The sequence below is a fragment of the Mesorhizobium sp. M7A.F.Ca.US.006.01.1.1 genome, assembly GCF_003997935.1.
Classification (GTDB): domain Bacteria; phylum Pseudomonadota; class Alphaproteobacteria; order Rhizobiales; family Rhizobiaceae; genus Mesorhizobium.
In genome coordinates, this window is sequence record NZ_RZQL01000011.1 from 1 (window position 1) to 56905 (window position 56905).

The window sequence follows — 56905 nt, forward strand, 5'->3', positions numbered from 1 at the left end:
GCGGCACGATCAGCGCCACCCAGGTGTTGGCGAGCTTGAAGTCGCGCGCCACCATGATGAATTGCGGGATCAGCACGACCGCATAAGGCAGCGTGATGGTGCCCAGGATGATGGCGACGACCACGCCCTTGCCGAAGAACTGGTAGCGGGCCAGCGCCCAGCCGGCCATCGACGTCAGCAGCACCGACAGGATGGTGTACGTCACCGCCACCGAGACCGAAATACCGATGGCGCCGACGAAGTTCGTATCACGCTGCAGATTGTTGAAATTGTCGATGAAATTGCCGTGCGGCAAAAGCTCGATGCCGGGGCTGAAGATGCCGTTATCCGGCATGGTCGAGAACACCACCATCATCCACAGCGGAAACAGCCAGATCAGTGCCAGCGGCGTCAGTAACAGATGCAGAGCGATGCTGCGTCCCAGTCTGGCGGAGGAGCGCGAACTCATTTCGGTTCCCTCGTCAGCCACAGCTGCGCCAGCGTGATGGCAATCGCCAGCCCGGCCATGGTGTAGGCGACGGCCGACGCATAGCCGAAATTGAGCGACCGAAAACCCTGGCGGTACAACAGCAGGCCAAGCGTCTCCGTGCCGCCTCCTGGCCCGCCGCGCTCGGTGATCAGGAAGGGCTCGGTGAACAGCTGCATGGTGCCGATGATCGACAGCACGAGGCAAAATACGATGACCGGCTTCAAGAGCGGCAGGGTGATGTGGAAGAACTGCTTGAGTTTGCTGACGCGGTCGAGCGTCGCCGCCTCGTAGACGTCTTCGGGAATGGACTGCATGCCGGCGAGCAGGATGATGGCGTTGTAACCTGCCCAGCGCCAGGTCACCGCGATCATGATCAGCGCCATCGCCGGCGTGACGTTGGAAAACCAGTCGATCTTGGGCAGGCCGATGCTGTTCAGGAGCTTGTTGATGATGCCGAAATCGAGGTTGAACATCAGCCGGAACACCGCCGAATAGGCAACCTCGCCGACCACCACCGGGGCGAAGAAGGCAAAGCGGTAGAGGCCGCGCGCCTTCAAGAGCGGCGAGTTCAAAAGCACCGCCATGACGAGCGCCAGCGAGATCATCACCGGCACCTGGATGACAAGGATGAGCAGCGTGTTCTTCAGGGCATTGAAGAAGGCCGGATCGCCGATCAACCGGCCCCAGTTGAAGCCGGGCGCGAACCGCCACGGCACGGTGCGCGTCGCCTGGAAGGAGATCATGAAGGAGCTGATGATCGGCCACACCCAGAAGATCGCGAAGATCAGCAGATAGGGCGTGAGGAAGCGATAGGCCGTGGCGTTGCGATTGCGCATTTTTGCCTCCTTCCCGCGTCCAAGGGGTGGCGCGCCCTGAAACGCCCGGCGCGTTCGGGAATGGTCCCAAGCGGCATCATGCCCCCCAGGACCATCTCGTCCAGATCAAGATTTGACGGGCAGTCCGGTCGCCGCCGCGATCTGGCTTGCGGCATCGTCGAGTGCCGCCTTGGCGTCCGGATAGCCGCCGGCCAGATACTTGGTCTGCACGGCGCGGACGATGATTTCGGCGTCACTCTGGAACTGCGTGCCGCGGCTCGGAACAACTTTCGGCAAGGTGCCGAGAATGTCCTTCCACACCGCCTGGCCACCCCAGTAAGGCAGGCCTTGCGCGACATAGGGATCGTCGAGCGCCGAGATCAGGGACGGCACCAGGCCGAACTCCTTCAGCATCGTGATCTGGCCTTCATTGGTTCCGAGCGTGTATTTCAGATAGGCATAGGCAGCCTCCTTGTTCTTGGAAGCCGAGGTGATGGCCAGCGAGGACCCGCCGAGATTGGCGGCGCGCGGCCCATTGGCGGTGAGGCTCGGCATCAGATAGACGCCCCATTTGCCGTTTTCGCCGGCAGATTCGGTGCGAATGGTGCCCTCATACCAGCCGCCATAGATCTGGGTGGCGACGGTGCCGGCGGTGTTGTTGGTGATCTTGGTGCCCCAGTCGGCCGACGAGATGATGCCGGCGTCCTTCATCTCCTTGACCTTGGTCATGGCATCGACGCATTTGGGCTGGTTGACCGTGATCGTTTGTCCGTCCTCGGAGAAATAGGCGCAGCCCTGTTCGTTGGAGATCATGCGGAAGAATTCCGAGTCGCCGTTGAAATCGGCATTGGTCATCGAGACGCCTGGGTTGGCGGCCTGGATCTTCTTGCCGACGGCGATGAAATCATCCCAGGTCTTGATCGAAGCCGGATCGACGCCGGCCTTTTCGTAGAAGTCGCGGCGATAAAAAGCGGCCACCGGGCCGGAATCCCACGGCATCGCGTAGGCCTTGTCGCCCACTTCCAGCTCGGTGCGTTTGAAATCGGGGAATTTCGCCTGATCCTCGGCGGTGTAGCCCAGCGTATGCAGGTCGACGAAGCAGTCGGGGAACTGGCTCCAGTAATTCTCGGCCTCACCGTTCTCGACGGTGACGATGTCGGGCAGGCCTACGCCGCCGGCCGCGCAGCCGGCGATCGACTTGTCGTAAGTCGGCTGGTTGCCGAGATCCTGGACCGTGACCTTGACGTCGGGAAATTGCTTGTTGAAGCCGGCAATGGTCGCCTTCAGCGATGAAGCCGCGACATTCCAGCTCCAGATGGTGATTTCGCCGGATTGCGCGAAGGCCGGGGCTGAGCCCAGGGCAAGCGCGAGCGCGGCGCAGGTCATTGTGATGCGCATTGAAATCCTCCCATTTCATTTGCTCTCTCACTGTGAGCGTGGCTAGACTATTCAGTGGGCAAGGCCTGTCGCCGTCAAAGGGAATGTGAAATTGGCGGAAAGTAAGATGCCTGAACGGCCGTTCTACCAGCCTGGGGCCAGCAGTGTGGAAGGCCTGCCGCTGCTCCTGCAGATGTTTCACACCAATCCGTTGGTGATGCTCAAGCCGCATTGGCACGCCCAGGTCGAGGTTAATTTCATCGTGCGCGGCAGCGTGCATTACCGCATGAACGATCACGAAATTTCGCTTTCGGCCGGCGAGATGTGCCTGTTCTGGGGTGGCCTGCCGCACCAGATGGACGATTTGTCCGACGACGCCATCTATGCCGGAGCGCATCTGCCGCTGGTGCATTTCTTCCGGCTGCACCTGCCCACGGATATAAGGCACCGGCTGATGACAGGCGCAACACTGGTGACATCAGCCACCGACCAGTCCGACAACCATAATTTCGAGCGCTGGAACCGCTACGCCCGGTCCGGCGACCAGGCCAAGGCCGAACATGCCGTCAACGAATTGCTGCTGCGGCTGGAGCGGGTGCGGTTCGAGCCTTACCAACTGGTATCCGCAACTCCGACCGACCAGGAAACAGGCAGCCCCTTCGACCAGCAATCGTCGCGCAATGTCGGACGCATGTGCGATTTCATCGCCGAAAACTTCCTCTACGACATCGATTGCGTGAACATCGCGGCGGCCGCCGACATCCATCCCAAATATGCCATGAGCCTGTTCAAGAAATCCACCGGCATGACACTCAACGAGTATGTGAACCTGTTGCGGTTGAGCTATGCGCAGGCGCTTTTGATGCATCAGGACGCCAATGTGCTGCGCGTCGCCATGGATTCGGGCTTCGGCTCGCTCAGCGCCTTCAACAAGTCGTTCCGCAAGCTCGCCGGCATGTCGCCTTCCGATTTTCGCCGCGGCGTGACCGGCGTCAGATAGATGGCGGCGACCTGTGGCGCGTCTGGCGCCGCGAAGCATTGTGCGCCGCGATTGTCGGCTGAAAGACATGTCACGGCGTTTCAGCCTGCAATAAGGACGCGGACAAGGGTGACGAGGGCCGGATCGTGCCATGGCGTGCGCGATTCCAGCCTGCAAGCAGCATGGAAACCGGGGCACCGCACGGCATCGCTTTTCCTGCCTGAAATCGCCACCTAGGCGCTGGACAGGCCGAATTCCCGTGCTATAACCCACGCGCTTTCAAGGGGCGCCCCACAGCGCCTCGATGAATTCCGGTCAACGCGTTTTCGTTTGCCGGAACAGGCCCAGATAGCTCAGTTGGTAGAGCAGCGGACTGAAAATCCGCGTGTCGGTGGTTCGAATCCGCCTCTGGGCACCATTCTCCCAAGGTCCGTTCTGGACACACCACGTCGCGCTGCCGCCTGCATCGCCAAGTGGAATCACTTTGCGCACATTAGCCCGCCGGCGGATTTAATTTGCTTGGCCGCCCCTCAACCCTAGGGCAAACTGCCTGCCGGGGCTGCAGGAGGTGAAATGAGAGCACGCGCAGCAACGCTTGGGGATCTGGAGGATGTCTTTCGCGGTCTGTCCAAGCGGATGTCGGACGAATACGTCGCTGCCGGCAAGGACAGCAAGATCGCCTACGACAATCTGATGATGAATTTGAAGGAAGGCCGCGCGCACGCGCTTGTCGAGGGCGACAAGGCCGTGGCGATCATCGCCTGGCATGAGAACAGCGACGCCGCCGACACGCTGTTCGCCGCACGGGAGGACTTCTTCCGTGCCACGACCGTTCGCTTCTGCAAGCGGCATATCAGGCACATCCAGGCGCTCGCCGGCAACCTCGCCATCCACTCGCGCAGCTGGCTGCAGGGGCCGGACGTCGCAAGATGGTTTGGCGTCATCGGCTATGTCGAGCGCGGCCGGGAGAACGGCGCCACTTTGTTCGAGCTGCCGCCGGCTCGCATCGGCTAGGGAACCTTGGGCTGGTGAAGATCCCTTGCCGGAAACACCGCCACCCCCTCGCCATCGCCCGTACAGGTTCGTCGATGCGGGTCACCTTCTTCGGCTCCAGGCGCCCTTGCTCGGCGGCCTTTTGAACGGCCTTGGCAAGCGGCTTGCGCCGAGCGCCGATTGGCGGGATGTTATGGGAGGGCAACCGGGGGCAAACCGGCACGCTGAGACAGATATGGCTGCTGGAAATGTCACGAGCTTGCTTCGCCTTTCTTGCCTTTGTTGCCTTGATGAAGCCGGTAGAGGCAGGCGAGTGGACGTCTCATCTGCTTGACCGGCCAAGCCTGGCAACCGCCTATTTTCGCCAAGCGGATCTTGTGACTGCATACGCGACCGCAATGGCGCGCTTCCGTCTGCAGCTCGCGGGGCGAGCCGGCGAAAACAACCTTGCGGTTGCTCTCGAACCACTGCTTTTGCGGGCGGAATTCCGTGCGCGGACATGGCGCTCGGCGGACGGCAGCCTGTTGCAAGGCTTCGCCGGCAAGGGCGGCTTCCGGCTGACTATCGGGAACTGCCTGGCGCGCATCTGCGCTGCCAGCGAATGCAGCGATGCCGGTTGGCCGGTTTACGCCTGCAGCGACGGAGGCAAGCGCAAGATGTCCGTCACAGATTTTGTGACGGCAAACTTCGGCGGCGTCTCCTACCGCCGATTGAGCGCCTCCCCCTTACAGGAATGACAGCGCGAGGCGCCGACCGCCTTGCTGCGGCGTTCAGCAAAGGGCGGTATCCTTCCGCACCGCAAACGCAGCCTGCACCGCGCGATTGACCGTCACCGGCAGGATCGACATGTGGTTCTCGCCGGCGTGCAGCTCGAAGCGCGCACGCACGCCCGGGAGAGCATCAAGACGCTGCGCCATCGCCCGCGCGAATTCATGGGTGCGTGTCACCTTCTTCTGTTGCAGGCGCTTTTCCTCGTCCTCGGCGCCAATCTGGAACGGCGCCAGCTTCTCGGTTTCGTACTCGCCGGCCGACAGGATCATGGTCGCCACCAAACCATCGGGAATGGCGGCCTCGAAGGTTTCGAGGAAGCGGTCGATGGCCTGCTCTTCCCAATAGATGGCGGGGCTCGCCGCGATCCAGGTCTGGAAGGAAGAAGGCCGCGTGAACAGGGCGTAGAGCGCGAATAGGCCACCGAAAGAATGGCCGTAAAGCGCCTGGCGGCTTGTGTCGATCGTAACCCGACTGGCGACCCACGGCTTCAGCTCGTCCTCGATGAAGGCAAGGAACGCCCCTGCGCCACCGGTCCGGACCTCGGGCGTGCCCTCGTAGAAGGGCGGATAGGTCTTGCCCGGCGGGGGGCCGAGATCCCATGAGCGGCGCAGCGGATCGTAGCCGCCGTCGATGGGATAGCCGATGGCGACGATGACGCCCCAGCCGACATTGGTGCCCGTGGGATAGAAGGCCTGCGCGCGCATGGCGTCGACCGCCGTGCCGATGACGGCGTTGCCGTCGGTCATGTAGAGGACCGGCCAGCCGGCTTCGGGCACCGGCCCTGACGGCACGTGCAGGAATATCCGCCAGGGCGCGCCGCCATGCACCGGGACAAGATCGTGGACCGTGGTGTCGGCGATCAGGGCGGGCGTCGACTTCGACATCGATATCTCCACAGGCAAAAGGTCAGCGGCGGCGCAGCAGCCACATCAGCACCGGGCCGCCGATGAGCGTGGCGACGAGACCGGCCGGGATCTGGCGCGGGAAGATGGCGGTGCGGCCCACCCAGTCGGCGGCGACCATGATCAGCGCGCCGGCGAGCACCGCGCCAACGGCCTGCGGCAGCGCACGGGAGAGGCCAAGGCGACGGGCAAGGTGCGGCGCCATCAGGCCGATGAAGGTCAGCGGACCGACGATCAGCGTCGAGGCTGCGGTGAGTGCCGCGACCACCAGCAGCACGAAAAGCCGCGTCCTCTTCAGGTCAATGCCCAGGCCTTGAACGGCGGCCGAGCCGAGCGGCAGGATATCGAGCCAGCGCATGAAGAGAGGCGCGAGCGCGAAGAGGCAGACGGCGATGCCGCCGGTCAGCAGGGCAGCGCCGGCATCGACGCCGTAGGTCGAGCCGGTCAGCCAGTTGAGCAGCAGCATGGCACGCGGATCGCCGGTGGCAGTGAGCACCAGGATCAGCGCGTCGAACAAGGCCGTCAGGGCAACGCCGGCAAGCAGCAGCCGCTCCGGCGCATAGGCGGCACGGCGGCCGATCGCCAGCGTCACCAGCAAAGCGGCGAAGGCGCCGATGGTCGCCGCCGCCGTCTGAACCGGGCGTCCGGCATCGGAGAGCGCAAACAGCGCCACCATCATGCCAAGCGCGGCGCCGGCGCTGATGCCCAGAATTTCAGGGCTGGCCATCGGATTGCCGGTCAGCCGCTGCATCATCAGCCCGGCGAGCGCCAGCATCGCGCCGGCACTCAGCGCGGCAAGCACGCGAGGCCACCGCCACGACAGCAGTGGCTGAAGCTCGTCGCCGAGAGCGAAGGTCCAGCCATGCGGGCCCGGCCCATAGAGCAAGGCCAGCCCCAGCAGCAAAAGCAGAGCCACGCTGATCGCCGCCAGCATAAGGCCGGGCCGGCTTGCGCGCGGCAGGCGCGCGGCCATCAAGGTCGGGGCTTCCGAGCCAAGAGCAAGGCGCGGCAGCAGCCAGAGCAGCAGCGGCGCGCCGAGAAGTGCCGTGATCGCTCCGGTCGGCAGCAGGTCGCCTTGCGGCCCGGTGGCGATCTGCACGGCCTGGTCGGCAGCCCACAACAGCGCCCCGCCGATCAGCGGCGCCATCACCAGTTGCTGGCCGAGCCGCCGGGCACCGCCGATGCGCGCGAGCGTCGCCGCGGCCAGGCCGACGAAACCGATGACGCCGACAGCGGCAACGACAAAGGCAATCAGCGCGACTGCGGCCGCCAGTCCGGCGAAGCGATAGGCGCCGAGCGGCACGCCAAGGCTGCGCGCGCCTTCATCGTCGAGGCCAAGCAAGGTCAGGGGCCGCACCATGAGGAAGATCGCCAGCGCAGCAGTGCCGATGCGTGGCAAAAGCCACAGCGTCGTCGACCAGTCCTGCTGGCCGAGCGAACCGGCGCCCCAGACGAACAGGCTGGCCAGCCATTCATGCCGCAACACAATGAGCGCGGCCCCGATGGCGCCGGCATAAAGGCTGACCACAAGCCCCGCCAGCACGACCGAAAGCGGCGACAGGCCCTTGTGCCAGGAGAGAGCGAAGACGGCGGCAAGGGCCATGAATGCGCCAGCCAGCGCCACCCATTCGCGGCCGAAGGCAAGCAGGGAAGGCGACAGAAGCGTCGCCAGTGCCAGCGCCAGATAGGCACCGGCCGAGACGCCCACCGTTTCGGGCGAGGCAAGCGGGTTGCGTAGAACCTGTTGCAGGACGGTGCCGGCAAGCCCGAGCGCCGCACCGCACAGAAGACTGACGGCAAGCCTGGGCAGGAAGGCGTAGTGGATGAGAACCTGCCGCATGTCATCGATGTCGGGGGCGGCGAGCGATTGGAGCCAGAGCGTCGATGGCAGCTGCACGGTGAGGTTCGAGACGGTTGCCGCTGACGCTGCCGCGAGCAGCACCGCGCAAAGCAGGATCGCGCCTACCGGCTGATTGCTGAAAAAGCTCCACGCGGAGGCCCGGCCGGCAGATGCATGCTTTCCCCCTTGGGCAATGGCCGCAGCATCCTCAGCCACGGGCGGCCTCCACAGTCATCGCCGACGCCAGGACCCGAGCAAAACGGGTGGCGGACGGAAGCGCGCCAAACATCAGGACGGCAGGAAGACGCATGATCGAGCGGTTCCGCACGAAGGGCATGGCATTCCAGACCGGACTTTCGGTCAGCGTGCCGCCGGCCCCCTCAGGCAAGGGTTCGAGATAGGCGAGGCGCGCATTGCTGGCTGTTGCCAGCCCGTCGATGCCGACGGTCGAAAACCCCCAGTAATTGGTCTCGGCCGTCCAGGCGTTGCTGAGCCCGATGCGGTCGAACACCTCCTGAAACAGGCTTTTTGCGCCGTAGACGCGCGCATTGCGCGGGTCGAGGAAGCTGACGACATAGATCGGCCGTGCCGAAAGCGGCTCCAGTTGCTGGCGAACCTCCGAGAAATACCCATCTGTCGCCGCGATCAGCGCCTCGCCTTCGCTTTCCTTGCCGACAAGCCCGGCGAGCTGGCGCGTCGCCTCGAGCGCGCGCCGATAGGGCTGCCCGGCTTCGGTGTAGAGACCGATCGTCGTCACCGGAGCCACGCGTTCGAGCAGCGGCTTGATGCCGTCGAGATATGGCATGGACAGGATGATGTCGGGCCTGAGCTGCTGCAGGAATTCGAGATTGGGCTCGAGCAGCGTGCCGAGATCGGCGATGTCGGGCGGCAGCGGCGGCTCGACCACCCATTTCTCCCAGACCTCCCGATCGGCAATGGCCACCGGGCTGACGCCGAGCATGAGCAAGGTCTCGGTCAGGCCGTCATCCAGGCAGACGATGCGCAACGGACGGGCTTCAGCCGTGGAGGTGCCGGCGAACGGCAGCGTGAAAAGCCCGAGCGCCTGGCGCCGGGTCATCCGGCTGCGCAAGGGATCGGGCACGGCTCTCGACTGGGGCTGTTGGTCTCTCTGCAATGCGGCGTGCCCTGCTTTTGGGATATGGTCTCCAGTGACCACTGCCCGGTGACTATGAAACATGAGTTTACTAGTCAACATTTAGATGGCCTGGCAAGTCAACTTTCATGCACCGCTTGTCAGGCGCAGCCGCCCACAGGCCGCAAAGCGATTCGCCCGTACAACAGTCCTGTGCGACGTCACGCTCACCGAAAATCGCTGCCCCGCGAAGTACAATCCACGTCGCGCATCATTTTTCCTCCACGAATGCATTCCAGGATGGATGGTCCCACGCGTGCCATCGGGCAGGCGCGCTCTGGATTGGGTTGCCTGAAAAGGCAACGAATCAAAAAACCGGCGGCGGCCGTCGCCAGAAGGTGTAGAAGACCGTACCGAACGCATTGAAGGGAGTGCGATCGGGTTGCGCTCGGCAAGGCTTGATGGTTTGTTGCCGCTATACGGAGAATGAATGATGCGAGAGCCTGCCGGTCAAGACGAATACGGGTCGACGAACCCTTTCGATCCGGACGACCTGCCAACCTTGAACGCAATCGGCCCGAGCATGGGAAGCGGCAATGATTTCGAGAGATATGCCGTTGCCGTGATCATCGTGTTCGGTGCGCTGATCATCGGCGGGCTGATGGCCGCATCGATGGTCTTCGGGCACCGCAACGGCTTCCTCTTCGCGCTTGGCGGCGCCACGTCCGCCTGGATATCCGGAAACGCGCTGCTGCTCGACCGGCCGCGCATCTATGCGCTGTTCGTCGGCATTGCGGCCTTGATGCTGGTTGCGTCCACCCTCACGCTGGTCTTGTGACGGCCACATCGGTGTGAGCCGATCCACTTGAGCAGCGGGCGATTAACCCGAATCGCCACGCTGCACCAAGCTTTTCCTCCGAGCTATCAGTATCCGAGCGCCTCGCCGGAGGCCGCCCGGCTGTCGATGGCGCCGTTGTAGCGCGCGCCGCCGCCTTTCTCGATTTCCGCCAGGCTCTTGCCGCCGACCAGGATGCCGGCCGCCTGCCCCCAGGTCTGGTCAGCGAGATCGAGGTGATATCCCATGCCGGCCAGAAGCTTTTCTGTGTCCGGCGACAGGCCGAACGGCTCGACATAGACCTTGTCGGGCAGCCATTGATGGTGGATGCGGGGAGCGTCGATCGCCTCCTGGATGTTCATACCGTGGTCGATGACGTTGACGATCGCTTCCAGCGTGATGGTGATGATGCGCGAGCCGCCGGGACTGCCGATGACCATGAACGGCTTGCCGTCCTTGGCCACCACGGTCGGGCTCATCGACGACAGCGGCGTCTTCTTCGGCTGGATGGCGTTGGCCTCGCCCTGGACCAGGCCATAGAGGTTGGGCACGCCGGGCTTCTGGGTAAAGTCGTCCATCTCGTTGTTGAGCAGGATGCCGGTGCCGTCGGCGACGACGCCGGCTCCGAAGGAGCCATTCAGCGTATAGGTGACCGCGACCGCATTGCCTTCATCGTCGATGATCGAATAATGCGTCGTCTCCTTGCTCTCGCCAAAGCCTTTCGGCATCAGATCCTGCGACACGCCGGCCCGGAACGGGTCGATCTTGTCGCGGATATCCCTGGCATAGGCCTTATCAAGCAATTTCGAGACCGGATTGTCGACGAAATCGGGATCGCCGAGCGCGGAATTGCGGTCGACATAGGCGTAGCGCATCGCCTCGACCATGACGTGGACCGTGTCGGCCGAACCCGCACCGAGATAGGACAAGGGATAGCCCTCCAGAACGTTGAGGATTTCGCAGATAATGACGCCGCCGGAGCTGGGCGGCGGCGAGGAGGTGATCTCGTAGCCGCGATAGGTGCAGGTGACGGGCTTGAGTTCACGCACCGCATATTGCTCGAAGTCGGGCTTGGCGAGAATGCCGCCCTTGGCGCCGCCCGCCTTGACGATGGCATCGGCGATGGCGCCCTTGTAAAAGGCGTCCGTACCCTTTTCGGAAATGGCGGCGAGCGACGCCGCGAGATCGGGCTGGACCAGCCGCTCGCCGATGCCATAGGGCTTGCCGTCGGGTTTCAGGAATATGGCGGCGGCCGCGGGATCCTTCGCCAGCCTGTCGGCGCTGCCAGCAAAAGAGGCGGCGTCGCCCTGGTTGAGGATGAAGCCGTCCCTGGCATAGCCGATTGCCGGCGCCATCAGATCCTGTCGGGACAATTTGCCGTATTTTTCACGGGCCATCTCCAAACCGGCGACGGAACCCGGCACGCCGACTGCGAGATAGCCGTCAAGGCTGGCGCCCTTCACCGGGTTGCCGTCCTTGTCGAGATACATGGTCTTGGTGGCCGCCAGCGGCGCCCGTTCGCGGAAATCGAGAAAGGTCGATTTGCCGTCCTTGAAGCGGATGGTCATGAAGCCGCCGCCGCCGATATTGCCGGCATTGGGGTAGACGACTGCGAGCGCATAGCCGACGGCAACCGCCGCGTCGACAGCATTGCCGCCCTTCTTCAAAACGTCGATGCCGACTTCGGATGCCAAGTGCTGGGCCGTCACCACCATGCCGTGCTCGCCCTTGGCTGGCGCCGGCGATGCGGCGAAGACGCTCGTCAACGGGGCGAGCGCGAAGGTGATGGAAAGACTGGCGGCGATCAGTGTCCGACGGTTGAGAGGCATGGCGGTTCTCCGGGCGGGGATGCGCCTAGAAGACCGTGTTGGACTGGTCGAGTCCACTAACAATTAAAGGAGCGCGAGAAAGAGCCCCCCTCACCCGGCTGTCGGCGCTGACGCCAGTCTCTTCTCCCCAGCGGAGGTGAGGCGTGGTCCGCGCAGCGGGCGAAAAGCCAACTGCTTGGCTTTTCGAACAACGAACGCCCGGAGGGCGGTGGCCGCGAAGCGGCCGGATGAGGGGGCCGGCTCGGCCTCAGACAATCCCGCCGCTCCCGCCGGCGACCGCCGGCCGTTCTGCCGCGACTTTCGTCCGGTAACCCGCCGCTCGATAGGCGGCGACCGGATCGATGGCGCCGCCCGTCTTCAGCCGCGCCATAGCGAGGATCGGCTCGACATCGGTGCGGTAGGCGGCTTTCAGCGTCTGCGTCGCCATCAGCGCGTCGTTCAAGTCCTGAAAACCTTCCAGCGCCTTGCGGTCGACGAGCAGCGCCTGCGCATAGGCGCGCTGCACTTCGGCCGCCGACAGCATCAGGCTTTCGATCGGATCGGTGACGTTGTGGCTCTGGTCGAGCATGTGGGCCGGGTCGAAACCCTCGGCGCCGGAAAGCTCGGCGTCGACCAGTTCGTTGAAGACGAGGAACAGCCGGTAGGGGTCGATCGAACCGGCGTCGAGGTCATCGTCGCCATACTTCGAGTCGTTGAAGTGGAAGCCGCCGAGTTTCTTGAACTGGATCAGCCGCGAGACGATCATCTCGATGTTGACGTTGGGGGCATGGTGGCCGAGGTCGACGAGACAGAACGCCTTGTCGCCCAACTCCTGCGCGATCATGTAGTTGGTGCCCCAGTCCTGCACGACGGTGGAATAGAAGGCCGGCTCGTACATCTTGTGCTCGCTGAACAGCTTCCAGTCGGCGGGCAGTCCGGCGTAGATCTCCTTCATGGCGTCGAGATAGCGCTCGAACGCCTTGGCGAAATTCACCTGGCCCGGGAAGTTCGAGCCGTCGCCGATCCATACCGTCAGCGCCTTGGAGCCCAGCGCCCTGCCGATCTCGATGCATTCGAGATTGTGCTCGACCGCTTGCCGGCGCGTGCCGGCATCGGCATGCGACAGCGAGCCGAATTTGTACGAGAGCTTCTGGTCCCTGGCGTCGGAAAAGGTGTTGGAGTTCATGGCGTCGAAGCCGAGGCCAAAGCGCGAGGCGGCCTGCTTCAGCCGGTTCGGGTCGGCCTTGTCCCACGGAATGTGCAGGGAAACGGTCGGCGTCGCCTGCGTCAATTGCTGGATGACGGCGCAATCCTCGATCTTGTCGAAGATGTCGCGTGGCTCGCCGGCACCCGGAAAGCGGGCAAAGCGCGTGCCGCCGGTGCCGACGCCCCAGGACGGGATCGCCACCGCGAATTTCTCGACCTTGTCACGGATGGCATCGATGGCGATGCCGCGACGGTCGAGCCGCTCGCCGAGCGAGGCGTAGTCGCGCTCGAGGTTGGCCTTGCGCGCGGCGTTGTCCGTGTCGACGAGGTCGGCGGAGATGATGGATTCGGACAAGTGCTGGTTCCTCCCAAATATGTTCGGGCAGCGCTGCCCCTCATCCGCCTGCCGGCACCTTCTCCCCGTATAGTGACGGGGAGAAGGGCGAAGCGGCTAGCGTGTAAAGCTCTGGGCGTTGCCCGCGTCGACATTGATGATGTTGCCGGTCGACTTGGCCGACATGTCGGACGCCAGGAAATAGATCGCCTCTGCGATGTCTTCCGGGAAGACCGAGCGCTTCAGCATCGAACGCGAGCGGTAGTGTTCCTCCAGATCGTCGGTCGACATCTTGTAGGCGGCGGCGCGCTGTTCCTTCCACTCGCCGGTCCAGATCTTCGAGCCGCGAAGCACCGCGTCCGGGTTGACGACATTGACCCTGATCTGCGCCTCCGCGCCCTCCAGCGCCAGGCAGCGGGCGAGATGGATCTCGGCGGCCTTGGCGGTGCAATAGGCGGCGGCGTTGGGCGATGCGGCAAGGCCGTTCTTGGAGGCGACGAAGACGACGTTGCCGCCAATCTTCTGCGCGCGGAACAGCCGGAACGCTTCCCGCGAGACCAGGAAATAACCGGTCGACAGGATGTCCATGTTCTTGTTCCACAGCGCCAGCGTCGTCTCCTCGATCGGCGCCGAGGAGGCCAGCCCTGCATTCGATACCAGAATGTCGATGCCGCCGAACTCGACCGCTGTCTCGGCAAAGCCCGAAATGACCTGCTCCTCCGAGGTGACATTGATCAGCACCGGCCGCACGAAGTCCCTGCCGTAGACTTTCGCCAGTTCGTCATTGGCGCTGGCCAGTGCTGTCTCGTCGATGTCGGCCAGCACCACGCAGGCGCCCTCGCGCAGCAGCCGGTTGGCCGTGGCGCGGCCGATGCCGCCGGCGCCACCGGTGACCAGCGCGATCTGGCCGGCAAGCGACTTCGCCTTCGGCATACGCTGCAGCTTCAGGTCCTCGAGCAGCCAGTATTCGATGTCGAAGGCTTCCTGTGCAGGCAGCCCGACATAGGACGAGACGGTGGAGGCGCCGCGCATGACGTTGATGGCGTTGACATAGAATTCGCCCGAAATGCGCGCCGTCGCCTTGTCGCCGGCGAAGGTGAACATGCCGACGCCGGGCATCAGGTAGACCACGGCATTGGGATCGCGGATGGCGGGCGAATCCGGATGCTTGCAGCTGTCGTAATAGGCCTGGTAGCCAACGCGATAGGCTGCGATGTCGTCGGCAAGCCGCGCAATCACCGCATCGACATCGGGCTTGGCCGGATCGAATTCGATGACCAGCGGGCGGATCTTGGTGCGCAGGAAATGGTCGGGGCACGACGTGCCGAGTGCCGCCAGCGGGCGCAGATCCCTGGAATTGACGAATTCGAGCACAGCGGCGGAATCGTCGAAATGGCCTGTTTTGTGGCTCTTTTCCGAGATCAGGCCGCGAATCCTCGGCATCAGTTTGGCCGCGATGGCACGGCGCTCGGCGGCGTCGAGTGCCTTGACCACTTCACCGCCGAAGATAGCGACACCCTCGGAGCGGCGCTCGAACCATTCGATCGCCTGGTTGATCACCGAGATCGTCGTCTCGTAGCATTCCCTGGGGGTGTCGCCCCAGGTGAACAGGCCGTGGCTTTCCAGGATGACGCCCTTGGCGGCGGGATGTTCGAGGCAGAATTTCTCCAGCCACAGGCCGAGTTCGAAGCCCGGGCGCTTCCACGGCAGCCAGCCGATGGCGTCGACGAAGATTTCCTTGGTCAGCGCCTTCGAATCCTTCGCGGCGGCAATGGCGATGATGGCATCGGGATGCATGTGGTCGACAAAAGGCTTCGGCACGTAGGCATGCAACGGCGTGTCGATAGAGGCCGCGCGCGGATTGAGGTTGAAGGTGCAGTGCGGCAGGAAGCCGACCATTTCATCTTCGTGCTCGACGCCGCGATAGAGGCCTTTGAGCGCGCGCAGCTTGTCCATGTAGAGCGTGGCAAAGCCGTCCAGCTTGATCGAGGCGCTGTCGCCGCCCGATCCCTTGACCCAAAGCACTTCGACATCCTCGCCGGTGAGCGGGTCTCTCTGCCAGATCTTCGACGACGTGTTGCCGCCGCCATAGTTGGTGACGCGCTTGTCGGAACCAAGCGTGTTCGAACGGTAGACCAGAAGTTCCGGCCCGCTCATCGCGTGAGCCTTGGCCTCGTCCCACAGATTGGCGAGGCGCGCGCCGGTGCGCTTGTCGAGCATAAGAAATCCTCCCGAAGGCACGCAAAAGGCGCGGCCATTTGGCCCCGAATTTCCACGGAAGCGGTCGGCTTGTCAATCACAAACGATCAATATCGATCATATTGCACTGCACAATGAAATTATATGATCGGAAATGATTGACACTGCGCGTTTTGGGTGCCTAGATGCTCAGGCAGGGAGGAACCATGCACGAAAAAGAGCGCCACAGGATCATTCTGTCCGCCGTCCAGGAAAAGCCTGTGGTGACGGTGCAGGAGATGGTCGACCTGACGGAGTCTTCCGAGGCGACGATCCGGCGTGATATTGCGGCTCTCCACGTCCAGAAGCGCCTGCGCCGCGTGCGCGGCGGCGCCGAGGCAATCTCGCCGCCGCAGTTCATCGGGCTGGCCGGCCGGCCCTTTTCCGTCAACGAAACGATCAACGCCTCGCAGAAGCGGGCGATTGCGCGTGAAGCGGTCGAGTTGTGCAAGGACGGCGAACCAATCATCATCAATGGCGGCACCACCACGTTCCAGATGGTGCATTTCCTGACCGGCCGCCGCATGCCGATCTTCACCAATTCGTTCCCGATCGCCGAGCACCTGCTCAAGCACTCCAAGAATACGGTGATGCTGTCGGGCGGCACCATTTATCGCGAGCAGAACATCATTCTGTCGCCCTTCGACAATGACGTGACGCGCAATTTCTATGCGCGCCGCATGTTCATGGGCGCGCAGGGGCTGGGGCCGCTCGGCCTGATGGAAGGCGATCCGCTTTTGATCCAGGCGGAACAGAAACTGATCGACCAGGCCGACGAGTTGGTGGTGCTGGTCGATTCCTCGAAATTCCGCAAACGCTCCAGCCTGATCCTGTGCGGCCTGTCGCGCATCGCCACCGTCATCACCGATGACGGCATCGAGGATCGCGAAGCCAAGATGCTGGAGACCGCCGGCGTGACGCTGATCGTCGCCCGGACATCCGCAACCAACAAGGAAGAATCCTCACTGCAGGCCTGAGACACCCTCACGCCCGCAGCGACGATGGAATGCAACGCTCAAGGGAGGAAATTCGATGAGCTTCTTGAAGAAACTGATGGTAACGGCGGCATTCTCGGCCGCCATGTTCGTGAATGCCGCCTATGCCGAAAACGTCAAGATCGCACTGGTGGTGAAATCGCTCGGCAACGGCTTCTTCGATGCCGCCAACAAGGGCGCCGAAGAGGCGGCCAAGGAACTCGGCGATGTCGACATCATCTACACCGGCCCGACCAAGGCGACCGCCGAAGCGCAGATCGAAGTGGTCAATTCGCTGATCGCGCAGAAGGTCAACGCCATCGCCATTTCGGCCAATGACGCCGACGCTCTGGTGCCGGTGCTGAAGAAGGCCATGGAACGCGGCATCACCGTCATCTCGTGGGATTCGGGCGTCGCCAAGGAAGGCCGCCAGCTTCACCTCAACCCGTCCGATACCGGCCTGATCGGCGAGACCATCATCAAGCTTGCCGCCGACCACCTGCCGGAAGGCGGCGAGGTCGCCATCCTGTCGGCCTCCTCGACCGCGACCAACCAGAACGCCTGGATCGACGCGGCCAAGAAGATCCTGCCGGAGAAGTTCCCCAAGATCAAACTCGTCGCCACCGTCTATGGCGATGACGATTCGGCCAAGAGCACCGATGAAGCCAAGGGCCTGCTGAAGTCCTATCCGAACCTCAAGGCGATCATCGCGCCGACCACCGTCGGCGTCGTTGCCGCCGCCCAGGTCGTCACCGACGAGAACCTGATCGGCAAAGTCAATGTCACCGGTCTCGCGCTGCCGTCCGAGTTCAAGAAGTTCATCGACAACGGTTCCAGCCAGGCGGTTGCCCTGTGGAACCCGATCGACCTCGGCTACTCGGCCGTCTACCTCGCCCATGATCTGGCGGTGAAGAAGGAAGAGGCGAAGCCCGGCGCCACGCTCTCGATCGGCCGCGTCGGCAAGGTCACGCTCGACGACACCAACTCGGCTGCGATGGCTCCGCCCTTCCAGTTCGACAAGTCGAACATCGAAAAGTTCTCCAAGATCTATTGATCTGGAGTTCTCTAGAGCTGACGCGGCGGGGCTCACGTCCCGCCGCGACTTTAAACGAACCTTGTTTCAGGGCTTGATACGACTATGGACACGACAGCCCAACACGGCGCGGTGAAGGAGCGGCCTCCGGCCCCGGCTCCACGCCTGACGCTGTCCGGCATCTCCAAGAGCTTTCCCGGCGTGCGCGCGCTGCACAATGTCAGCCTGTCGCTCTATCCGGGGCAGGTGACGGCGCTGATCGGCGAAAATGGCGCCGGCAAGTCGACGCTGGTCAAGATCATGACCGGTATCTACCAGCCCGACGGGGGTACCATCAGCATCGAAGGCCAGGCCGTCACTTTGCCCAGCGCGCATGCCGCCTTCGGCCATGGCGTCACCGCCATCCACCAGGAAACCGTGCTGTTCGACGATCTGAGCGTGGCCGAAAACATCTTTCTCGGCCACGCGCCACGCACGCGTTTCGGCATCATCGACTGGCGCACGATGCGCAAGAATGCGCGCGAAGTACTCGACACCATGCATGCCGGCCATATCGACGCCGACGCGCGGTTGAAGGATCTCGGCATCGCCAACAAGCATCTGGTCGCCGTTGCTCGCGCGATGTCGATCGACGCGCAGATCGTCATCATGGACGAGCCGACCGCAGCACTCTCGATGAAGGAGATCGAGGAGCTCTTTTTGCTGATCGAGTTCCTCAAGAGCGATGGCAAGGCGATCCTGTTCATCAGCCACAAGTTCGACGAGATCTACCGTATCGCCGACCGCTACACGGTGTTTCGCGATGGCGAGATGGTCGGCGAAGGCCTGATCAGGGATGCCGGCCAAAGCCAGATCGTGCGCCTGATGGTTGGCCGCGCGGTCGATCACATCTTCCCGCAACGCAAGGCCGAGATCGGGGCGCCGGTGCTCTCCGTTTCCGGCCTGTCGCATCCGACCGAATTCAACGATATCGGCTTCGAACTGCACAAGGGCGAGATCCTCGGCTTCTACGGCCTGGTCGGCGCCGGCCGCAGCGAGGTGATGCAGGCGATATCGGGCATCACCCGCACATCAGCCGGCACGATCACGCTGGAAGGCAAGACGCTCGCGCCGAAATCGGCTGCGGATTCGATCGATGCCGGCATCGTCTACGTGCCCGAAGAACGCGGCAAGCAAGGCGTGGTGATCGGCCTGCCGATCTTCCAGAACGTCTCGCTGCCTTCGCTCAAGCGCACGTCGAAGTCCGGCCTGCTGCGGCTGTCGGAGGAGTTCGATCTGGCCCGCTCCTACACCGAGCGGCTCGACCTCAGGGCCTCCTCGCTCAGCCAGGACGTCGGCACGCTGTCGGGCGGCAACCAGCAGAAGATCGTCATCGCCAAATGGCTGGCGACCTCGCCCAAGGTGATCATCCTGGACGAGCCGACCAAGGGCATCGACATCGGCTCCAAGGCCGCCGTGCACGGCTTCATGGCCGAGTTGGTGGCGCAAGGCCTGTCGGTGATCATGGTATCGTCCGAGCTGCCTGAAATCCTCGGCATGTCCGACCGCGTCGTGGTCATGCGCGAGGGGCTTGTCGCGGCGGTCTACGACAACAAGGGGCTGGACGCCGAGACGCTGGTTCGGACGGCAGCAGGGATCGCGGCATGAAGGCTTTCCTCAAATACCGTGAAATCTGGCTGTTGGCGGCCATCGTCGTGCTGATCGGCCTGATATCCACGCGCTTCCCGGCCTTTGCCGACCCTGGCAATCTGCGTCAGGTGTTCAACGACACCTCGATCCTGATGATCCTGGCGCTGGGCCAGATGGTGGTCATCCTGACCCGGTCGATCGACCTGTCGATGGCGTCCAATCTCTGCTTCACCGGCATGGTGGTGGCGATGCTGAACGCCGCGCATCCGGCAATCCCGATCCCGCTGCTGATCGTCGTCGCGCTGGCTGTCGGGCTGATGCTCGGCGCCATCAACGGCCTGCTGGTCTGGCGGCTGAACATTCCCTCGATCGTGGTGACATTGGGCACGCTGACCATCTATCGCGGCGCCACCTTCGTCCTGTCCGGCGGCGCCTGGGTCAATGCCGACAAGATGAGCCCGGACTTCATCGGCTTTCAGCGCGCCGCCTTCCTCGGCATTCCGGTGCTGTCGTGGATCGCCATCCTGGTCATTGCGCTGTTCTTCGTCCTGATGACGCGCACCGCACTCGGCCGCTCGATCTACGCGATCGGCGTCAACCCGACGGCTTCCGTCTATGCCGGCATCGATGTCGGCCGCACGAAATTCATCGTCTTCTGCATCTCCGGCATGATCGGCGGCCTCTCAGGCTATCTCTGGATCTCGCGCTATGTGATCGCGTCGGTCGAGGTCGCCAATGGCTATGAGCTCAACATCATCGCCGCCTGTGTCATCGGCGGCATCTCGATCGCCGGCGGCATCGGCTCGGTCGGCGGCGCGGTGCTCGGCGCACTGTTCCTCGGCATTATCTCCAACGCGCTGCCGGTCATCAACATCTCGCCCTTCTGGCAGATGGCGATTTCGGGCAGCGCCATCATTCTGGCCGTCGTGCTCAATGCGCGCGGCGAACGCCAGCAAGGCCGCATCATCCTCAGAAAGGTGGAGGCGTGACCGACATCCCTGCCCCGCGCCACATTCCCGACCGGCTCGACAAGCCGCTGCGTTCGGCGATCTTTTCCTGGGAAGCGCTGCTCGTCGTCGTGGCTATCGCCATCTTCGCCATCAACAGCTTCGCCTCGCCGTATTTCCTCGACCCGTATTCGCTGTCGGATCTGACCTTCAATTTCACCGAGAAGGGCCTGATCGCCTTCGCCATGGCGTTGCTGATCATTTCGGGCGAGATCGACCTGTCGGTGGCCGCCATCATTGCGCTGGCGTCGACCATGATGGGCATGGCTGTGCAGGCCGGCGCCGGCACGCCGGTGCTGGTGGCGATCGGCATCGTCGTCGGGCTCGGCTGCGGCGCCTTCAACGGTCTGCTGGTGACAAGGCTCGGCCTGCCGTCGATCGTCGTCACCATCGGCACGATGAGCCTGTTTCGCGGCATCGCCTTCATCATCCTCGGCGACCAGGCCTACAAGGGCTATCCCGCAAGCTTCGCCTTCTTCGGTCAGGGCTATGTCTGGTGGGTGGTGTCGTTCGAGCTGGTGCTCTTCCTGATTGCGGCCGTCGTCTACTGGTTCTTGCTGCATCGTACGAGTTTCGGCCGACGCGTCTTTGCCATCGGCAACAATCCGGTGGCGGCGCAGTTCTCCGGCGTGCGTGTCGGCCGCACCAAGTTCATCCTGTTTTGCCTGACCGGGCTGATGTCGGGCATCGCCTCGGTGCTGATCACCTCGCGGCTCGGTTCGACGCGGCCCTCGATCGCGCAGGGCTACGAACTGGAAGTCATCACCATGGTGGTGCTCGGCGGCGTCAGTATCCTCGGTGGCGCCGGCAGCATTCTTGGGGTCGTGCTCGCCGCCTTCATCATGGGGCTGGTGACCTTCGGACTTGGCCTGCTCAACGTGCCCGGCATCGTCATGTCGATCTTCATCGGCCTGCTGCTGATCATCGTCATCGCCTTGCCGATCGTCTGGCGACGGCTGCGCGGAGGGCGTTGATGGCCGAGAAATACGCATTCAAGATGAAGCTCAAGCCCGGCATGAAGGCCGAGTACAAGAAGCGCCATGACGAGATCTGGCCGTCGCTGGTCGCGCTGCTGAAGCAGGCTGGCGTCTCCGACTATTCCATCCATCTCGACGAGGAGACCAATATCCTGTTCGGTGTGCTGTGGCGGCGAGACGACCATGGCATGGACGAATTGCCCGGGCATTCGGTGATGCAGCGCTGGTGGGCTGAAATGGCCGACATCATGGAAACCAGAGAGGACAACGAGCCGGTGGCCGTGAAGCTGGAAACAATGTTCCATATGGCATGAGCGCGATGCGCCACATCGCCGTCATCGACATCGGCAAGACCAACGCCAAGGTGGCGCTGGTCGACCTCGCGACGTTGAGCGAGGTGGCGCTGCGCCGCATGTCCAATGCGCCGGTGCGACAGGCGTCCTACCCGCACCACGATGTCGAGGCCTTGTGGGCATTCATCCTTGAAAGCCTTGCCGGCCTCAACCGCGAACAGCGCATCGACGCCATTTCGATCACCACCCATGGCGCGACGGGCGTGCTGGTCGACGCGGCGGGTGAACTGGTGCTGCCGGTGCTCGACTATGAGTTCGACGGCCCCGACGGGCTGGCCGAGGATTATGATGCGATCCGCCCGCCCTTTGCCGAGACCGGCACGCCGCGACTGCCGCTCGGCCTCAATCTCGGAGCACAATTCTTCTGGCAGCAGAAGAGCTTCCCGGCCGAATTCGCCAGGGCCGCCGCGATGCTGATGTACCCACAATACTGGGCGTTGCGCCTGACCGGTGTCGTCGCCAACGAGGTCACCTCGCTCGGCTGCCACACCGACCTGTGGAACCCGTGGACGGCGGATTTTTCATCATTGGTCGACAGGCTGGACTGGCGCGGCCTGATGGCGCCGGTGCGGCCGGCCAGGGACCGCCTCGGCCCGATCCTGCCCAGTGTTGCGATGCGAACCGGACTGGATCCGCAAACGCCGGTGTTCTGCGGCCTGCATGATTCCAACGCCTCGCTGCTGCCGCATCTGCTGTCCGACAAGCCGCCTTTCTCCGTCGTCTCGACCGGCACCTGGGTGGTGTCGATGGCGGTCGGCGGCAAACAGATTGCGCTGGATGCCGCGCGCGACACGTTGGTCAATGTCAACGCACTCGGCGATCCCGTTCCCTCGGCGCGCTTCATGGGCGGCCGCGAATTTTCCGTGCTGACAAAGGACCAGCCGGAGCAGTGGACCGAGGATGATGTCGGCGCCGTGCTGGCGCGAAAGATGCTGCTGCTGCCATCGACCCAGCAAGGCTCGGGGCCGTTCCCGCATCATGCCGTGGCATGGGTCAACGCCGACGGCCTGAACAGTGGCCCGCGCTTTGCCGCCATCTCGTTCTATCTGGCTCTGATGACGGCAACCTGCCTCGACTTGATCGGCGCGGACGGCCCGACCACTGTCGAGGGGCCATTTGCCCGCAATCGGCTCTTTGTCGGCATGCTGGCGGCAGCCACGGCGCGCGCCGTGGTTGCGTCCGAGGCCGCCACCGGCACCAGCATCGGCGCCGCGCTGCTGGCCTGCGATCGGCCGGCGACGCACGGCAAGGGGGAAAGAATAGAACCGCCTATAGACCCTGCCTGGGTCGACTATGTCAGCGCATGGCGGGCGGCAGTGGACGTGCAGGGCTGATCAGAGTATCCGTTTGCCGAAGGCAGACATGACGAAGTTGACCGCGTCGGTGCCGATCCGCGGCTCCAGATCCGCCGTCAGGCCCGAAACATCCATAGATAGCAAGCCGCCGGAGAGCGCGATCGCCTCCATCGCCTGATGCGTCTCGCGCACGGTCAGCCCACCGGAGCCCGCAGCCCAGCCGGCGAATTCGGTAACGGTCGGCGAATAGCTGACATGAAAGCCTTGCGTTCCCGACGTGGCGATGCGTATCGCCTCATGCATCAGGTCGCGCATGCCCATGGCGTCGATATCGGTCATGGTGAAGGCCGACACCCGCGAATCCTTCAGCACCCGTGCTTCAGCCGGATCGGCGTGGCGCAGGCCGACGATGACGACATTTTCCGGTGACAGCTGCGGCTGCAGCGCACCCGCCTTGTGGTCGAGGCCAAGCGCTCGCGCGAGGACCGAACATTCCGGCAGGTCGATCCCCTCCTCGTCCTCGGGCATCAGGGCGGCGATGGAATCGATCCAGATCAGGCCGAAAGAATGCGTCGCGCGCGCCGTTGCGGTCAGCGCCTTGTGGGCGATGCGACGGTCGGCGCCGGCAGTCAACCGGATCAGCCCCGATGGCGGCCGCTCAATATCGGCCAACTCGACGACGTCGAAATTCATCGCTTCCAGCCGCGCGCCGGTCCCTTCCCGGGCCAGGATGCCGGCAGCCCCCTGCCCGGCCGTGATCTGCACCATCTTGCGGCCGGAAAAATCCTCGACGTCATGCATCGGGGCCTTCTCGACATATTCCGAGGTCATCGCCAGCAGCATGGCGCCATAGCTCATGCGAAAGGCGACGCGGTCGCCGACAGCAGGCCTCGGATCGGCATCGGCGACATCCAAAAGCAGATGGTCGCTGGAGGCGCCCAGCACCCGTATCCCCTTGGCGATCGGCGTCAGCCCCTCGACCAGCACGTCCTCGCGGCCGATATTGGCGATGGCGCGCAGCCTGTAACCCTCGTCGGGGAAGACCGGCTGGTTGCCGAAGGCGTCGTAGCCCGATTGGCCGATCGGCCGTGACGGCTTGAGCTTGACCTCGATGATGTCGCTGGTCAGCCGGCAGGCATCGGGTTCGAGCTCCGCCCACGGCGTGTCGCGGAAGGTCTCGACGCCACCCTGCAGGATCGCCTCGCCGACGCGCAGATTGTTGATGCCGGCCGGCAGCCTGCCTTCGAGCAGCAGCGGCAGCGACGACGAGGCGCCGCCGGAAATCACGTCGAGGCTTTTGCCGGACAGACGCTCGGTCTTGTAGGCATGAGCGACGAGCTGGCCGAGATTTTCCGGCGTCGGCATGATGGCGCCGAAGCAGCCGAGATTGGTGCCGATACCGGCGATGCGCACGCCCTTGAATTGCAGGATCTGTTCGACCGTGGGAATAAGGTCGTTCGGCCAGATGCCTTCGCGCAGGTCGCCGAGATCGATCATCAGCATGATGTCGTGGACGCGGCCCATGCGCTCGGCGATGCGCGAAATCTCGCGGATGGTGGTGAGTTCCGACTGCAGGCTGATGTCGACGGTGCGCACCACCTCCTCGACCCGCGCCATTGGCGGGCTGCGCAACAGCATGATCGGCGCGTTGATGCCGCTGTCGCGCAGCCGGCGGATGTTCTCGAAGCGCGATTCGGCGATGCCGGCGACACCGCCGCGCAACATGGCGCGCGCCACTTGCGGCATGCCGCAAGTGCCCTTGGTGACGCCGAACACCTTTATGCCAGACAGGGCGCAGCGTTCGACGATGGTGCGGGCGTTGCGCTCGATGCGGCCAAGATCGATAGCGACTTGCGGTCCCGACATCCTAGCCCCCGTAAACCAGCCCTTGCGGGTCGATCTCCGGCTTGCGGCCGGCAACGAGGTCGGCGAGCAATTTGCCGGAGCCGCAGGCCATGGTCCAGCCGACATGGCCGTGGCCGGTGTCGAGATAGAGATTTTTGTAGCGCGCCTGGCCGATGACCGGCACCGAGTTGGGCATCATCGGCCGCAGGCCGGCCCACAGCTCGGCCTTCCTCTCGTCGAAGGCACCGGGGAACAGATCCTTGCCGGTCCTGAACATGGCGGCGAAATCGCTTGGCTTATGGCTGCGGTCGAAGCCGGTGAATTCGGCCGTCGAGGCGAGCCGCAGCCGGCTGCCAAGCCTGGAATAGGCGATCAACTGGTCCTCGTCGGCGCCGCCCATGGTCGGGCCTTTGCTCTCGTCCTCGAGTGGAATGGTCGCGGTATAACCCTTCACCGGATAGACAGGCAGGTCGATGCCGTAGCGGCGGCCGAGCAGGCCGCTCTCCGGTCCCATCGAGATGACCACGGCATCGCCGGCGACCGGTCCGGCCGAGGTCATCACCGCGCGCACCCGGCCGCCCTCGATGTCGAGGCCCTCGACCGCGGTGCCGTAGAGAAACCGCACGCCGAGTTTTTCTGCCGCGTGGGCGGCGAGCCTTTCCACGAACTGCCGGGAATCGCCGGTCTGGTCGATCGGCGAATAGACGCCGCCGGCGATCTTTTCCTTCACGCCTGCAAGACCAGGTTCGAGCTCGATCAGCCGCTCGCGGCCGACGATCTCGATCGGCAGGCCGTGCTCGGCCAGGTAGCGATAATTGTCGGTGCCGGTGTCGAGGCTGTGCTGCGTCCGGAAGAAATAGAGGATGCCCTTCTTGCGCTCGTCATAGTGAATGCCGGTCTCGGCCGAGATGGCGTTGATGCAGTCGCGCGAATAGAGCGCCAGGCGCAGCTTGACCCGGCTGTTGGCGCGCAGGCGCTCTTTCGTGCATTGGCGCAGGAAGCGCAGGCTCCAGGCAAGGAAGTAGGGATCGAAGCGCAGCCGGACCTTGATGCCGAGATCATGGTTGTAGAGCGCGCGCAGGAATGTCTTCAGCGCCGCCGGCGAGGCCCAGGCGGTGGCATCGCCTGGCGAGACCAGGCCGGCGTTCGACTGGCTGGTGCCGCGCGCCGGCGCCGCATGGCGCTCGATCACGGTGATCTCGTGGCCGTCGCTGGCCAGATAATAGGCGGCCGCCGTACCGACGACACCGGCCCCGAGCACCGTTATCTTCATGCCATCCCCCAAAGACTCCTCGCGGCGCAGCGCCTCCACGCCGTGCCGCGAACGCCTTCATTAGCGCTTCACTGCCCGCCTTGCGAGCCCTTCGGAGAACCCGGCTCAGCCGCGCGCGGAGTTCTTGCCGGTCAGGATGCGCTCCCAGGCGAGGGCGTCGGCAACGATCTGGTCAAGATCGTCGCGCTGCGGGGTCCAGCCGAGCTCGGCGCGGGCGAGATCCGAATTGGCGACAATCGCCGCGGCATCGCCGGGACGGCGATCGCCCATCTTCACCTCGAAATCATGGCCGAAGGCGCGGCGCACGCTGTCGATGACCTCTAGCACCGAATAGCCATGGCTGTAGCCGCAATTTGCGACAAGGCTGGTGCCCCCGGCACGCAGCCGCTGCAGGGCCAGGCGATGCGCCGCCGCCAGATCGCTGACATGGATGTAGTCGCGCATGCAGGTGCCGTCCGGCGTCGGATAATCGGTGCCGAACACCTGCATGAACGGCCGCTTGCCGAGTGCGGTCTCGCAGGCGACCTTGATCAGATGGGTGGCGCCGGGCGTCGACTGGCCGGTGCGGCCCTTCGGGTCGGCGCCGGCGACGTTGAAGTAGCGCAGCGCGGTATAGCGCAGGCCATGCGCGATCGACGCGTCGCGCAGCATCCACTCACTCATCAGCTTGGACAGGCCGTAGGGCGATTCCGGCACCAGGCGGGCGTCCTCGCGCACCGGCTCCAGCCCGGCGCCGCCATAGACGGCGGCGGTCGAGGAAAAGATGAAATTGGGCACGCCTTCGCGCACCGCGGTTTCGATCAGCGTGCGCGTCTTCGAGGTGTTGTTCTCATAGTAGCTGAGCGGGTCGGCGACCGATTCCGGAACCACGATCGAGCCGGCGAAATGAATGATCGCGTCGACATGATTGTCACGGATGATCGAACCGACCAACTCCCTGTCGGCGACATCGCCAACCACCAGCCTTGCCTCCGGCGCCACCGCCCATTCGAAACCGGTGGAAAGGCGATCGAGGACGACCACGCTCTCGCCGGCATCAAGCAACTCCCAGACCATATGGCTGCCGATGTAACCGGCGCCGCCTGTAACCAAAACCGTCATCCGCGTCCTCGCTTATCCAAGATTTATCGGAAACTGTCTCAACCCCCGCTCTACTGGAAAGCCCGCCGCATGACCATTGGAACCCGTCGTAACCGGCATCGCCGGCTAGTGGCATCGTCCTGAAACAAAGTTGATCCACATCAAGGGAATAGGCCACGATCCGTAATCGTTAGGAACAGGTCCGGGGCGTGGCATTTTGACCAAAAAGGCCAGGTGGACGACCAACAGGCCAATGATTATGATCCCGCGCAAAAATTAGGAAGTCGACATGAACTATCAGCGGTTCTTCGAGGAAGCGATCGACCAGCTCCATGCCGAGCGTCGCTACCGCGTTTTCGCCGACCTGGAGCGGATCGCGGGCAAGTTCCCGCGCGCCATCTGGCGTTCCAATGGCCGCGCCGAGGAAATCACCGTCTGGTGCTCCAACGACTATCTCGGCATGGGGCAGCATGCCGACGTCATCGCCGCGTTCCAGAATACTGCTGGCAAGATGGGTTCGGGCGCCGGCGGCACCCGCAACATTTCCGGCACCTCGAACCCGCTGGTCGAGCTCGAGGTGGAGCTTGCGGACCTGCACGACAAGGAAGCGGCACTGGTCTTCACCTCCGGTTTCGTCTCCAACGAGGCCTCGATCTCGACCATCGCGAAGCTTTTGCCCAACTGCCTGATCATCTCGGACGAATTGAACCACGCCTCGATGATCGAAGGCGTGCGGCGTTCCGGCGCCGAGAAGAAGATCTTCCGCCACAACGACGTGGCGCATCTGGAAAGCCTTTTGCAGGCGGCGGGGCGCGAACGCGCCAAGCTGATCGTCTTCGAAAGCGTCTATTCGATGGACGGCGACATTGCGCCAATCAAGCAGATCGTCGAGCTCGCCGAGCGCTACAACGCCATGACCTATATCGACGAGGTCCATGCCGTCGGCATGTACGGGCCGCGCGGCGGCGGCATCACCGAGCGCGAAGGCCTGGCTGACCGCATCGACATCATCGAAGGCACGCTGGCCAAGGCATTCGGCACGCTGGGCGGCTACATCACCGGCACCAGCGCCGTGATCGACGCCGTGCGCTCCTATGCGCCGGGCTTCATCTTCACCACGGCACTGCCGCCGGCGATCGCTGCCGCCGCGACCGCGTCGATCCGCCATCTCAAGCGCTCGCAGGCCGAGCGTGACGCCCAGCAGCAGCAGGCGACACGAACCAAGCAGATCCTGTCGGCCGCCGGCTTGCCGGTGATGGACTCGCCGACGCATATCGTGCCGCTGCTGGTCGGCGATCCGGAGGCCTGCAAGATGGCCAGCGACCGCCTGCTCGGCGTGCACGGCATCTACATCCAGCCGATCAACTACCCGACCGTGCCGCGCGGCACCGAGCGGCTGCGCATCACGCCGACGCCATTCCATTCCGATGCGCTGATCGCCGAATTACAGGATGCACTGGTCGAGACCTGGGATGCGCTCGGCATCCCCTATGGCTCCGCCGGCCGGCCTTCGGTGGCCAAGAGCGACCGCATCATTCCCCTGCTGGTGCCCAAGTCAGGCGGCTGAAGCCCGTTGCTGTTTGCGCCTGTCGATTGCTTCCAACGCCGCGACGCTCCGATGTCACGGCATGGATCCTAGGGTCTCCGCGACGTCGCTTCGCGACTGCTACGCCCTAGGATGACGAAGGCGCGGGGGCTTCTGGCTAGTCACGGAAGTTGGAGTCTGGCATCGTAGCAATGGCCGACCTTCGAGATTAGCCGAGGCATCTTTCTCTTCGTCATCCTAGGGCGGAGCAAGGAGCGAAGCGACGCGGCGCAGACCCTAGGATCCATGCCGTTACCGCAGCCGAGGAGTGAGGCGGTCCAGGACCTTCAAATGCGCCGGCTTTCCTGTCCAGCCCAATCCTCAAATAGCCTTCATCCAATTTGCCAGCCGGTGTGCCGCTTCCTCGACCTGGTCGAGGCGGCGGTGGAAACACAGCCGCAAAAACGCCTCGCCGCCGGAGCCGAAAGCGGTGCCTGGCGCTAGGCCGACATTGGCCTTGTCGACGATGTCGAAGGCAGCGGTGCGTGAATCGGTGATGCCGTCGACAGTGAAAAACAGATAGAACGCGCCCTGCGGCACCGTGAACCGGGCTCGGCCGGTGGCGCCGAGGATGCTGCAGACAAGGTCGCGCGCCTTGCGCGCCCGCTCCACCTGTTCGGCAACGAAGGCATCGCCCCCGTCAAGGGCGGCGGCCGCGCCGCGCTGCATGAACTGGGCGACGCCGGAGTTCGAATACTGGATCAGGTTCTCGAACACCTGCTGCAAGCTCGGATGCGTCTTGATCCAGCCGACGCGCCAGCCGGTCATCGCCCAGTTCTTGGAGAAGGAGTTGACGTACAGGATGCGGTCTTCCGCCGACGCGATGTCGAGGAAGGACGGCGCGCGGCCGTGGCCATAGTGGAAAAGCGAATAGATCTCGTCGGCGATGATCCACAGGTTTTTGGCGCGCGCCAGATCGAGGATGGCCTGCAAGGTCTCATGATCGGCGGTCCAGCCGGTCGGGTTCGACGGCGTGTTGATGAACAGCGCCTTGGTGCGCGGCGTGATCGAAGCCGCGATCTTCTCGACGTCGCAGGACCAGCCATTGCCGGAATGATCGAGCGTGACCGCGACTGGAATGGCTCCCGCTATCGCTGCCGCGGCATCGAAATTCGGCCAGGCCGGCGACAGATAGACAACCTCGTCGCCGGCACCGGCGAGCGCGTCGAGCGCCAGCTGGATGGCATGCATGCCGGAGCCGGTGACGATGAATTCTTCCTCCGGGAAGGTCTTGCCGAAATGCCTGGCATAGTAACGGGAGAGCGCCTGCCTAAGATCGGGGATGCCCCTTTGCCAGGTGTAGAATGTCTCGCCGCCGGCCAGCGCCTTCGACGCGGCATCGGTGATAAAGGCCGGCGTCGGCAGGTCGCCCTCGCCGGCCCAGAGCGGGATCATGCCTTCGCGCAGGCGGCCGTAATTGACGACGGCGACAATGCCGCTTTCGGGTGCCGCACGGGCCTCGGTGCGCAAGCTGTCGATCAGGGTCATGGGCGGATCCGTTTGGTCTGCGGTTTTCGTCAGCGGTCCTTACCAGATGCGAAAACAGAAAACCCCGGCCGCGAACGACCGGGGTTTTGGTCCAGCAAATGCCGCCGGTGGTCAGCGCCTGGCGAGCAGATCGCGAATTTCGGTGAGCAGCGCGACGTCGGCTGGCGGCGGGGCGGCCGGTGCAGCGGGCTTCTCGCGCTCAAGCCGCTTGCGCAGATTGTTCACAGCCTTGACCATCAGGAAGATGATGAAAGCCAGGATGATGAAATTCAGCGCTACGGTGATGAAGCTGCCATAGGCCAGAACCGCGCCCTGCTTTTTGGCGTCCACCAGTGAGGTGGCGTTGACGGCCGAGGAAAGCCCTATGAAATAGTTGTTGAAGTCCAAGCCGCCGAAAATCGCACCGACGATCGGCATGATCACGTCGTTGACAAGGGAATCGACGATCTTGGCGAAGGCCGCGCCGATGATGACGCCGACCGCAAGGTCCATCACATTACCCTTGGAAATAAATTCCTGGAATTCTTTCAGCATTCGACCCTCCTTGTCGTGACTGGCCGAGCTGCCGTTTCCGTCCTTGCGGCATCGACCTGAGGCAACATAACAAAAACCTGCTGACGCAACATGGGTAAAAGGGAGAAAACAACCGCTTTCTCCTTACCTTACGGCACTTTGAGCGGCATCTTGACTAATGCTGGCAGAATATCGTGGCCGCGATCATGCTGCCAAAGCCGCAATGGACTCGGACGCCAAGCTGTGGTTGCGTCCGGGCAAGCCGGATAAAACGCGGCAGAGGAGGAAAGTCCAGGCGTGCAGGGCTTGTTCATCGTCATCATCGCGGTCGCCTATGTGACGCTGCTGTTTGCCATCGCCAGCCTCGGCGACCGCCGCTCGGCCATCTCCGAGCCGAGCCGGGGGCGGCCTTTCATCTACGCACTCAGCCTCGCGATCTACTGCACATCCTGGACTTTCTTCGGCTCGGTCGGTCTCTCTTCCGAACGCGGCCTCGAATTCCTCGGCATCTATACGGGCCCGGTGCTCGTCTTCGTGTTCGGCTTCCCGCTGCTCAACCGCATCGTGCGGCTGGCCAAGACCGAGAAGATCACCTCGATCGCGGATTTCCTCGGCGCACGCTACGGCAAGAGTTTTACAGTTGCGGCGATCGCCACGCTGATCGCCACCATCGGCGCGGTGCCCTATATCGCGCTGCAGTTGAAGGCTATCTCCGGTTCGGTCAGCCTGATGGTCGAGCACTATACGGGATCGCCGCCTTCGTTCGATCCCTTCGTCAGCGACATCTCGCTGGTCGTCGCCATGCTCCTGGCGCTGTTTGCGGTGCTGTTTGGAACCCGTCATGCCGACGCCACCGAACACCAGGACGGGCTGGTGCTGGCGGTGGCGGTCGAAACCGTGGTCAAGCTCGCCGCCTTCCTGGCGATCGGCCTGATGGTCACCTTCCTGATCTTCGGCGGCCCGGGCGACATGTTCGACAAGCTCGCCGAGAACGCGCAGGTCCGGCAGGCGATGAGCTACAACACCTCGCTCGCCACCTGGCTGGTGCTGACTTGCCTCAGCGGCTTTGCCATCATCATGCTGCCGCGGCAGTTCTACGTCACCATCGTCGAGAACCGTGGCGAGGCCGAACTGCGCACCGCGACTTGGGTGTTCCCGCTCTACCTCGTGGCGATCAACCTGTTCGTGCTGCCGATCGCCTTCGCCGGCCTTTCGCTGGTCGGCACTGGAACCAGCAGCGATCTCTACGTGCTGTCGCTGCCCCTGTTCAGCGGCCATGACGTGCTGGCGATGGCGGCCTTCATCGGCGGGCTGTCGGCGGCGACGGCGATGGTGATCGTCGAAAGCGTGGCGCTGTCGATCATGATCTCCAACGACCTCGTCATTCCGCTGTTCGTGCGCCGCCTGCTCAAGACCTCGACCTCCGAGACCGAAGACTGGTCGACGCTCATCCTCAATGTACGGCGCGGGGCGATCTTCATCCTGTTGTTCATCGCCTTCCTCTACTACCGCGAGAGCACAAACAGCGCGCGGCTGTCGTCGATCGGCCTGATGTCGTTCGCGGCCATCGCGCAGTTCGCGCCGGCGCTGATCGGCGGGCTGATCTGGCGCGGCGCCAACGGCAGGGGTGCCGCACTCGGCATGATCGCCGGCATCATCGTCTGGGGCTACACGCTGCTGTTTCCATCGCTTGCCGCACCCGATACCGGCATCATCGTGCACGGCCTGTTCGGCTTCGAGGCGCTGCGGCCGCAGGCATTGTTCGGCACCGTCGCCGAACCGCTGAACCACGGCGTGCTGTGGAGCCTGTCGATCAACGCGGTGTTCTTTGTGCTCGGTTCGCTCTCGCGCGCATCGGTGCCGCTGGAACGCATCCAGGCGTCGATCTTCGTGCCGCGCGATGCCGGCCCGATGCCAAGCCTGCGCCGCTTCCGCACCGCCATCACCGTCAACGACCTCAAGGACACGATCGGGCGCTATCTCGGCGTCGAGCGCACCGAGCGCTCTTTCCAGTCGTTCGAAAAGACCAACGGAACCTCGCTGCACGGCAACGAGCAGGCGAGCATGGACGTCATCCGCTTTTCCGAGCAGTTGCTGGCCAGCGCCGTCGGTTCCTCCTCGGCACGCCTGATCCTGTCGCTGCTGTTTCGGCGCCACGACCGCGAATCCCGGGATGCTTTCCGATTGCTCGACGACGCCACCGAGGCGCTGCAACACAACCGCGATCTGCTGCAGATCGCGCTCGACCAGATGGAACAGGGCATCACCGTCTTCGATCGCGATTTCCGCCTGATCTGCTGGAACCGCCAGTACCGGGCGCTGTTCGACCTGCCCGACGAGATGGGCCAGGTCGGCGTCTCGCTCGACCGCATCCTGCGCCATCTCGCCGAACGCGGCGACATCCCTGCCGATCAGCGTGTGGCCATGCTCAACCGGCTGACCAGTTTCGTCAGCCCGTGGCAGATGGAGCTGAAAACCTCGGGCCGCATCCTGGAACTGCGTTCCAACCCGATGCCGGACGGCGGCATCGTCGCCACCTATGCCGACATTTCCGGACGCGTCGAGCAGGATCTGGCACTGAAGAGGGCCAATGAATCGCTGGAGCAGCGCGTCAAGACCCGCACCATCGAACTGACCCGGGTCAATGAGGAGCTGGCGCAGGCGCAGATGCTGGCCGAGGAGGCCAATCTCGGCAAGACGCGCTTCCTCGCCGCCGCCGGCCACGACATCCTGCAGCCGCTGAACGCCGCCCGGCTCTATTGCTCCTCGCTGATAGAGAAGGCCGGCAAGGGACCTGCCGGCAAGGCGGCCGTGAACATCGAATCCTCGCTGGAATCGGTCGAGACGATTCTCGGCGCCGTGCTCGACATCTCCCGCCTCGATGCCGGCGCGATGAAGCCGGACGATACCGCCTTCAACCTCGACGGATTGCTGCGCCAGATCGGCAACGACTTCCGGCCGCTGGCCGCCGAAAAGAAGCTTGAGCTGACCATCATGGCGTCATCGCTGACGGTCACGACGGACCGCAATTTGCTGCGCCGCCTGATCCAGAATCTCGTCTCCAACGCCATCAAATACACGCGCCACGGCCGCGTGCTGGTTGGCGTCAGGCGGCGCGGCGAACTGGCCGAGATCCAGGTGGTCGACACCGGCATCGGCATCGCCGGCGACAAGCTGAACACCGTCTTTCGCGAATTCACCCGGCTCGACGAGGGCGCGCGCGAGGCCGAGGGCCTCGGTCTCGGCCTCTCCATCGTCGACCGCATCGCCCGGGTGTTGCGCCTGGAGATCCGGATCTTTTCCAACCCTGGCAAGGGCACGCGCTTCTCCGTCATCCTGCCCGTGGCGGCCGTGCAGGAGCCGCGGCGCGAGATCGAAACCAGGGTACCTGCCCGCGCGACGGCTTCGCTGGCCGGGCTGCACGTGCTGTGCATCGACAACGACGCCCGCATCCTCGAGGGCATGCGGCTCCTGCTCGAAGGCTGGGGTTGCAACGTCGACACCGCGTCCGGTTCAAAGGATCCGGAGACCGCGAAGATACACCGCCCGGACATCGTCCTTGCCGACTACCATCTCGACGGCGAAACCGGTCTCGATATCATCGTCAGGCTGCGCGCGATCCATGGCGACACCCTGCCGGCCGTGCTGGTCACCGCCGACCGCTCCAACGAGGTGCGCACGGCCGCGGGCGGGCTCGAGATTGCGGTGATCAACAAACCGCTCAGACCAGCGGTGCTGCGTTCGATGATGGCCAGGGTCAGGCCGCTGGCACCGGCGGCCGAATAGGGGTCTAACTTGCCGGCTGCAGCGGGTCGCTGCCGATCTTGGACAGCAGGATCACCGCCTGGGTGCGGCTGTCGACGCCGAGCTTCTGCAGGATGGCGGAGACATGCGCCTTGATGGTGGCCTCGGAGACGCCGAGTTCATAGGCGATCTGTTTGTTGAGCAGGCCCTCGGCCAGCATGCCGAGCACCCGGGTCTGCTGCGGCGTCAACGCCTGCAGGCGCTTGATCAGGTCTGATATTTCAGGATCGCGCTCGATGCCGAGATCGACGCCGACGGGTGCTGCAATATCGCCGGCAAGCACCGACTGCACGGCGCTGCGGATCTCTTCCATGCTGGCCGATTTGGAGATGAAGCCGGACGCGCCGAGATCGAGCGCCCGCCTGATGGTCGCCGGATCGTCATGCGCCGACACCACGACCAGCGGCACCGCCGGATGGATGCCGCGCAGCGAGATCAGGCCGGAGAGGCCGCTGGCGCCCGGCATCGACAGGTCGAGCAGCACCAGATCGACGTCCTCGTTGGCCACGACCAGCGCCTTGGCGCTCTCGAAATCGCCGGCTTCATGGATGGCGGCGACGTTGCCTATGCCGGCGAGCGCTTCGCGCAGCGCACCGCGAAACAGCGGGTGGTCGTCGGCGATGACGAAAGAATAGCCTGCCGGCAAATGTTCCTCCCCGAATCCCCTATGGGCTAAGCTTTTTTTTCGGGATCAGTGGACGATTATGAGGGGCGGCGCGCTGTTTTCAAGCGGCAAAGCCAGCGCACCGCGTTTTCCCTTGATTGAAACGCTCAGGTCTTCTGCGAATTGGGCTGGGCGCCGTTGTCCTTGTCCATATCCCTGACGATGCCCATGAAGCCGCGAAGGAAGCGCTCCATGTAGCCCATCGTCTTGTTGAAATCCTCCTCGCTCGGCAGTTTCGATTCGAGGCGGGCGGAGAGCGAATTCTCGAGCTTGGTGACGCGCTCGTCCATTGCCTTCATCGAGGTCTGCAAGCGGTCGACCTCGTCCTGGAAAGCAGCGCGTTCGTCGGCCGCCATCTTGCAGACGAGCTGGCCCGAACGCTCCTCGCAAATCGACATGGCGCCGGTCTGCGTATCGATACGGACAAAGCCGTTATCGGACTTTTCCAGCCGGTAGCGGTCGGTTTCTTCCGAGTAAGCTGAAGCCGCGATCAGCGAAACGAGCGCGGCGGGGATCAAGATGTGCTGCAGACGCATGTTGTCCTCCATGGCCAAGGCCTCAGATATCACATGTTTGCGCCGGAAATGGGGAAGACCCTTGGCATGGCCTTTCCCGAATGGCTGGTTCGGAATCTTTTTGACGCAATTCCCAAGGGAAAGCGCTATGCGCTTTTCCCGGGAAAACCGTTTCACACTTTTCCTGGAACTGCTCTATAGCGCAACCATGTCTCAGATTATCTACAAGATAACCCCGCAAGCGCCATGGCGCGAGGCCGAAACGCATGGCGGCTTCACCGGCGCGCCGATCGATGTCGCAGACGGCTTCATTCATTTCTCAACGGCGGCGCAGGTCAGGGAAACGGCGGCAAAGCACTTTGCCGGCCAGACGGACCTTTTGCTGGTCGCCATCGACGGCGCCGGCCTAGGCGCTGCGCTGAGATACGAGGTCTCGCGCGGCGGTGCGCTGTTTCCGCATCTTTATGGTCCGCTGGACCTCAAGGCCGTGCTGTGGGTCCGGCCACTGCCGCTTGGCGCCGATGGTGTGCATCAATTCCCGGCACTGGAGGGGCAATGAGCGTGCTCGACCGGCTCGGCCAGAAGCTGCTGTTCGCCTTCGATCCGGAAACCGCGCATGGTATGTCGATCGCGGCGCTGCGATGCGGCGTTCCGGTTGGTGCGCCGGCGGTCCGCGATGACAGGCTGAAGGTTACGGTCTGCGGCCTCGAGTTTCCGAACCCGCTCGGCATGGCAGCGGGCTACGACAAGAATGCCGAAGTGCCCGACGCGCTGATTGGCCTGGGCTTCGGCTTCACGGAGGTCGGTACCATCACGCCGCTGCCGCAAGCCGGCAACCCGAAGCCGCGTATTTTCCGGCTGACGGCCGATGATGCGGTGATCAACCGATTGGGCTTCAACAATGAAGGCCATGCAGCGGCCGAAAAGCGCCTTGCCGCGCGCAAGGAGCGCCCCGGCATCGTCGGCGTCAACATCGGCGCCAACAAGGACAGCAGCGACCGCATCGGCGATTATGAGCGCGGCGTCGCCCGGTTTGCGCAGTACGCCAGCTATCTGACCGTCAACATCTCCTCGCCCAACACGCCGGGCCTGCGCAACATGCAGGCGCGCGAGCAGCTTGGCGAACTTTTGTCACGGGTCATGGCCGCGCGCGCCACGGCATCAACCCAGTCGCCGGTGTTCCTGAAGATCGCGCCGGATCTGGTCGAGGCCGAGCTGGAGGACATCGCCGCCGAGGTGGCCGAGAAGCGGATCGACGGCGTCATCGTCTCCAACACTACCATCTCCCGGCCGCCGCTGCGCAGCGGCGACACCGCGCGCGAGACCGGGGGGCTCTCCGGCAAGCCGCTGTTCGAGCGTTCGACCATCGTGCTGGCGAAGATGCGCAAGCTGCTCGGACCGGACCGCGCCATCATCGGCGTCGGCGGCGTCGATTCCGCCGAGACCGCGCTGGACAAGATCCGTGCGGGTGCTGATCTGGTGCAGCTCTACACCGGCATGATCTATGCCGGGCCTTCTCTGCCAGGCCGTATTCTTTCCGGAATGGTCCGTTTCGTCGAAAAAGAACGGCTGAAGTCGATTTGCGAATTGCGCGACAGCCGCCTCGACTTCTGGGCGTCCAGGCAACTCTGAACTGCTCTCAGGAGCGTAGATTGCGACTGACGGCCCGCTCGCAGATGGTGCCGCCGATGGCAGGCAGCACCCCGAAGAGAAGCAACTGTGCGGTTCCGCCGATGCCAGAAACCACGGAGAGAATGAACGCAGTGAGCAATCCCAGCGCCGCGCCCAAGACATATGGCAGGTAGCTTCGCATAAGCTCGCCCTGGAACAATTGGTGCATCAAGTCTGTTGGAAATCGACTGAAAGTGCAAGTGCATCCGACCGCACCGCAGCGCAACGAATTCGAGTCAATGGTTCCTTCGGAGCCTCGTCGGGGCATTGGCTGACGGAGCATCAAACGAAAAACCCGCCTGTGCGGCGGGTCACTGGCGCAAATCAGCACCATGGCCAAATATGTACCATAGCTGAGATCACCGGGTCAAGAAAAAATTCCTATCGCGAACAGCTGCCGTTCGGTGCCTGGACGGCGCAAGGCCTTCCGGGGACACCGCCTAAAACGCCGTCCGCACCCTGAGCCGCAGGATCGTCAGCAGGCTGAAGCCTCGCACCAGCAGGAAGACGTGCAGCGCCGCCCAAAGTCCATTGTTGCCGAAGGCGGGCGCTAGGGTCAGCAGCGCGGCCGCGAAAACCAGGAACGACAGCAGCATCATGTTGCGCATGTCGCGAGACCAGGTCGCGCCGATGAAGACGCCATCCATCTGGAACGCCAGCACACCGCTCAGCGCCGTGAATGCCGCCCACGGCAGGTAGATGTCGGCCACCGAACGGACTTCCTCCGATGTCGTCACGAGAGCGACCAGATTGGCGCCACCAGACAGCATTACCAGCGTCGCGGCTGCCGCCAGTCCGAAACCCCAGAACAGCGTCAGCCGCACGGCCTTGCGGAACGGTGCGGCGGCACGTGCGCCGACGGCACGGCCCGCCAACTGTTCGGCGGCGGTGGCAAAGCCGTCGAGGAAATAGCCGGCGACGAGAAAGAAATTCATCAGCACGGCGTTGGCGGCCAGCGTCACCGTGCCGAACTGCGCGCCCTGGCGGGTGAACAATGCGAAGGCGGCGAGCAGCGAGAACGAGCGGATCATGATGTCACGGTTGAGCGACATCATGCGCAGGAAGGCGGCCATGTCGAGCAGGCGGTGGCGCGGCAAGGATGGGGCCGCCCGGAACCGGCGGATCACGATCGCCAGGCCGAGCAGCATGGCCAGGAACTCGCCGCTGACGGTCGCCCAGGCAACGCCGGCGACACCCCAGCCAAGTTTCAGCCCAAGTAGGAAACACAGCGCGATGTTGATACCGTTCAGGACCAATTGCAGCACCAGCCCAAGCCCGCCCTCGCCGCGCCCCAGCACATAGCCAAGGATGGCATAGTTGATCAGCGAGAACGGTGCCGCGAGCAGCCTGATCCTGATGTAGACGCCCATTGCCTCGCTGACGCGCGGTTCGGCGCCCATGAACTTTTGCCCGGCGATGGCGACCAGCGGCGCAAGGGCAGCGAGCACGATGCCGGCGATAACCGCGATCAGCACGGCTCGCCAGAACACCGCCTGTTCCTCCAGGGCATCGCCACGCCCAAATGCCTGTGCGACAAGGCCGGTGGTGCCCGAGCGCAGGAAATTGAAAGAGGTGAAGACGACGTCGAAGATCAATGCGCCGGCCGCCAGGCCGCCCAGCAAGGCGGCATCGCCGAACTGGCCGACGACAGCCGTGTCGACCAGGCCGAGCATCGGCGTCGTCAGATAGGCAAGCGTCATCGGCACGGCGATGGCGAGCACGGAGCGGTTGGTGACGACAAATGATCCGGGGTGAACCGGGGATCCCGAGAGGATCGGGGATCCGGCGTCGGCTGGAGTTGCACCTTTGTCCAAGGATTGCTGCCTTGCTGATTGCGGCTTGATGGAACCGTCGATGTGCCCCATTTTCCAGCCACCGCGCAATCATTCATACCGTGACGGCCAACCGAAATCCCGGTCTGGCGCGAGCCCGCCGGATACGAGTTCATGCCCCTGCAGATCGTCCATCACCCCGACTACGACGCCGGCTTCGCCGTCAACCATCGCTTTCCGATGAGCAAATATCCGTTGCTGATGGACGCCTTGCGCGCCCGCGGACTGGCCGGACCCGACGCGCTCAACACCGCCGAGGCGGCGCCGGCGTCATGGCTGGAGCTTGCCCATGCGGCGGGCTATGTCGACCAGGTCGTCAACTGCTGCGTGCCCGAGAAGATCGAACGCGAGATCGGTTTTCCGATCGGACCCCGCGTCTCGCTGCGCGCACAGCTTGCCGCCGGCGGCACGGTGCTGGCGGCGCGGCTGGCCTTGCGCCACGGTATCGCCTGCAACACCGCAGGCGGCAGCCATCATGCGCGGCGCGCGCAAGGCGCGGGCTTCTGCACCTTCAACGATGTCGCCGTCGCCGCGCTGGTCCTGCTCGCCGAAGGCGCGGCACAAAACATCCTGGTCGTCGATCTCGACGTGCACCAGGGCGACGGCACCGCGGATATTCTCGCCGATGATCCGCGCGTCTTCACCTTTTCCATGCATGGCGACCGCAACTACCCCGTGCGCAAGATCGCCTCCGACCTCGATGTCGCGCTGCTCGATGGCACGGGTGACGTTGCCTATCTCGAGAGGCTCGCCACCATCTTGCCGGAGCTGTCCGCACAGGCCCATTGGGACATCGTGTTCTACAATGCCGGCGTCGATGTCCATGCCGAGGATCGGCTTGGCAGGCTGTCGCTATCGGATGACGGCCTGCGCGCCCGCGACGACATGGTCATCAGCCATTTTCGCGCGCAGGGCGTTCCGGTCTGCGGCGTCATCGGGGGTGGCTATTCCACCGATGTGCCTGCACTCGCGGCGCGCCACGCCATCCTGTTCGAGATGGCCGCGGGCTACGCCCGATAGTTCTTCAAGCATGATCTCTGGACAAACGGTTTCCGTTTGTCCGAGAAAACCGGGTGCCAGGGTTCGCTGACGCGGACCTGCGGTTCGGGATACTGCCCTACTTCCGGTAATTGGCGATCCTGAGCAGGATGAAGGCCGGCACGACGATAGCCGCGCCCAGCAGGATATAGCCGAGGAAGCGGTCGATGGCGTGGAAGCCGAGATTCCACAGGTCCATGAAGAACTTCCGGATGCCGTAGAGCACATCCATCGGCGACCAGCCGAAGGCATTCATGACCAGGCCGACGAGGAAAGACACCACCAGCAGTTTCAGGATCACCTTGAGCGGCGAGTCGCCAAGAAAGCGCGTCAATGCGGACAAGGCTCGTCTCCAGATTGAGGTACCCAGGCTCGAGGGCGTCGGCCCAGACATACGCACTTGGCTTGTCCGCTTCAAGCCGGGAGTTTTGCGGGATGCCGAAGGCCTCTACCGAGCGATTGCATGGCAGGGTTGTGCTGCCAACCTGGCCAAACCCGCGCCAGACGGTTAAATTTACGTAAACAGAATCGCTTTAATATGTTGAAAATAAAGCGAAAAATCTTCATTTTTCGGCTTCCCGCAATGTGCGTGCAATTTTCGGCTGCGAGACAGTCGGCGTCTTTCAGGTGATTGGCCGCGCGGGCACTCTGACCCCTACCCCAGCTGGCGAAAGCCAGCCCCAGGACCGCGCAACCATCCCTGAAAGACACCAAATCGGAACCCGACCGCCCAACGGTCGAGTTCTTCGGGAAACCTGCGCATCGATTGCCGGATGCGCGCGTGTGTTGGAGTAATGCAGTGTTCTCTCAAGCAAAGATCATCCTGACGGCAAGTGCCCTTGCCGTGTGCCTCCTCGGGCCGGCGATGGCCGCCGACCTTCTGCCAACCTACAATGATCCCCCCGCCTTCCAGTGGAGCGGCGCCTATGTCGGCGTGCATGGCGGCACGGCGTTCACCGGGATGCCGAACCCGTTTTCCGGCCGCAACGGCCTCAGCGGCGGCGTTCAGGCCGGCTACAACCAGCAGATGGGTCCAGCGGTTCTCGGTGCCGAGATCGAAGGTTCGTATCTGGGTGGCGCCGAGCACGATGTCCGGGGTGGCAAGATCAAGGAAAAGTGGCGCGGTGCCGCCAAGGCCAAAGCCGGCTTGAGCTTCGACCAGACGCTGCTGTTTGGAACCGGCGGCGTCGCCATGACCAAATTCGACAAGGGCGACAAGGTGAACGATATCGACGGATGGAAACTCGGCTATCTGGTCGGCGGCGGCATCGAGCAGGGTTTTGCCGGCGGCCTGTCAGCCAAGGTCGAATATGACTATGTGCGCACCCCAGGCGTCGAAACGACGTCCGCCCTGGGCAAATCCAAGGCGACGATCGGCAGCCATGAACTGAAGGCCGGCATCAACTACCGGTTCTAGGGCAGGCCATGGGTTCCGTTGAACCCGTCTTGTATTTTGCTCGAACGAGCTTGCGCGGCGCCCGGATGCAACGGGGCCGCGCAATTGCTTTGCCTCCATCCGCACCGGCATCGACGCGTGTTGGCAGACCGTATTTGTGTGCCAGGTCCTGCGTAATGTCGATGCAATCTTCACGTCCTAAAGCGCGCCGCATCGAAACGGATCATGCGGCGCGCTTCAGGTTTTTTTTATGCATGTCGTTGTCCCAAAACCGGGGCCACTTTTGGGCGACATGCATTCGGTGCCGCGGATGACCTTGATGACGGGAATCGGATATGTCCAAACGCGGCGCAAACCATCTGGTGTGGATCTCCAAGGCGTTCTTCGTCGCAATCGCGCTGGCGCTGACGGGATGCGCCTCCGACATCATGAAGAACTACATCGGGCAACCGGTCGAGTCGGTCATTCTGGACTACGGGCCGCCGACCGCCGTCGTTGATCTCGGCCGGGGCGAGCGGGCCTATCAGTGGCGCAAGATCTCCACCAATGTGGTTTCCGGGACCTCCAGCGGCGAGGTCCGCCACACAAAACACGGAACCGTCTACGAAGAAACCGAAACGCCTGGCTATATCGAGCGCCAGGAATGCTTCTATACGTTCTACGCCCGCGCCACGGGCGGCCGATGGTTCATCACCAATTTTCGTCAACCGAAGCTGGAATGCGAATGAATTGCCACAGCGTGCCGGCTGCCTGTGACGGAGAGTGCGCATGCGCATCCTGCTGATCGAGGACGAGCCGGAAATGGCCTCGGTGCTGAAGACCGCGCTCGAACGCCAGGACATCATCGTCGACCATGCCGCGACACTGGCGGATGCCGAAGCCGTGGCGCGGCTCGGCCACCATGACGCGGTGGTGCTGGACCGCCGGCTGCCGGATGGCGATGGCCTCAGCCTGATCCCGCGCCTGCGGGCCCTGCATCTGGACGTGCCGGTGATCGCGCTGACCGCGCTCAGCGGGCTCGACGATCGCGTGGCGGGGCTCGATGCCGGCGCCGACGACTACATGGTCAAACCGTTCGCAACGGTGGAACTGGTTGCCAGGCTCAATGCCTTGCACCGGCGTTCGTTCACCACGCGTGCCAATCAGGTGATGGTCGGCCGCCTCACCTATGATTTCCGCCATCGCGAGGCGCTTGTCGAGGACCAGACGCTGGAGCTTCCGCGGCGCGAACGGCTGGTGCTGGAAACGCTCATCCGCAGGCCGGGCCGGACCATCATGCGCGGGGCGCTGGAAGAAGCCGTCTATGCTCTCGACGACGAGATCGGCTCCAATGCATTGGATGCGCACATTTCGCGGCTGCGCCGCAAGCTCGACGACGTCGCTGCCGGCATCGAGATCAGGGCGATCCGCAACCTCGGTTATCTCTTGCGGGCCGCCTCGTGAAGAAGCCGCGCACGCGATCGCTGCAATGGGTGCTGGTGCGGCGGCTGATCCTGCTGCAGGCGGCGACGCTCCTCATCTTCATCGTGCTGTGCGCGGTCGCGTTTTGGATCGCCAATCCGCGACTTCTTGTCGACAACGAAGCTGCCGTCGCCGCCCTCAAGGATGCCGTCGATCGTGATGGCAACGGCAGATTGATCGTCCATGAGACCGACGGGCTGCGTTCGTTTCGTGAGGGTTTCCCCAATGTCTGGTACATCATCCGCGACAACAGCGGCCAGAGCATCCGCTTCGGCAGCATCCCCGACGTCTACACCAGGAATTTTGGCGATCTGCTGGGCCAGGCCGATCACGCCACCATCGGATTTTCCAGAGATGATTTGAGGCCGGAGGCCTATCTCGAAAGGGTTTCGACCAAGGCCGGCACGGTTCAGATCATCGCCGCGACACGGTCGTCGCGGGAAGAGAGCGAGGGCCTCGAGGTCAACATTTCGGCCACCATCGACGTCGCCAAGAACCCGGACGGCAGCAGGAACTGGGAGAAGGCGCTTCCCGCTCTCGCGGTCATCATCGTTATCCTGCTGCTGCCGATCGTCCTCGTCATGGGAGCCACGACCCTGGTGACGACGCCAGCCGTCGTGCGCCGGTCGTTTGCCGGCCTCGTCGACACCGTCCAGCAGGCCGCGCGCATCGACATCGGCACCCGTGCGATGCAGCTGCCGGTCAAGAATGTGCCGCAGGAGATCGCGCCGCTGGTGCATGCCTTCAACCAGACGCTGGCGCGCCTCGCCCAGGGCTATGACCGGCACAATCGCTTCCTCACCGACGCCGCGCACGAACTGCGCACGCCGATCGCCATCCTGCGCACGCGCGCCGAATTGCTGAAACAGGAACCGCAGAGCGCGCGCCTGCTGCATGACATCGAGCGCCTGTCACATCTTGCGCAGCAGCTGCTAGACCACCAGCTGCTCGACCGCCCGGCGGACCAGCGGCAGATCATCGACCTCTGCGATCTTGCCAGCCGGGTTGCTGCCGACTTAGCCCCGCTCGCCATCGAAGCAGGCTACGATCTTGCCTTCGAGCCGCCAGCCAACAAGGTCCATGTCGAGATCAACGTGCTGCAGATCGAGCGCGCGCTGGCAAATCTCGTGCGCAATGCCATCGATCATGGCGGCGGTTCCGGCACGATCACCATAGCGGTCGATGAAACCGGCGGCGTCGAAATCCGCGACGAAGGCCCAGGCATTCCGGCCGATGAGCACGAGAATGTTTTCGAGCCCTTCTACCGCCTGCAGCCGCAATCGCGCGGCGCGGGCCTGGGATTGAACCTTGCCCGGCAGATCGCACTGCTGCACGATGGCTCGATCCGGATAGTGGCGGGCTCCTGGCAAGGCGCCCGCATCCGCATGGAGTTGCCGGTTCGGCCGGTGGCCGCGTGCGGCAGAAATGATGGCCGACCGACGGTTGCGGCCGATCCCGCTGGCTTATCTGTTTTCTAACCAATTGCCGCTATTCCAATCGAATAGCGGGAGCAAGGCTTTGGTGGAGACGGAGAAAAACACCGCGCGACGCGGCGTCATGCTGTCGGTGGTCATCCCATGCTACAACGAGCTGGATGGCGTGGCCGAACTGCATCGGCGCGTAACGGCCGCATGCCTTGAACAAGGCCCTTCCTACGAGATCGTCCTTGTCATCGATGGCGCGACCGACGGTACGCGCGAGGCCATTCTGCAGCTGGCCGAAAAGGACGACCATGTCGTCGCCATCGACCTCGCCCGCAATTACGGCCACCAGATCGCGTTGAGCGCCGGGCTCGAATTCTGTCGCGGCCAGCGCATTCTCATTCTCGATGCAGACCTGCAGGATCCGCCTGAACTGCTCGGCGCGATGATGACGAAGATGAACGAAGGCTTCGATGTGGTCTACGGCCAGAGGCTGACGCGCGATGGCGAAAGCTGGTTCAAGCTCGCCTCCGCGTCCATGTTCTATCGCTTGCTGCGCCGCATGGTCGACGTCGACATAGCCCCGAATACCGGTGATTTCCGGCTGATGAACCGTCGCGCGCTCGACCATCTGAACGCGATGCCAGAACGTTACAGGTTCATTCGCGGCATGGTGAGCTGGATCGGGCTGAGACAGGTGGCTTTCCCCTATGAGCGGCACCGCCGCTTTGCTGGAACCACCCATTATCCGCTGAAGAAAATGCTTCTTCTGGCGGTTGACGCCATGACCAGCTTCTCCATCGTGCCGTTGCGGTTCGCCTCGCTGCTCGGAATGGTGTTCGGGCTTCTGGGGCTGGTCGTGCTCGGCTACACGCTGCTCGAATGGTCGGTCGGAAACGTGTTGCCCGGCTGGACCAGCCTTGCCGCGATCGTGCTGATCCTCGGCAGCGTTCAGCTTATGGTGCTCGGAATCTTCGGCGAGTATCTCGGGCGCATGTACATGGAGACAAAGCGACGGCCGCTCTACTTCGTCAACGAGATCGTTTCGCGCAGCCAGGCAGTGGAGGACGGCGAATTGCCGGTCCATCGCCTGCAGGAGATGGCAAAGAGGGCCGCACGTGCTTGAGGCGGAGTTCGACCAGTTTGCGCGGGAATATCAGGAGCAGCATGCCGCAAGCATAAGGCTGAGCGGCGAAAACCCGGATTTCTTCGCCAGGTACAAGATCGACGACGTCGCCGCGACGCTGCGGCGGGCCGGTGTCAAACCGCGACGAATACTGGATTTCGGCGCCGGCGTTGGCAATTCGCTCGGCCATATGCGCAACGCATTTCCCGACGCGGAGATGACCTTGCTCGATCCTTCGCGGGAATCGCTCGACATCGCCAGCAAGCGTTTTCCCGGCCAGGCCGCCTTCATGCATTTCGACGGCAAGACAATTCCCTTTGCCGACGGCAGCTTCGACCTGGCCTTCGCGGCCTGCGTCTTCCACCATATCCCCGAGAACCTGCAGATCGGACTGTTCGCCGAGATCGGCAGGGTGCTGGCCGATGGCGGCAGCTTCTTCGTCTTCGAACACAATCCCTGGAATCCGCTGACCACGCACGCGGTGAGGAACTGTGCCTTCGACGAAAACGCGGTTTTGATAAATTCGCGCGAGATGCGCGGGCGCATGGCCGAGGCGGGCCTTGCCAATACGAGGATCGTCTACCGGATTTTCTTTCCTCGGATGCTTGCGAGACTGAGGCCGTTCGAGCGCTTCCTCACCGAGGTACCTGTCGGAGCCCAATATTTTGCGCATGTGGTCAAGCCTGCCGTTTGACTTCCCGAGGATGCTGCGATTTGGCGCCGTCGGTCTGTTGAACACGGCGCTGGGATACGCGGTCATCCTGGCCGGGCTTGCGCTTGGTCTGGGCGACATCCTCGCCAACGCCACGGGGTATGCCGCCGGCCTTGTCCTCGGCTTCTTCCTCAACCGCCAATGGACCTTCAGCAGAGCCGATGGCTTCCAGCCCGGGACCGCGCTGCGCTATGGGGGTGTCTTTCTGGTCGCCTACAGCATCAATCTGGCCGTCGTGATCGCCGCCCGTTCAGCAGGCATCGTCGAAAACCCGCTGGTCCACCTCGCGGGAATCTGCGTCTATTCGGTTGTTTTCTATCTTGGCTCGGCTCGCTTCGTGTTTGTGGGACGTGGGGACGACAGCACCGACCGCACAGTTCGGGTGGCCGACAAGCCTCGGCGGCAGCCCGCCAATCCAACACCTTGAACCCAACTGTCACCGGAACCGATCAGAGGCGGCGCACCATGAACGACGCTCAGGCCAGTGCGGAGGCCGCGACGTACAACGAGCGGAACAGGCTGATCTTCTGCCTGCTCGCCGCCTTGGCGATGGCGGGTGCGTTGAGTGCCCAGGCAGGCGCCACCCTGCAGGATCCCGACAGCTGGTGGCAAGTGAAGGTCGGTCTGGATTTCCTGACTAACCGGACATTCCCCACCGTCGATCCTTATTCCTACACCTTTGCCGGCCAGCCCTGGATTGCCAAGGAATGGCTGGGACAGGTCCTGCTGGCCCTTGCCTACCGGGCGGGCGGCTGGAACGGGGTCGTCACCGCGATCATCGCCTCGATCTCCCTGACGGTTTTCCTCATGGGGTGGTTTCTCAGCGCATGGCTGAAACCGATCCTGGCGATTACACTGGCGTTCGCGGCGGTGTTCCTGATCAACCCGATCTTCACGGCGCGTCCGCATGTCTTCACCTTCCCGATCATCGTCATCTGGACAGCGGTCCTCTTCGGTGCGGCAAGGGAAGAACGGGCGCCGCCCTGGTGGCTGCTTGTGCTGGTCGTATTATGGGCGAACCTGCACGCCACCTTCACCTTGAGCTTCGTCATCGCGGCTTTCGCCGGTCTCGATCTGCTGGCGCGCACGGGCCTGTCGAAACCGGCCCTGCTGGCGAAGTGGATCGCGTTCGGTCTGCTTTGCCCGCTGGTCAGCCTGATCCACCCCTACGGCGTCCAGGCCATCCTGGCGACGCTCGCCGTGGCTTACGGCAATGAGGCAGTGTCGCTGATCATGGAATGGAAGCCATTCAATCCGCCGGACAGTCCCGTCCAGGAAGCGGCGATGCTGCTGGCGCTTTTCGGGTTGCTGGTGTCCCGATTGCGAATTGACTGGGCCAAGGCGTTGTTCGTCGTCTTCACCTTGCATGTCTATCTCGCCCATGTGCGCTTCATGTATCTGTTCTTCCTGCTGATTCCGCTGGTGATGGCGGCCGAGGTCGCACAGCAATATCCCTCGCTTTCAGCCACCGCATGGCTGGCCGAAAAGCGCGACGGACTGGAGAGATTCTTCGCCAGGCGGTTCTACGCCATCTGCGGCTCGGCAGCCGTTCTGCTGATCGGCGGGGTCGCCGTGCTCGGCAGCACCTATCAGGTTGCGCCGAGCCCGAAGACATCGGCCAGCGGGGCGCTGGCCTTCGCGCAAAGCCATCATCTATCCGGCAATTTGCTGAATTCCTACAATTTCGGCGGCACGCTTATTTTCCACGGGTTCAAGACCTATATCGACGGACGGACGGACCAGCTGTTCCTGGGCGGTTTCACGAAGAGCGACAACGACACCGGACGCGGCGACGGCAAGCCGCTCCTCGAAGCCCGCCTGAAGAAATACGCAATAGATTGGGCGCTGCTATCGGCCGACGACAGCCGCATTCCCTTCTTCGACCAGTTGGGCTGGAAACGGGCCTATTCGGACGACTATGCAGTGATCTATCTGCCTGGCGCCTGATCCTTGGCGGGCCTTCATGGCGAATTTCGCGACGGCCAATATATGCCTTGACACCCATGTTGCAGCGCAGCAAAATTGCTGCCTGAGGGTGAGCCAGTGACATCGACGAGCCGGGATTTTCAGCACGACCGAAGGCATCGCCGCATGAGGGTATCGGGTGCGGCCGCACGGATCCTGGTGGTCGCGCGCGAGCCGGCCGGATGAACTACCGGCGCGACATCGACGGCCTGCGGGCCGTCGCGGTGCTGCCCGTCGTGCTGTTCCATTTCGGCGTGACCGCCATTCCTGGCGGCTTCACCGGTGTCGACATCTTCTTCGTCATATCGGGCTATCTGATCAGCGGCAGCCTGCTCGATGATCTTGAGCGGGGCCAGTTCTCGATCGGCCGCTTCTACTGGCGCCGCGCACGGCGCATCCTGCCGGCGCTGACCTTCGTCATCCTGCTCGCGAGCATTGCCGCCTGGTTCATCCTTCTGCCCTCGGATCTCCACGAATTCAGCCTTAGTGTGATCGCCGCCTCGACCTTCTGGTCGAACATCTATTTCTGGAAAACGACGAATTATTTCTCCATCGATGCCGAACTGCGGCCGCTCCTGCACACATGGTCGCTTTCGGTGGAAGAGCAGTATTATATCTTCGCGCCGATCCTCCTTTATCTGATCCACCGATACGTCTCGAAGCGCTGGCTGACGGTACTTCTGCCGATGGCCATCGGCAGCTTTGCCCTGGCAGTCATAGCAACCTCGCTGGCACCGACGGCCGGCTTCTATCTCTTGCCGACGCGCATATGGGAGCTGGCGCTGGGCGCCATGCTGATGTTGCGGAAGCCTCCGGTCCTAGCCAGTCGGCTGGCGATGGACCTGATCGGCCTCGCCGGCTTTGCCCTGATTGCATTTGGCTTTGTGATGATTTCGGACAGCGATCCGTTTCCAGGCTACAACGCCCTATTCCCCTGCCTCGGAACAGCTCTGCTGATCTATGCTGGCCAGGATAACGCCGACAGGCCGGCACCTGTCGCCACTCGCGTGCTTCGGTTGGCGCCGCTGGTCTGGGTCGGCCTCATTTCCTATTCGCTTTACCTCGTCCACTGGCCGATCAACTCGTTCGTCCATTATCTCTCCCTGAAGACTGTCGGTGTGCCAACGATTATCGCGATGACGGTGGCCAGTTTCGCCTTGGCGGCATTCTCCTGGAAATATGTCGAGCAACCCTTCCGCCACAAACGAGCCTATACCGCCCCGCTGCCTATCTTCGCCTTTTCGGCGACGGCAATCGCGCTGCTGTGCGCCGGTGGCTTGGCCGGTGCACTGGGCAACGGTTTCCCGCAACGGTTTCCGGATTTCTCGACCGAACGTATCCGGGTCGGCGACTGGCGCAACGGCATCTGCTTCAACGAGAACGGGACCCGCATCGAAGACTGGAACCTCGCCGACTGCACCCGTACAACGGGCTTTGCCACCAATGTGCTGCTGTGGGGCGATTCTTTCGCTGCCCATTATGTTTCGGGACTTGAGCCCAACGCCCAGAAAATCCAGGCCAATGTCATCCAATACACCTATGCCGGCTGTCCGCCCGACCTGACCTATTTTTCCTATGCTCGGCCCGCCTGCACCCGCTTCAACGAACGGGCCTTGTCGATCATTCGCGACGCCAACATCCAGGCGGTGATCCTGAGCGGCCGATGGACCGACTACCAGGCCAGGGGCTTCGACGGCCTGCAGAAGACGATCGACCGGCTTCGCGAGATGGGGGTCAAGGTCTATACCGTCGGCCAGTCTCCGGAATTCATCGCCGACGTCCAGAAGATCGCTTTCCTGGTGAAACGGGAGCATGCCGGAACCACATCATGGCCGATGGCTATGGATCCGAACATCAACGCACGGGTTCTGCCGTTCACCAAAGGGGCCGATTTCATAGATCCGCTGACGTATCTGTGCGACTCGGCCGGTTGTTCATACGCCGATGCCGAGACCAATGAATTTCTCTACTTCGATTATGGCCACTTCTCTTCCGCCGGCGCGACGCTGGCCATTTCGAAATACTGGCCAAGCTTCGCCACCAGCAATAAGGTCGCGGAGGCAAAACGGCAGTTCACGGCCGCGGGCGCGCCATGATCCGCGGCACGACCGTCGTGAGAACAGACCGCTTTGCGATTGCCCGAAGGCTAACCCTCATGGTAACGAGGGCGCACGCGGGTATGATGTAATGGTAGCTTGTCAGCTTCCCAAGCTGAACGCGAGGGTTCGATTCCCTCTACCCGCTCCAGTCTAAGGCGTCAGAACCATTTCCGCGCCTGCCTGTTCGTCGAACACAACCGAGCAGCCTCGCGCAAGCGCCACCGTTGCGAGGGCATTTGCCGCCGCGTCATCCGATGAAACGAAATCGCCGGTCAACACCCGCAATTCTTCCACGCTTTCAGCCATGGACACGAAATTCCCGACCGACCGATCGTGCTTGCAGGCCTCGATCACGCAAAGCAGATCGATGATTTCGAAGCTGCGCATGTTCAGCCTCCAAAAGAAATCGTCCCTTGCAAGATCATGAACGCATCGGCGGGAAATAATGTTCCCAGTTCGGTTTCGCTGGCCTCGGCCTGGCGGTGCTTTCGCCGGACAACCTTGCCCAGCGAGCCATCATCCCACTTCCCTCAGAATGAAGTCGTGCAGCATCTTTGCGGCCGGCGACAGTGCGCGATTCCTGACTGTGATCAGGCTGTAGGGCCTGACCTCGATGTCGAATTCGGTCTGGACGACGTCGATGGCGCCGGCCAGCCCGTCAGGGTTCTGGATGAATTTCGCCACCTGGACAGAGACCGGTGCGATGGCATCGGATTGCGCGACCATGACCAGGGTCAGGAGCAGCGAACTGGTGTTCAGGATACGGTCCGGCAAAGCGATGTTGCGGTTGAGGAAGTTGCTCTCCATCGCCTGGCGCAAGGGCGAGCCGCCAGACTGGAAGACCCAGTCATAGGCGGCGGTCTCTTCCAGCCGCACCGCCTCGCCCTTGGTGAGCGGATGGCCCCGGCGCACGATCAGGCAGGCCTTCTCGACGCCGATGACGCGCGACTCGAACAGCCGCGGATTGAGATCGTCGGGGATGCGCGCGATGATGAAGTCATGGCGCGTGGCGATCAGCTCGCGTGCCAGCACATTGGAGGTTTCGACCTGCATGGTGATCTCGATGCGCGGATAGATGCGGCGGATTTCACGAATTGCCGGCACCGCCAGCTCGATTGCCGGCGCGGTCACGGCACCCAGGAAAACCGAACCACCCTTGCCCGCCTTGAGCTCGGAAATCTCGCGGTCGACCTCGCGCATCTCCAGCAGGATCGAGCGCGCGCGCCTGGCCAAAGCCTTGCCGTATGGCGTCAAGGTGATGCCGCGCGGCAGCCTCTCGCACAGCTTGACCTCCAGCACCGCCTCCATCTCCGCGATCATGCGCGAGGCCGCCGGCTGCGAAATGTTCAGAACCTGGGCTGCCGCGCTGACCCGGCCATGGTCGTCGAGCGCGACGATCATGCGCATGTGGCGCAGACTGAGACCGCTGCGCAGCAGGGTTTCGCCATCGCCCGGTGCTTCTCTGTAACCATTTGAAGCTGTTGTCGGATTCCCGGGCCGCGCCATCGCTTTCCCTGCCTTCTGCTCGTGCAAGGCCGACATTGGGGTCAGCCCGTCACATCCCAATACATATACCAACCATGATATAGCAACCATCAAAGATCGCATTTGACAGTTATGGCAAAGACCCACACCCTCCGCGCGTTCCAAGACGTGACGGTCGCTGACGAGAAAAATCGTATCGATTGAATCAGCGTCTCGGGGCCATGGGAGGATACCGGAGATCGATATGACGGCAGCGGTGCCTTGGCGCTTCTGCACGATTGCGCGGCCCGCGACCCCCGGGGTGCCGCGTCCATCAAACAGGGAGAGTTAAAGTGAAAATCATCAAGACACTGGCCGCCGTCGCGGCCCTTGGCATCGCTGCCATGACCTACTCGGCGCACGCAGCCGACAAGGGTCTTGTCGGCGTGCTGATGCCGACCAAGACCTCGCAGCGCTGGATCAACGACGGCGATGCCGTCAAGTCCCAGCTCGAGGCTCTCGGCTACACCGTCGACCTGCAATACGCGCAGGACGACATCCCCAACCAGCTCAGCCAGCTGGAAAACGAAATCACCAAAGGCCCGAAGGCGCTGATCATCGCTTCGATCGACGGCACCACCCTGTCGGATGCGCTGCAGAAGGCCGCTGACGCGGGCGTCGTCGTCGTCGCCTATGACCGTCTGATCAAGAAGACCGCCAATGTCGACTACTACACCACCTTCGACAATTTCGGCGTCGGCGTGATCCAGGCGAATTCGTTGGTCAAGGGCCTCAAGGAGCGCTTCCCGAACACCAAGCCGTGGAACGTCGAACTGTTCGGCGGCTCGCCCGACGACAACAACGCCTTCTTCTTCTACAATGGCGCCATCTCCGTCCTGCAGCCGCTGATCGACGACGGCTCGATCAAGATCAAGTCCGGCCAGACCGGCATGGACAAGGTCGGCACGCTGCGTTGGCTCGCCGCCACCGCCCAGGCGCGCATGGACAACCTGCTGTCGGCCAACTATTCGGACGGCAGCCGCGTCGATGGCGTTCTTTCGCCCTATGACGGCCTGTCGCGCGGCATCACCGCCTCGCTGCGCGCCGTCGGCTACGGCACCGAGGCTCAGCCGTGGCCGATCGTGACCGGCCAGGACGCCGAGACCGCTTCGGTCAAGCTGATCATCACGGGCGAGCAGTATTCGACCGTGTTCAAGGACACCCGCGAACTGGCCAAGGCCACCGTCGAACTCGTCGACAAGGTGCTCTCGGGCGGCAAGCCGGACGGCCTCGATGAAAAGACCTACAACAACGACGTCAAGGTCGTTCCCTCGATCCTGTTGACGCCGCATGAGGTCGACAAGTCGAACTACCAGGCGCTGGTCGTCGACTCCGGCTACATCAAGGCCGACGAACTGAAGTAATCCCGGTTACAAAGTCAGGGGGTCCTGCGCAACGCAGGGCCCCTTTTCGTTCACCAGCGAGCCCGGTATTGTCACTGACCTCGCCGGCAATGTTTGCCGAGCTCTCAAGGAGCGGTAGTCCCCATGGCCCCGACGATTTTGGAGATGCGCGACATCACCAAGACGTTCCCCGGCGTGAAGGCGCTGTCGAACGTCAATCTCAGCGTCGAGGAAGGCGAGATCCATGCCGTGGTCGGCGAAAACGGCGCCGGCAAGTCGACGCTGATGAAGGTGCTGTCGGGCGTCTATCCCACAGGCACCTATGACGGCCAGATCATCTTCCAAGACCAGGAATGCCAGTTCAAAGGCATCCATGACAGTGAACACAAGGGCATCGTCATCATCCACCAGGAGCTTGCGCTGGTGCCGATGCTGTCGATCGCGGAAAACATCTTCCTCGGCAACGAAAACGCCCGCTACGGCGTCATCGACTGGGATGCCAACGAGGCGCGCACCGCCGCTTTGTTGAAGAAGGTGGGCCTCAAGGAGGACCCCAAGACACTGATCACCAATATCGGCGTCGGCAAGCAGCAGCTGGTCGAGATCGCCAAGGCACTGAGCAAGGACGTCAAGCTTTTGATCCTCGACGAGCCGACCGCGTCGCTCAGCGAGAAGGACAGCCAGGCGCTGCTCGACCTTTTGCTCGAATTCAAGAAGCAAGGCATGACCTCGATCCTGATCTCGCACAAGCTCAACGAGATCAACCGGGTCGCCGACAAGGTGACAGTGATCCGGGACGGGCGCACCATCGAGACGCTGGCCAAGAAAGACATATCGGAAGACCGCATCATCACTTCGATGGTCGGCCGCTCACTCGACGACCGCTATCCGCCGCGCGAGCCGAAGATCGGCGAAATCGTGTTCGAAGTGAAGAACTGGTCGGTCTATCACCCGCTCCATGCCGAACGGCAGGTGATCAAGGGCATCGACATCAATGTGCGCAAGGGCGAGGTGGTCGGCATTGCCGGCCTGATGGGCGCCGGCCGCACCGAATTCGCCATGAGCCTGTTCGGGCGCTCCTACGGCCGCCGCATCACAGGCGAGGTGCTGCTCAAGGGCAAGCCGGTCGACGTATCCTCTGTGAGCAAGGCGGTCCAGCACGGCATCGCCTACGTCACCGAGGATCGCAAGACTTACGGTCTCAATCTCATCGACCATATCAAGCACAACATCACACTGGCCAATCTTGGCGGCGTCTCGCGCCACAGCGTGATCGACGACATGCGCGAGCTCGCCGTTGCCAACGACTATCGCAAGAAGACCAATATCCGCGCTTCCAGCGTCTATCAGTTGACCGGCAATCTTTCCGGCGGCAACCAGCAGAAGGTGGTGCTGTCGAAATGGCTGTTCGCCGACCCGGACGTGCTGATCCTCGACGAGCCGACACGCGGCATCGACGTCGGCGCCAAGTACGAAATCTATACGATCATCGCGCGACTCGCCTCGGAGGGTAAGGCGATCGTGGTCATCTCGTCGGAAATGCCGGAATTGCTCGGCATCACCGACCGCATCTACGTCATGAACGAAGGGCGCATCGTGGGCGAAATGCCCGCGGCGGAAGCAAGCCAGGAAAAAATAATGCGCGCCATCGTTCGTGGAGAAGGAAAAGCAGCATGAGCACCGAAAGCGCCCCCGCCCCGCACGGCAACGTCGCCGAAGAGCAGCGCCCACGCATCGCCGTCTCGGCGCTGGCGACGAACCTGCGCGAATACGGCCTGATCATCGCGCTGATCGTCATCATGCTGTTCTTCCAGTTCACCACGTCGGGAACGCTGTTCAAGCCGGTCAACCTCAGCAACCTGGTGCAGCAGAACTCGTTCATCATCGTGATGGCGCTGGGCATGCTGCTGGTGATCGTTTCCGGCTATATCGACCTCAGCGTCGGATCGGTCGCCGGCTTCATCGGCGCGCTGGCGGCAAACATGATGGTCATCTGGCAACTTGGACCGCTCAGCAATCCGCTGGTGGTTTCGATCATCTGCCTCGTCGTGGGCGGCCTGATCGGTGCGGCGCAAGGCTACTGGATCGCCTATCACCGAATACCGAGCTTCATCGTGACACTGGCCGGCATGCTGATCTTCCGCGGCATCTGCCAGGCGCTGCTGGGCGGCGGATCCTCGGTCGGTCCGCTTCCGGACGACTTCAAAATGCTCAGCTCCGGCTTCATCCCCGATGTCATCGGCCCGCTGACGCTGATCCCGCCGACGGTGAACGCGGCCGGCAAGACCATCATGGGCAGCGGCCTGACGCTGCACATGACGACGATCGTGCTGGGCCTGATCGCCGTGCTTGCCTATGCCTATTTCGGGGTGAGGACGCGCCGCAAGCGCGAACGCCATGGCTATGAGGCCGAGCCCTTTGCCCTGTTCGTCGTCAAGACGCTGGTCGCAAGCGCGCTGGCACTGTTCCTGGTCTATGAGTTCGCCAGCTACCGAGGCCTGCCGGTAGTGCTGCTCGTCATGGGCGTTCTGATCTCGCTGTTCGTCTTCGTCACCAAGCGCATGACCATCGGCCGCCGTATCTACGCCATGGGCGGCAATGCCAAGGCCGCGCAACTGTCAGGCATCAACACCGAGCGGCTGACGCTGATGGTGTTCATCAATATGGGCGTGCTGTCGGCGCTCGGCGGCCTGATCATCGCGGCGCGACTGGGACAGGCGGTGCCGGCCGCGGGCCTCGGCAGCGAGCTCGACGTCATCGCCGCCGTCTTCATCGGCGGCGCCTCGGCGATGGGCGGCGTCGGTCAGGTCATCGGTGCGGTGGTTGGCGGCTTCATCATGGGCGTGATGAACAACGGCATGTCGATCATGGGCGTCAATGTCGACTGGCAGCAGGTGGTCAAAGGCCTGGTGCTGCTCGGCGCCGTGATCTTCGACGTCTACAACAAGAACAAGGCTTGAACGGGCTTAAGAGCAATTCCAGGAAAAGTGTGAAACGGTTTTCCGCCCGGAATTGCGCCAAGACAATGAGTTAGAGCGGTCGCCGTCTCCGTGAAACGGTGAACTGCTCTAGTCGGCAAGCAGGAGGCATACGATCGCGGCGCTGCCGGCAACCCGCCGGTAACAGAAGTCCCTGAGGGACCAGGCCCGCGAGCGCAATCCGAACTGAGAATTTAAACCGTGGCATGGACGAGGTCCCGGCCGCGCTGAGCAAGGTCTGCCGTTTTGGCAGTCCTGCCAAGGCAAATGAGAGAGGATTCATCATGCTGATCTCCCAGATCCTTGACGACGCCGAGACCATCCGCGTCGTCGCCCGCAATAGCGGCAAGACCCGGATCATCAATGGCGCCCGCAGCGTCTATTCGCTGGCGATGGAGGCCGCCCGCACCGGCGTCGGCCTCATCGCGCTGATCGAACGCAAAGGACTTGGCGAGACGGTCGATCTCGAGGCCGCTTACAAGAAGGGGCGGTTGCTGTCGCCGATCAACCACCCCGATCCGGCGCATTTGCACCTGACCGGCACCGGGCTGACGCATCTCGGCTCGGCGGCGACGCGCGATTCCATGCACAAGAAGCTGAGCGCCGACGGCGAGGAGCAGCTCACCGATTCCATGAAGATGTTC

At 63.1% G+C, this 56905-nt stretch carries 48 protein-coding genes, 2 tRNA genes and 2 pseudogenes; 31 read left to right on the plus strand and 21 right to left on the minus strand.

Translation table 11 applies throughout. The features are described from left to right. The 3 genes and pseudogenes from EN943_RS03735 to EN943_RS03745 form a co-directional block, all read right to left on the minus strand. Positions 1 to 448 (minus strand): annotated as a pseudogene (locus EN943_RS03735) (carbohydrate ABC transporter permease); the annotation flags it as partial. Next, positions 445 to 1305, minus strand: coding sequence for a sugar ABC transporter permease (locus EN943_RS03740; RefSeq protein WP_127411560.1), 861 nt, complete (start codon positions 1303 to 1305; stop codon positions 445 to 447). The gene EN943_RS03740 and the pseudogene EN943_RS03735, both read right to left, overlap by 4 nt. A 105-nt stretch (positions 1306 to 1410) precedes the next feature. Then, the gene (locus EN943_RS03745; RefSeq protein WP_127411561.1) at positions 1411 to 2682 is read right to left on the minus strand and encodes an ABC transporter substrate-binding protein; all 1272 of its coding nucleotides are present in this window, start codon (positions 2680 to 2682) and stop codon (positions 1411 to 1413) included. Between the two features lie 106 nt (positions 2683 to 2788). On the opposite strand from EN943_RS03745, the gene EN943_RS03750 reads away from it, so the two are divergent. The 4 genes from EN943_RS03750 (at position 2789) to EN943_RS03765 (ending at position 5370) form a co-directional block, all read left to right on the plus strand. Beyond that, positions 2789 to 3661, plus strand: coding sequence for a helix-turn-helix domain-containing protein (locus EN943_RS03750; protein ID WP_127411562.1), 873 nt, complete (start codon positions 2789 to 2791; stop codon positions 3659 to 3661). Positions 3662 to 3982: 321 nt separating this feature from the next. After that, positions 3983 to 4058: transfer RNA gene (locus EN943_RS03755), tRNA-Phe, on the plus strand. A 155-nt stretch (positions 4059 to 4213) separates the two neighbouring features. Beyond that, positions 4214 to 4654 (plus strand): hypothetical protein, encoded by a 441-nt coding sequence (locus EN943_RS03760; protein ID WP_013533589.1) that lies wholly within the window; start codon positions 4214 to 4216, stop codon positions 4652 to 4654. A gap of 131 nt (positions 4655 to 4785) precedes the next feature. Continuing rightward, complete coding sequence (locus EN943_RS03765; RefSeq protein WP_245475574.1) at positions 4786 to 5370, plus strand: hypothetical protein; 585 nt, start codon at positions 4786 to 4788, stop codon at positions 5368 to 5370. A gap of 33 nt (positions 5371 to 5403) precedes the next feature. Here the strand turns inward: EN943_RS03765 and EN943_RS03770 are convergent, their stop codons facing one another. The 3 genes from EN943_RS03770 to EN943_RS03780 are packed head-to-tail and all read right to left on the minus strand — an operon-like array spanning position 5404 to position 9224. Further along, positions 5404 to 6288 (minus strand): alpha/beta hydrolase-fold protein, encoded by an 885-nt coding sequence (locus EN943_RS03770; RefSeq protein ID WP_127411563.1) that lies wholly within the window; start codon positions 6286 to 6288, stop codon positions 5404 to 5406. A 22-nt stretch (positions 6289 to 6310) separates the two neighbouring features. Beyond that, complete coding sequence (gene fhuB, locus EN943_RS03775; protein WP_127411564.1) at positions 6311 to 8362, minus strand: Fe(3+)-hydroxamate ABC transporter permease FhuB; 2052 nt, start codon at positions 8360 to 8362, stop codon at positions 6311 to 6313. Then, positions 8355 to 9224, minus strand: coding sequence for an ABC transporter substrate-binding protein (locus tag EN943_RS03780; RefSeq protein WP_127411565.1), 870 nt, complete (start codon positions 9222 to 9224; stop codon positions 8355 to 8357). Before EN943_RS03780 ends, fhuB begins: the two co-directional genes overlap by 8 nt. Positions 9225 to 9729: 505 nt before the next feature. On the opposite strand from EN943_RS03780, the gene EN943_RS03785 reads away from it, so the two are divergent. Continuing rightward, complete coding sequence (locus EN943_RS03785; RefSeq protein ID WP_032808338.1) at positions 9730 to 10077, plus strand: hypothetical protein; 348 nt, start codon at positions 9730 to 9732, stop codon at positions 10075 to 10077. Between the two features lie 86 nt (positions 10078 to 10163). Here the strand turns inward: EN943_RS03785 and ggt are convergent, their stop codons facing one another. From ggt to EN943_RS03800, 3 genes are all read right to left on the minus strand, one after another. Continuing rightward, the gene (gene ggt / locus EN943_RS03790) at positions 10164 to 11903 is read right to left on the minus strand and encodes a gamma-glutamyltransferase (RefSeq protein ID WP_127411566.1); all 1740 of its coding nucleotides are present in this window, start codon (positions 11901 to 11903) and stop codon (positions 10164 to 10166) included. Positions 11904 to 12150: 247 nt separating this feature from the next. Continuing rightward, entirely contained in the window at positions 12151 to 13443 is a 1293-nt protein-coding gene (gene rhaI / locus EN943_RS03795; protein WP_127411567.1) for an L-rhamnose catabolism isomerase, read from the minus strand. A gap of 96 nt (positions 13444 to 13539) precedes the next feature. Beyond that, entirely contained in the window at positions 13540 to 15642 is a 2103-nt protein-coding gene (locus EN943_RS03800) for a bifunctional rhamnulose-1-phosphate aldolase/short-chain dehydrogenase (RefSeq protein WP_127411568.1), read from the minus strand. A gap of 185 nt (positions 15643 to 15827) precedes the next feature. On the opposite strand from EN943_RS03800, the gene EN943_RS03805 reads away from it, so the two are divergent. From EN943_RS03805 to EN943_RS03835, 7 genes are all read left to right on the plus strand, one after another. Then, entirely contained in the window at positions 15828 to 16637 is an 810-nt protein-coding gene (locus EN943_RS03805) for a DeoR/GlpR family DNA-binding transcription regulator (protein ID WP_023813909.1), read from the plus strand. A gap of 55 nt (positions 16638 to 16692) precedes the next feature. Next, positions 16693 to 17688 (plus strand): rhamnose ABC transporter substrate-binding protein, encoded by a 996-nt coding sequence (gene rhaS, locus EN943_RS03810; RefSeq protein ID WP_013533599.1) that lies wholly within the window; start codon positions 16693 to 16695, stop codon positions 17686 to 17688. A gap of 84 nt (positions 17689 to 17772) precedes the next feature. Further along, the gene (locus EN943_RS03815) at positions 17773 to 19314 is read left to right on the plus strand and encodes a sugar ABC transporter ATP-binding protein (RefSeq protein WP_127411569.1); all 1542 of its coding nucleotides are present in this window, start codon (positions 17773 to 17775) and stop codon (positions 19312 to 19314) included. Then, a complete protein-coding gene (locus EN943_RS03820; RefSeq protein ID WP_127411570.1) occupies positions 19311 to 20285 on the plus strand; it encodes an ABC transporter permease in 975 nt (324 codons plus the stop codon). The genes EN943_RS03815 and EN943_RS03820 overlap by 4 nt, the downstream gene beginning before the upstream one ends. Beyond that, positions 20282 to 21277 (plus strand): ABC transporter permease, encoded by a 996-nt coding sequence (locus EN943_RS03825; RefSeq protein WP_127411571.1) that lies wholly within the window; start codon positions 20282 to 20284, stop codon positions 21275 to 21277. The genes EN943_RS03820 and EN943_RS03825 overlap by 4 nt, the downstream gene beginning before the upstream one ends. Then, the gene (rhaM, locus tag EN943_RS03830) at positions 21277 to 21594 is read left to right on the plus strand and encodes an L-rhamnose mutarotase (RefSeq protein WP_127411572.1); all 318 of its coding nucleotides are present in this window, start codon (positions 21277 to 21279) and stop codon (positions 21592 to 21594) included. Before EN943_RS03825 ends, rhaM begins: the two co-directional genes overlap by 1 nt. After that, positions 21591 to 22967, plus strand: coding sequence for an FGGY-family carbohydrate kinase (locus tag EN943_RS03835; protein ID WP_127411573.1), 1377 nt, complete (start codon positions 21591 to 21593; stop codon positions 22965 to 22967). The genes rhaM and EN943_RS03835 overlap by 4 nt, the downstream gene beginning before the upstream one ends. Here the strand turns inward: EN943_RS03835 and EN943_RS03840 are convergent, their stop codons facing one another. From EN943_RS03840 to galE, 3 genes are all read right to left on the minus strand, one after another. Continuing rightward, positions 22968 to 24794 carry an alanine racemase gene (locus EN943_RS03840; protein WP_127411574.1) on the minus strand — a complete coding sequence of 609 codons (1827 nt, stop codon included), beginning with the start codon at positions 24792 to 24794 and terminating at the stop codon, positions 22968 to 22970. A gap of 1 nt (position 24795) precedes the next feature. Beyond that, entirely contained in the window at positions 24796 to 26046 is a 1251-nt protein-coding gene (locus EN943_RS03845; RefSeq protein WP_127411575.1) for a D-amino acid dehydrogenase, read from the minus strand. 105 nt (positions 26047 to 26151) lie between these two features. Continuing rightward, a complete protein-coding gene (galE, locus tag EN943_RS03850) occupies positions 26152 to 27147 on the minus strand; it encodes a UDP-glucose 4-epimerase GalE (protein WP_127411576.1) in 996 nt (331 codons plus the stop codon). A 268-nt stretch (positions 27148 to 27415) separates the two neighbouring features. Between galE and hemA the strand changes: the two genes are divergently transcribed. After that, the gene (hemA, locus tag EN943_RS03855) at positions 27416 to 28693 is read left to right on the plus strand and encodes a 5-aminolevulinate synthase (protein ID WP_127411577.1); all 1278 of its coding nucleotides are present in this window, start codon (positions 27416 to 27418) and stop codon (positions 28691 to 28693) included. Between the two features lie 339 nt (positions 28694 to 29032). Here hemA and EN943_RS03860 read toward each other — a convergent pair whose 3' ends face one another. Further along, entirely contained in the window at positions 29033 to 30199 is a 1167-nt protein-coding gene (locus tag EN943_RS03860) for a pyridoxal phosphate-dependent aminotransferase (protein WP_127411578.1), read from the minus strand. Between the two features lie 111 nt (positions 30200 to 30310). Next, positions 30311 to 30733 carry a large conductance mechanosensitive channel protein MscL gene (mscL, locus tag EN943_RS03865; protein ID WP_127411579.1) on the minus strand — a complete coding sequence of 141 codons (423 nt, stop codon included), beginning with the start codon at positions 30731 to 30733 and terminating at the stop codon, positions 30311 to 30313. Positions 30734 to 31009: 276 nt separating this feature from the next. Between mscL and EN943_RS03870 the strand changes: the two genes are divergently transcribed. After that, positions 31010 to 34498, plus strand: coding sequence for a PAS domain-containing hybrid sensor histidine kinase/response regulator (locus EN943_RS03870; protein ID WP_127411580.1), 3489 nt, complete (start codon positions 31010 to 31012; stop codon positions 34496 to 34498). 4 nt (positions 34499 to 34502) lie between these two features. Here the strand turns inward: EN943_RS03870 and EN943_RS03875 are convergent, their stop codons facing one another. Then, entirely contained in the window at positions 34503 to 35162 is a 660-nt protein-coding gene (locus EN943_RS03875) for a response regulator transcription factor (RefSeq protein WP_063173554.1), read from the minus strand. A 125-nt stretch (positions 35163 to 35287) separates the two neighbouring features. Beyond that, a complete protein-coding gene (locus EN943_RS03880) occupies positions 35288 to 35716 on the minus strand; it encodes a hypothetical protein (protein WP_023813892.1) in 429 nt (142 codons plus the stop codon). A 187-nt stretch (positions 35717 to 35903) separates the two neighbouring features. On the opposite strand from EN943_RS03880, the gene EN943_RS03885 reads away from it, so the two are divergent. Both EN943_RS03885 and EN943_RS03890 read left to right on the plus strand, forming a co-directional pair. Further along, positions 35904 to 36254, plus strand: coding sequence for a DUF952 domain-containing protein (locus tag EN943_RS03885; protein WP_164778066.1), 351 nt, complete (start codon positions 35904 to 35906; stop codon positions 36252 to 36254). Further along, positions 36251 to 37327: a quinone-dependent dihydroorotate dehydrogenase gene (locus EN943_RS03890; RefSeq protein WP_127411582.1), complete on the plus strand. Its 1077-nt coding sequence runs from the start codon at positions 36251 to 36253 to the stop codon at positions 37325 to 37327. Before EN943_RS03885 ends, EN943_RS03890 begins: the two co-directional genes overlap by 4 nt. Before the next feature lie 7 nt (positions 37328 to 37334). Here EN943_RS03890 and EN943_RS37555 read toward each other — a convergent pair whose 3' ends face one another. Beyond that, positions 37335 to 37508 (minus strand): hypothetical protein, encoded by a 174-nt coding sequence (locus tag EN943_RS37555; RefSeq protein ID WP_164778063.1) that lies wholly within the window; start codon positions 37506 to 37508, stop codon positions 37335 to 37337. Positions 37509 to 37806: 298 nt separating this feature from the next. After that, positions 37807 to 39141: an MATE family efflux transporter gene (locus EN943_RS03895; RefSeq protein ID WP_164778067.1), complete on the minus strand. Its 1335-nt coding sequence runs from the start codon at positions 39139 to 39141 to the stop codon at positions 37807 to 37809. A 171-nt stretch (positions 39142 to 39312) separates the two neighbouring features. On the opposite strand from EN943_RS03895, the gene EN943_RS03900 reads away from it, so the two are divergent. Next, a complete protein-coding gene (locus EN943_RS03900; protein ID WP_127411584.1) occupies positions 39313 to 40218 on the plus strand; it encodes a histone deacetylase in 906 nt (301 codons plus the stop codon). Positions 40219 to 40315: 97 nt separating this feature from the next. Here the strand turns inward: EN943_RS03900 and EN943_RS03905 are convergent, their stop codons facing one another. Next, positions 40316 to 40579, minus strand: a complete 264-nt coding sequence (locus EN943_RS03905) for a DUF6460 domain-containing protein (RefSeq protein ID WP_023813886.1) — start codon at positions 40577 to 40579, stop codon at positions 40316 to 40318. A gap of 456 nt (positions 40580 to 41035) precedes the next feature. Here EN943_RS03905 and EN943_RS03910 point away from each other — a divergent pair, with 456 nt between their 5' ends. The 10 genes from EN943_RS03910 to EN943_RS03960 all read left to right on the plus strand — a co-directional run bounded on the left by EN943_RS03910 (position 41036) and on the right by EN943_RS03960 (position 50564). Next, on the plus strand, positions 41036 to 41653 hold the full coding sequence (locus tag EN943_RS03910) for an outer membrane protein (RefSeq protein WP_127411585.1): 618 nt from the start codon (positions 41036 to 41038) through the stop codon (positions 41651 to 41653). A 314-nt stretch (positions 41654 to 41967) separates the two neighbouring features. Further along, on the plus strand, positions 41968 to 42360 hold the full coding sequence (locus EN943_RS03920; RefSeq protein WP_127411586.1) for a hypothetical protein: 393 nt from the start codon (positions 41968 to 41970) through the stop codon (positions 42358 to 42360). A 40-nt stretch (positions 42361 to 42400) separates the two neighbouring features. Further along, on the plus strand, positions 42401 to 43075 hold the full coding sequence (locus EN943_RS03925; RefSeq protein WP_127411587.1) for a response regulator transcription factor: 675 nt from the start codon (positions 42401 to 42403) through the stop codon (positions 43073 to 43075). Then, positions 43072 to 44571 (plus strand): HAMP domain-containing sensor histidine kinase, encoded by a 1500-nt coding sequence (locus EN943_RS03930; protein WP_127411588.1) that lies wholly within the window; start codon positions 43072 to 43074, stop codon positions 44569 to 44571. Before EN943_RS03925 ends, EN943_RS03930 begins: the two co-directional genes overlap by 4 nt. A 79-nt stretch (positions 44572 to 44650) precedes the next feature. Continuing rightward, positions 44651 to 45640 (plus strand): glycosyltransferase family 2 protein, encoded by a 990-nt coding sequence (locus tag EN943_RS03935; RefSeq protein ID WP_206522729.1) that lies wholly within the window; start codon positions 44651 to 44653, stop codon positions 45638 to 45640. After that, on the plus strand, positions 45633 to 46334 hold the full coding sequence (locus tag EN943_RS03940) for a class I SAM-dependent methyltransferase (protein ID WP_127411590.1): 702 nt from the start codon (positions 45633 to 45635) through the stop codon (positions 46332 to 46334). Before EN943_RS03935 ends, EN943_RS03940 begins: the two co-directional genes overlap by 8 nt. Next, positions 46312 to 46779: a GtrA family protein gene (locus tag EN943_RS03945; RefSeq protein WP_032899145.1), complete on the plus strand. Its 468-nt coding sequence runs from the start codon at positions 46312 to 46314 to the stop codon at positions 46777 to 46779. Before EN943_RS03940 ends, EN943_RS03945 begins: the two co-directional genes overlap by 23 nt. Before the next feature lie 38 nt (positions 46780 to 46817). Beyond that, a complete protein-coding gene (locus EN943_RS03950) occupies positions 46818 to 48299 on the plus strand; it encodes a hypothetical protein (RefSeq protein WP_127411591.1) in 1482 nt (493 codons plus the stop codon). A 200-nt stretch (positions 48300 to 48499) separates the two neighbouring features. Beyond that, a complete protein-coding gene (locus EN943_RS03955; RefSeq protein WP_127411592.1) occupies positions 48500 to 50413 on the plus strand; it encodes an acyltransferase family protein in 1914 nt (637 codons plus the stop codon). Between the two features lie 77 nt (positions 50414 to 50490). Then, positions 50491 to 50564: transfer RNA gene (locus EN943_RS03960), tRNA-Gly, on the plus strand. Between the two features lie 2 nt (positions 50565 to 50566). On the opposite strand, the gene EN943_RS03965 is transcribed toward EN943_RS03960, so the two are convergent. Both EN943_RS03965 and EN943_RS03970 read right to left on the minus strand, forming a co-directional pair. Further along, positions 50567 to 50803 (minus strand): hypothetical protein, encoded by a 237-nt coding sequence (locus EN943_RS03965; RefSeq protein WP_127411593.1) that lies wholly within the window; start codon positions 50801 to 50803, stop codon positions 50567 to 50569. Between the two features lie 129 nt (positions 50804 to 50932). Further along, entirely contained in the window at positions 50933 to 51922 is a 990-nt protein-coding gene (locus EN943_RS03970) for a LysR family transcriptional regulator (RefSeq protein ID WP_127411597.1), read from the minus strand. Between the two features lie 311 nt (positions 51923 to 52233). Between EN943_RS03970 and chvE the strand changes: the two genes are divergently transcribed. The 4 genes and pseudogenes from chvE to EN943_RS03990 form a co-directional block, all read left to right on the plus strand. Next, positions 52234 to 53304: a multiple monosaccharide ABC transporter substrate-binding protein gene (gene chvE, locus EN943_RS03975; protein WP_027038591.1), complete on the plus strand. Its 1071-nt coding sequence runs from the start codon at positions 52234 to 52236 to the stop codon at positions 53302 to 53304. Positions 53305 to 53427: 123 nt separating this feature from the next. After that, positions 53428 to 54960, plus strand: a complete 1533-nt coding sequence (gene mmsA / locus EN943_RS03980) for a multiple monosaccharide ABC transporter ATP-binding protein (protein WP_127411594.1) — start codon at positions 53428 to 53430, stop codon at positions 54958 to 54960. Then, positions 54957 to 56243 carry a multiple monosaccharide ABC transporter permease gene (mmsB, locus tag EN943_RS03985; protein ID WP_013533634.1) on the plus strand — a complete coding sequence of 429 codons (1287 nt, stop codon included), beginning with the start codon at positions 54957 to 54959 and terminating at the stop codon, positions 56241 to 56243. The genes mmsA and mmsB overlap by 4 nt, the downstream gene beginning before the upstream one ends. Positions 56244 to 56545: 302 nt before the next feature. Beyond that, a pseudogene (locus EN943_RS03990) lies at positions 56546 to 56905 on the plus strand (GguC protein); the annotation flags it as partial.

Coding starts and splice junctions, on each gene's coding strand:
- EN943_RS03740 (WP_127411560.1), bottom strand. CDS start 1,305: ATGCGCAATCGCAACGCCACGGCCTATCGCTTCCTCACGCCCTATCTG.
- EN943_RS03745 (WP_127411561.1), bottom strand. CDS start 2,682: ATGCGCATCACAATGACCTGCGCCGCGCTCGCGCTTGCCCTGGGCTCA.
- EN943_RS03750 (WP_127411562.1), top strand. CDS start 2,789: ATGCCTGAACGGCCGTTCTACCAGCCTGGGGCCAGCAGTGTGGAAGGC.
- EN943_RS03760 (WP_013533589.1), top strand. CDS start 4,214: ATGAGAGCACGCGCAGCAACGCTTGGGGATCTGGAGGATGTCTTTCGC.
- EN943_RS03770 (WP_127411563.1), bottom strand. CDS start 6,288: ATGTCGAAGTCGACGCCCGCCCTGATCGCCGACACCACGGTCCACGAT.
- EN943_RS03780 (WP_127411565.1), bottom strand. CDS start 9,224: ATGACCCGGCGCCAGGCGCTCGGGCTTTTCACGCTGCCGTTCGCCGGC.
- EN943_RS03785 (WP_032808338.1), top strand. CDS start 9,730: ATGATGCGAGAGCCTGCCGGTCAAGACGAATACGGGTCGACGAACCCT.
- ggt (WP_127411566.1), bottom strand. CDS start 11,903: ATGCCTCTCAACCGTCGGACACTGATCGCCGCCAGTCTTTCCATCACC.
- EN943_RS03800 (WP_127411568.1), bottom strand. CDS start 15,642: ATGCTCGACAAGCGCACCGGCGCGCGCCTCGCCAATCTGTGGGACGAG.
- EN943_RS03805 (WP_023813909.1), top strand. CDS start 15,828: ATGCACGAAAAAGAGCGCCACAGGATCATTCTGTCCGCCGTCCAGGAA.
- rhaS (WP_013533599.1), top strand. CDS start 16,693: ATGAGCTTCTTGAAGAAACTGATGGTAACGGCGGCATTCTCGGCCGCC.
- EN943_RS03815 (WP_127411569.1), top strand. CDS start 17,773: ATGGACACGACAGCCCAACACGGCGCGGTGAAGGAGCGGCCTCCGGCC.
- EN943_RS03820 (WP_127411570.1), top strand. CDS start 19,311: ATGAAGGCTTTCCTCAAATACCGTGAAATCTGGCTGTTGGCGGCCATC.
- rhaM (WP_127411572.1), top strand. CDS start 21,277: ATGGCCGAGAAATACGCATTCAAGATGAAGCTCAAGCCCGGCATGAAG.
- EN943_RS03835 (WP_127411573.1), top strand. CDS start 21,591: ATGAGCGCGATGCGCCACATCGCCGTCATCGACATCGGCAAGACCAAC.
- EN943_RS03840 (WP_127411574.1), bottom strand. CDS start 24,794: ATGTCGGGACCGCAAGTCGCTATCGATCTTGGCCGCATCGAGCGCAAC.
- EN943_RS03845 (WP_127411575.1), bottom strand. CDS start 26,046: ATGAAGATAACGGTGCTCGGGGCCGGTGTCGTCGGTACGGCGGCCGCC.
- galE (WP_127411576.1), bottom strand. CDS start 27,147: ATGACGGTTTTGGTTACAGGCGGCGCCGGTTACATCGGCAGCCATATG.
- hemA (WP_127411577.1), top strand. CDS start 27,416: ATGAACTATCAGCGGTTCTTCGAGGAAGCGATCGACCAGCTCCATGCC.
- EN943_RS03860 (WP_127411578.1), bottom strand. CDS start 30,199: ATGACCCTGATCGACAGCTTGCGCACCGAGGCCCGTGCGGCACCCGAA.
- mscL (WP_127411579.1), bottom strand. CDS start 30,733: ATGCTGAAAGAATTCCAGGAATTTATTTCCAAGGGTAATGTGATGGAC.
- EN943_RS03880 (WP_023813892.1), bottom strand. CDS start 35,716: ATGCGTCTGCAGCACATCTTGATCCCCGCCGCGCTCGTTTCGCTGATC.
- EN943_RS03885 (WP_164778066.1), top strand. CDS start 35,904: ATGTCTCAGATTATCTACAAGATAACCCCGCAAGCGCCATGGCGCGAG.
- EN943_RS03890 (WP_127411582.1), top strand. CDS start 36,251: ATGAGCGTGCTCGACCGGCTCGGCCAGAAGCTGCTGTTCGCCTTCGAT.
- EN943_RS37555 (WP_164778063.1), bottom strand. CDS start 37,508: ATGCGAAGCTACCTGCCATATGTCTTGGGCGCGGCGCTGGGATTGCTC.
- EN943_RS03900 (WP_127411584.1), top strand. CDS start 39,313: ATGCCCCTGCAGATCGTCCATCACCCCGACTACGACGCCGGCTTCGCC.
- EN943_RS03920 (WP_127411586.1), top strand. CDS start 41,968: ATGTCCAAACGCGGCGCAAACCATCTGGTGTGGATCTCCAAGGCGTTC.
- EN943_RS03925 (WP_127411587.1), top strand. CDS start 42,401: ATGCGCATCCTGCTGATCGAGGACGAGCCGGAAATGGCCTCGGTGCTG.
- EN943_RS03935 (WP_206522729.1), top strand. CDS start 44,651: ATGCTGTCGGTGGTCATCCCATGCTACAACGAGCTGGATGGCGTGGCC.
- EN943_RS03945 (WP_032899145.1), top strand. CDS start 46,312: ATGTGGTCAAGCCTGCCGTTTGACTTCCCGAGGATGCTGCGATTTGGC.
- EN943_RS03950 (WP_127411591.1), top strand. CDS start 46,818: ATGAACGACGCTCAGGCCAGTGCGGAGGCCGCGACGTACAACGAGCGG.
- EN943_RS03955 (WP_127411592.1), top strand. CDS start 48,500: ATGAACTACCGGCGCGACATCGACGGCCTGCGGGCCGTCGCGGTGCTG.
- EN943_RS03965 (WP_127411593.1), bottom strand. CDS start 50,803: ATGCGCAGCTTCGAAATCATCGATCTGCTTTGCGTGATCGAGGCCTGC.
- EN943_RS03970 (WP_127411597.1), bottom strand. CDS start 51,922: ATGGCGCGGCCCGGGAATCCGACAACAGCTTCAAATGGTTACAGAGAA.
- mmsA (WP_127411594.1), top strand. CDS start 53,428: ATGGCCCCGACGATTTTGGAGATGCGCGACATCACCAAGACGTTCCCC.
- mmsB (WP_013533634.1), top strand. CDS start 54,957: ATGAGCACCGAAAGCGCCCCCGCCCCGCACGGCAACGTCGCCGAAGAG.